This window comes from Eudoraea sp. (assembly GCF_039969275.1).
Classification (GTDB): Bacteria; Bacteroidota; Bacteroidia; order Flavobacteriales; family Flavobacteriaceae; genus Eudoraea.
In genome coordinates this window covers 57012-114682 of sequence record NZ_JBDVOC010000003.1, presented here as the reverse complement: position 1 = coordinate 114682, position 57671 = coordinate 57012, and the positions used below count along the sequence as shown (strand labels likewise).

The 57671-nt window shown below is 35.7% G+C and carries 55 protein-coding genes and 1 other RNA gene (2 of these 56 cut by a window edge); 27 read left to right on the top strand and 29 right to left on the bottom strand.

Translation table 11 applies throughout. From position 1 onward, the window contains the following. The 3 genes in view from ABJH90_RS01435 to ABJH90_RS01425 are tightly spaced (at most 4 nt apart) and all read right to left on the bottom strand, a layout consistent with a single transcriptional unit that may run on beyond the window. Positions 1 to 939: the 5' portion of an AMP-binding protein gene (locus ABJH90_RS01435; RefSeq protein ID WP_348141790.1), read on the bottom strand. Its footprint begins 129 nt before the window's first position; the window shows 939 of its 1068 coding nt (coding positions 1-939); its start codon is at positions 937 to 939; its stop codon lies off the left edge, out of view. 4 nt (positions 940 to 943) lie between these two features. Further along, positions 944 to 1891, bottom strand: coding sequence for a CPBP family intramembrane glutamic endopeptidase (locus ABJH90_RS01430; protein ID WP_348141789.1), 948 nt, complete (start codon positions 1889 to 1891; stop codon positions 944 to 946). Continuing rightward, entirely contained in the window at positions 1882 to 2934 is a 1053-nt protein-coding gene (locus tag ABJH90_RS01425) for an o-succinylbenzoate synthase (RefSeq protein WP_348141788.1), read from the bottom strand. The genes ABJH90_RS01430 and ABJH90_RS01425 overlap by 10 nt, the downstream gene beginning before the upstream one ends. Positions 2935 to 2982: 48 nt before the next feature. Here ABJH90_RS01425 and ABJH90_RS01420 point away from each other — a divergent pair, with 48 nt between their 5' ends. Beyond that, complete coding sequence (locus ABJH90_RS01420) at positions 2983 to 3777, top strand: SDR family oxidoreductase (protein WP_348141787.1); 795 nt, start codon at positions 2983 to 2985, stop codon at positions 3775 to 3777. Here the strand turns inward: ABJH90_RS01420 and ABJH90_RS01415 are convergent, their stop codons facing one another. The 10 genes from ABJH90_RS01415 to ABJH90_RS01370 form a co-directional block, all read right to left on the bottom strand. After that, on the bottom strand, positions 3778 to 4458 hold the full coding sequence (locus ABJH90_RS01415; protein WP_348141786.1) for a metal-dependent hydrolase: 681 nt from the start codon (positions 4456 to 4458) through the stop codon (positions 3778 to 3780). 24 nt (positions 4459 to 4482) lie between these two features. Continuing rightward, entirely contained in the window at positions 4483 to 6441 is a 1959-nt protein-coding gene (locus ABJH90_RS01410) for a histidine kinase dimerization/phosphoacceptor domain -containing protein (protein ID WP_348141785.1), read from the bottom strand. A gap of 746 nt (positions 6442 to 7187) precedes the next feature. Further along, positions 7188 to 7940 carry a response regulator gene (locus tag ABJH90_RS01405; protein WP_348141784.1) on the bottom strand — a complete coding sequence of 251 codons (753 nt, stop codon included), beginning with the start codon at positions 7938 to 7940 and terminating at the stop codon, positions 7188 to 7190. A 37-nt stretch (positions 7941 to 7977) separates the two neighbouring features. Next, positions 7978 to 8886 (bottom strand): 1,4-dihydroxy-2-naphthoate octaprenyltransferase, encoded by a 909-nt coding sequence (gene menA / locus ABJH90_RS01400; RefSeq protein ID WP_348141783.1) that lies wholly within the window; start codon positions 8884 to 8886, stop codon positions 7978 to 7980. Then, positions 8886 to 9482 (bottom strand): SPOR domain-containing protein, encoded by a 597-nt coding sequence (locus ABJH90_RS01395; protein ID WP_348141782.1) that lies wholly within the window; start codon positions 9480 to 9482, stop codon positions 8886 to 8888. The genes menA and ABJH90_RS01395 overlap by 1 nt, the downstream gene beginning before the upstream one ends. A 154-nt stretch (positions 9483 to 9636) precedes the next feature. After that, entirely contained in the window at positions 9637 to 10467 is an 831-nt protein-coding gene (locus ABJH90_RS01390) for a S1-like domain-containing RNA-binding protein (RefSeq protein ID WP_348141781.1), read from the bottom strand. Between the two features lie 65 nt (positions 10468 to 10532). After that, entirely contained in the window at positions 10533 to 10877 is a 345-nt protein-coding gene (locus tag ABJH90_RS01385) for a DUF2853 family protein (RefSeq protein ID WP_348141780.1), read from the bottom strand. A 34-nt stretch (positions 10878 to 10911) separates the two neighbouring features. After that, positions 10912 to 12669, bottom strand: coding sequence for a 2-succinyl-5-enolpyruvyl-6-hydroxy-3-cyclohexene-1-carboxylic-acid synthase (menD, locus tag ABJH90_RS01380; protein WP_348141779.1), 1758 nt, complete (start codon positions 12667 to 12669; stop codon positions 10912 to 10914). A gap of 49 nt (positions 12670 to 12718) precedes the next feature. Continuing rightward, positions 12719 to 13768, bottom strand: coding sequence for an isochorismate synthase (locus ABJH90_RS01375; RefSeq protein WP_348141778.1), 1050 nt, complete (start codon positions 13766 to 13768; stop codon positions 12719 to 12721). 1 nt (position 13769) lies between these two features. Next, a complete protein-coding gene (locus ABJH90_RS01370; protein WP_348141777.1) occupies positions 13770 to 14192 on the bottom strand; it encodes a PaaI family thioesterase in 423 nt (140 codons plus the stop codon). A 58-nt stretch (positions 14193 to 14250) separates the two neighbouring features. Here ABJH90_RS01370 and ABJH90_RS01365 point away from each other — a divergent pair, with 58 nt between their 5' ends. The 3 genes from ABJH90_RS01365 to ABJH90_RS01355 are packed head-to-tail and all read left to right on the top strand — an operon-like array spanning position 14251 to position 15868. Further along, positions 14251 to 14901, top strand: coding sequence for an esterase (locus ABJH90_RS01365; protein WP_348141776.1), 651 nt, complete (start codon positions 14251 to 14253; stop codon positions 14899 to 14901). Then, positions 14898 to 15476: a GNAT family protein gene (locus ABJH90_RS01360; RefSeq protein WP_348141775.1), complete on the top strand. Its 579-nt coding sequence runs from the start codon at positions 14898 to 14900 to the stop codon at positions 15474 to 15476. The genes ABJH90_RS01365 and ABJH90_RS01360 overlap by 4 nt, the downstream gene beginning before the upstream one ends. Beyond that, positions 15473 to 15868 carry a VOC family protein gene (locus ABJH90_RS01355; protein WP_348141774.1) on the top strand — a complete coding sequence of 132 codons (396 nt, stop codon included), beginning with the start codon at positions 15473 to 15475 and terminating at the stop codon, positions 15866 to 15868. Before ABJH90_RS01360 ends, ABJH90_RS01355 begins: the two co-directional genes overlap by 4 nt. 5 nt (positions 15869 to 15873) lie before the next feature. Here ABJH90_RS01355 and ABJH90_RS01350 read toward each other — a convergent pair whose 3' ends face one another. The 3 genes from ABJH90_RS01350 to ABJH90_RS01340 form a co-directional block, all read right to left on the bottom strand. Further along, entirely contained in the window at positions 15874 to 16818 is a 945-nt protein-coding gene (locus ABJH90_RS01350; RefSeq protein ID WP_348141773.1) for a hypothetical protein, read from the bottom strand. 103 nt (positions 16819 to 16921) lie between these two features. After that, positions 16922 to 18829: a molecular chaperone DnaK gene (gene dnaK, locus ABJH90_RS01345; RefSeq protein ID WP_348141772.1), complete on the bottom strand. Its 1908-nt coding sequence runs from the start codon at positions 18827 to 18829 to the stop codon at positions 16922 to 16924. Between the two features lie 180 nt (positions 18830 to 19009). Continuing rightward, positions 19010 to 19465: a nuclear transport factor 2 family protein gene (locus tag ABJH90_RS01340; protein ID WP_348141771.1), complete on the bottom strand. Its 456-nt coding sequence runs from the start codon at positions 19463 to 19465 to the stop codon at positions 19010 to 19012. 111 nt (positions 19466 to 19576) lie between these two features. Here ABJH90_RS01340 and panB point away from each other — a divergent pair, with 111 nt between their 5' ends. The 3 genes from panB to ABJH90_RS01325 all read left to right on the top strand — a co-directional run bounded on the left by panB (position 19577) and on the right by ABJH90_RS01325 (position 21691). Then, on the top strand, positions 19577 to 20395 hold the full coding sequence (gene panB / locus ABJH90_RS01335; protein WP_348141770.1) for a 3-methyl-2-oxobutanoate hydroxymethyltransferase: 819 nt from the start codon (positions 19577 to 19579) through the stop codon (positions 20393 to 20395). A gap of 5 nt (positions 20396 to 20400) precedes the next feature. Continuing rightward, positions 20401 to 21099 carry an RNA pseudouridine synthase gene (locus ABJH90_RS01330; protein WP_348141769.1) on the top strand — a complete coding sequence of 233 codons (699 nt, stop codon included), beginning with the start codon at positions 20401 to 20403 and terminating at the stop codon, positions 21097 to 21099. 64 nt (positions 21100 to 21163) lie between these two features. After that, a complete protein-coding gene (locus tag ABJH90_RS01325; protein ID WP_348141768.1) occupies positions 21164 to 21691 on the top strand; it encodes a DUF4252 domain-containing protein in 528 nt (175 codons plus the stop codon). On the opposite strand, the gene ABJH90_RS01320 is transcribed toward ABJH90_RS01325, so the two are convergent. Beyond that, positions 21681 to 23225, bottom strand: coding sequence for a hypothetical protein (locus ABJH90_RS01320; protein WP_348141767.1), 1545 nt, complete (start codon positions 23223 to 23225; stop codon positions 21681 to 21683). The two genes, ABJH90_RS01325 and ABJH90_RS01320, sit on opposite strands and share 11 nt — an antisense overlap. Before the next feature lie 144 nt (positions 23226 to 23369). Here ABJH90_RS01320 and ABJH90_RS01315 point away from each other — a divergent pair, with 144 nt between their 5' ends. Together ABJH90_RS01315 and leuB are read left to right on the top strand one after the other, a co-directional pair. After that, positions 23370 to 24542: a 2-isopropylmalate synthase gene (locus tag ABJH90_RS01315; protein ID WP_348141766.1), complete on the top strand. Its 1173-nt coding sequence runs from the start codon at positions 23370 to 23372 to the stop codon at positions 24540 to 24542. Beyond that, complete coding sequence (gene leuB / locus ABJH90_RS01310) at positions 24543 to 25661, top strand: 3-isopropylmalate dehydrogenase (RefSeq protein ID WP_348141765.1); 1119 nt, start codon at positions 24543 to 24545, stop codon at positions 25659 to 25661. 44 nt (positions 25662 to 25705) lie between these two features. Here leuB and ABJH90_RS01305 read toward each other — a convergent pair whose 3' ends face one another. Continuing rightward, a complete protein-coding gene (locus tag ABJH90_RS01305) occupies positions 25706 to 26884 on the bottom strand; it encodes a TlpA disulfide reductase family protein (RefSeq protein ID WP_348141764.1) in 1179 nt (392 codons plus the stop codon). A 169-nt stretch (positions 26885 to 27053) separates the two neighbouring features. Here ABJH90_RS01305 and pheT point away from each other — a divergent pair, with 169 nt between their 5' ends. Beyond that, positions 27054 to 29480, top strand: coding sequence for a phenylalanine--tRNA ligase subunit beta (gene pheT, locus ABJH90_RS01300; protein ID WP_348141763.1), 2427 nt, complete (start codon positions 27054 to 27056; stop codon positions 29478 to 29480). A 1-nt stretch (position 29481) separates the two neighbouring features. Here pheT and ABJH90_RS01295 read toward each other — a convergent pair whose 3' ends face one another. Continuing rightward, a complete protein-coding gene (locus ABJH90_RS01295; RefSeq protein ID WP_348141762.1) occupies positions 29482 to 30033 on the bottom strand; it encodes a fasciclin domain-containing protein in 552 nt (183 codons plus the stop codon). A gap of 202 nt (positions 30034 to 30235) precedes the next feature. Here ABJH90_RS01295 and ABJH90_RS01290 point away from each other — a divergent pair, with 202 nt between their 5' ends. Beyond that, positions 30236 to 30952, top strand: coding sequence for a hypothetical protein (locus ABJH90_RS01290; protein ID WP_348141761.1), 717 nt, complete (start codon positions 30236 to 30238; stop codon positions 30950 to 30952). A gap of 54 nt (positions 30953 to 31006) precedes the next feature. On the opposite strand, the gene ABJH90_RS01285 is transcribed toward ABJH90_RS01290, so the two are convergent. Both ABJH90_RS01285 and ABJH90_RS01280 read right to left on the bottom strand, forming a co-directional pair. Further along, on the bottom strand, positions 31007 to 32149 hold the full coding sequence (locus tag ABJH90_RS01285; RefSeq protein WP_348141760.1) for a hypothetical protein: 1143 nt from the start codon (positions 32147 to 32149) through the stop codon (positions 31007 to 31009). 29 nt (positions 32150 to 32178) lie between these two features. Beyond that, on the bottom strand, positions 32179 to 33807 hold the full coding sequence (locus ABJH90_RS01280; RefSeq protein WP_348141759.1) for an ATP-binding cassette domain-containing protein: 1629 nt from the start codon (positions 33805 to 33807) through the stop codon (positions 32179 to 32181). A 175-nt stretch (positions 33808 to 33982) separates the two neighbouring features. Here ABJH90_RS01280 and ABJH90_RS01275 point away from each other — a divergent pair, with 175 nt between their 5' ends. After that, positions 33983 to 35362: a transaldolase gene (locus tag ABJH90_RS01275; RefSeq protein ID WP_348141758.1), complete on the top strand. Its 1380-nt coding sequence runs from the start codon at positions 33983 to 33985 to the stop codon at positions 35360 to 35362. A 73-nt stretch (positions 35363 to 35435) separates the two neighbouring features. On the opposite strand, the gene fsa is transcribed toward ABJH90_RS01275, so the two are convergent. The 3 genes from fsa to ffs form a co-directional block, all read right to left on the bottom strand. Then, positions 35436 to 36089, bottom strand: a complete 654-nt coding sequence (gene fsa, locus ABJH90_RS01270; protein ID WP_348141757.1) for a fructose-6-phosphate aldolase — start codon at positions 36087 to 36089, stop codon at positions 35436 to 35438. Positions 36090 to 36153: 64 nt separating this feature from the next. Further along, on the bottom strand, positions 36154 to 36963 hold the full coding sequence (locus ABJH90_RS01265; protein ID WP_348141756.1) for an SDR family oxidoreductase: 810 nt from the start codon (positions 36961 to 36963) through the stop codon (positions 36154 to 36156). Positions 36964 to 37086: 123 nt separating this feature from the next. After that, positions 37087 to 37185: signal recognition particle sRNA small type (ffs, locus tag ABJH90_RS01260), an RNA gene on the bottom strand. A gap of 145 nt (positions 37186 to 37330) precedes the next feature. Between ffs and ABJH90_RS01255 the strand changes: the two genes are divergently transcribed. The 8 genes from ABJH90_RS01255 (at position 37331) to ABJH90_RS01220 (ending at position 45238) form a co-directional block, all read left to right on the top strand. Beyond that, positions 37331 to 38377: a glutaminyl-peptide cyclotransferase gene (locus ABJH90_RS01255; protein WP_348141755.1), complete on the top strand. Its 1047-nt coding sequence runs from the start codon at positions 37331 to 37333 to the stop codon at positions 38375 to 38377. Position 38378: 1 nt separating this feature from the next. Next, the gene (locus ABJH90_RS01250; RefSeq protein WP_348141754.1) at positions 38379 to 38789 is read left to right on the top strand and encodes a thioesterase family protein; all 411 of its coding nucleotides are present in this window, start codon (positions 38379 to 38381) and stop codon (positions 38787 to 38789) included. Positions 38790 to 38828: 39 nt separating this feature from the next. Further along, complete coding sequence (locus tag ABJH90_RS01245; RefSeq protein ID WP_348141753.1) at positions 38829 to 40343, top strand: hypothetical protein; 1515 nt, start codon at positions 38829 to 38831, stop codon at positions 40341 to 40343. Positions 40344 to 40485: 142 nt separating this feature from the next. Next, on the top strand, positions 40486 to 41217 hold the full coding sequence (locus ABJH90_RS01240) for a LytTR family DNA-binding domain-containing protein (RefSeq protein WP_348141752.1): 732 nt from the start codon (positions 40486 to 40488) through the stop codon (positions 41215 to 41217). Positions 41218 to 41363: 146 nt separating this feature from the next. After that, positions 41364 to 41510, top strand: a complete 147-nt coding sequence (locus tag ABJH90_RS01235; protein WP_348141751.1) for a hypothetical protein — start codon at positions 41364 to 41366, stop codon at positions 41508 to 41510. A 121-nt stretch (positions 41511 to 41631) separates the two neighbouring features. Further along, a complete protein-coding gene (locus tag ABJH90_RS01230; RefSeq protein WP_348141750.1) occupies positions 41632 to 43737 on the top strand; it encodes a tetratricopeptide repeat protein in 2106 nt (701 codons plus the stop codon). Beyond that, positions 43734 to 44405 (top strand): response regulator, encoded by a 672-nt coding sequence (locus ABJH90_RS01225; protein WP_348141749.1) that lies wholly within the window; start codon positions 43734 to 43736, stop codon positions 44403 to 44405. The genes ABJH90_RS01230 and ABJH90_RS01225 overlap by 4 nt, the downstream gene beginning before the upstream one ends. Positions 44406 to 44566: 161 nt before the next feature. Beyond that, positions 44567 to 45238, top strand: a complete 672-nt coding sequence (locus ABJH90_RS01220) for a hypothetical protein (protein WP_348141748.1) — start codon at positions 44567 to 44569, stop codon at positions 45236 to 45238. Between the two features lie 51 nt (positions 45239 to 45289). On the opposite strand, the gene glyA is transcribed toward ABJH90_RS01220, so the two are convergent. Further along, a complete protein-coding gene (gene glyA / locus ABJH90_RS01215; protein WP_348141747.1) occupies positions 45290 to 46570 on the bottom strand; it encodes a serine hydroxymethyltransferase in 1281 nt (426 codons plus the stop codon). A 112-nt stretch (positions 46571 to 46682) separates the two neighbouring features. On the opposite strand from glyA, the gene fahA reads away from it, so the two are divergent. Both fahA and ABJH90_RS01205 read left to right on the top strand, forming a co-directional pair. Next, positions 46683 to 47969: a fumarylacetoacetase gene (gene fahA / locus ABJH90_RS01210; protein WP_348141746.1), complete on the top strand. Its 1287-nt coding sequence runs from the start codon at positions 46683 to 46685 to the stop codon at positions 47967 to 47969. Positions 47970 to 48092: 123 nt separating this feature from the next. Beyond that, positions 48093 to 49280, top strand: a complete 1188-nt coding sequence (locus ABJH90_RS01205; RefSeq protein WP_348141745.1) for a hypothetical protein — start codon at positions 48093 to 48095, stop codon at positions 49278 to 49280. Positions 49281 to 49309: 29 nt separating this feature from the next. On the opposite strand, the gene ytxJ is transcribed toward ABJH90_RS01205, so the two are convergent. Next, the gene (ytxJ, locus tag ABJH90_RS01200; protein ID WP_348141744.1) at positions 49310 to 49705 is read right to left on the bottom strand and encodes a bacillithiol system redox-active protein YtxJ; all 396 of its coding nucleotides are present in this window, start codon (positions 49703 to 49705) and stop codon (positions 49310 to 49312) included. A 166-nt stretch (positions 49706 to 49871) separates the two neighbouring features. Between ytxJ and clpB the strand changes: the two genes are divergently transcribed. Next, on the top strand, positions 49872 to 52472 hold the full coding sequence (gene clpB, locus ABJH90_RS01195) for an ATP-dependent chaperone ClpB (protein ID WP_348141743.1): 2601 nt from the start codon (positions 49872 to 49874) through the stop codon (positions 52470 to 52472). Positions 52473 to 52593: 121 nt separating this feature from the next. Continuing rightward, the gene (locus ABJH90_RS01190; protein ID WP_348141742.1) at positions 52594 to 53190 is read left to right on the top strand and encodes a TetR/AcrR family transcriptional regulator; all 597 of its coding nucleotides are present in this window, start codon (positions 52594 to 52596) and stop codon (positions 53188 to 53190) included. A 4-nt stretch (positions 53191 to 53194) separates the two neighbouring features. On the opposite strand, the gene ABJH90_RS01185 is transcribed toward ABJH90_RS01190, so the two are convergent. Further along, the gene (locus ABJH90_RS01185; RefSeq protein ID WP_348141741.1) at positions 53195 to 54880 is read right to left on the bottom strand and encodes a PorP/SprF family type IX secretion system membrane protein; all 1686 of its coding nucleotides are present in this window, start codon (positions 54878 to 54880) and stop codon (positions 53195 to 53197) included. Positions 54881 to 54970: 90 nt separating this feature from the next. Here ABJH90_RS01185 and ABJH90_RS01180 point away from each other — a divergent pair, with 90 nt between their 5' ends. Beyond that, positions 54971 to 55516: a phosphoglycerate mutase family protein gene (locus tag ABJH90_RS01180; protein WP_348141740.1), complete on the top strand. Its 546-nt coding sequence runs from the start codon at positions 54971 to 54973 to the stop codon at positions 55514 to 55516. Here the strand turns inward: ABJH90_RS01180 and ABJH90_RS01175 are convergent. Further along, complete coding sequence (locus ABJH90_RS01175) at positions 55494 to 56243, bottom strand: DUF6503 family protein (protein WP_348141739.1); 750 nt, start codon at positions 56241 to 56243, stop codon at positions 55494 to 55496. The two genes, ABJH90_RS01180 and ABJH90_RS01175, sit on opposite strands and share 23 nt — an antisense overlap. A gap of 112 nt (positions 56244 to 56355) precedes the next feature. Here ABJH90_RS01175 and smpB point away from each other — a divergent pair, with 112 nt between their 5' ends. Further along, a complete protein-coding gene (gene smpB, locus ABJH90_RS01170; RefSeq protein ID WP_348141738.1) occupies positions 56356 to 56817 on the top strand; it encodes an SsrA-binding protein SmpB in 462 nt (153 codons plus the stop codon). Between the two features lie 35 nt (positions 56818 to 56852). Here the strand turns inward: smpB and ABJH90_RS01165 are convergent, their stop codons facing one another. Continuing rightward, positions 56853 to 57494 (bottom strand): protein-L-isoaspartate(D-aspartate) O-methyltransferase, encoded by a 642-nt coding sequence (locus ABJH90_RS01165; RefSeq protein ID WP_348141737.1) that lies wholly within the window; start codon positions 57492 to 57494, stop codon positions 56853 to 56855. Between the two features lie 117 nt (positions 57495 to 57611). On the opposite strand from ABJH90_RS01165, the gene ABJH90_RS01160 reads away from it, so the two are divergent. Then, positions 57612 to 57671: the beginning of a Gfo/Idh/MocA family oxidoreductase gene (locus ABJH90_RS01160; RefSeq protein ID WP_348142775.1), read on the top strand. Its footprint extends 906 nt past the window's final position; 60 of the gene's 966 nt are visible here — the first part of the coding sequence; its start codon is at positions 57612 to 57614; the stop codon falls past the right edge of the window.

The window sequence follows — 57671 nt, the reverse complement described above, 5'->3', positions numbered from 1 at the left end:
CCTAAGTCCTTCTATTTTTTCACCTTCAACAACTAAAATTAACTTCTGTCCCAACTTTAAGTCTGGTAAAGCACTGACAAAAAATCTTGACGGGATTAACAAAGACAGTTTTTGTTCAATTTGTTCAGGAATTAATTTGATACCCCCCGAATTAATAACGTTATCAAATCGTCCCTTCCATAGGAATTCCTTTTCCGAAATCAATTCTACAATATCATTAGTGATTACAGGGTCATCGCTAATATTTGGGGCGTTTATTACCAGACATTTTCTGTCATCCTGAGAAATAGCTATGTCCGGTAATATTTCAAAAGCTTCATGATCTGACTCGGGCCCGTATTGACTCAATGGCCTGACAGCAACATGAGTAACGGTCTCAGTCATCCCATAAGTTTCAAAAATCTTTGTATTGCTATCGGCAATCAATTTCATTAATTGGGAAGAAACAGGAGCTCCCCCAACTATGACGGTCTGAATCTGATTTAATTTATTTATGGAAGATTCCAATTGAAGAGGTACCATAGCGCAAAATTTATAGGACTTATTTATTCCATCCAGAGGTCTTGAAGTGGGAGCCACAAAATCTAGCTCTAAACCAAGAACCATTGCCCTAACGAGCATCATCTTCCCAGCAATGTAGCCAGTAGATAGGCATAGTAAAACCCTATCGCCGGCTACTAACCCAAAATAATCGCCGGTAACCTTGGCAGAGTTTACCATATGCTGTTTTTTCAATGGTATACCAAGAGGAAGGCCTGTAGAGCCCGATGTTCGTATTGTAAGCTCAGAATCGGCTGACAACCAATCTAATAGAAAGTCTCCTATTTCTTGTTCAAAATCTGCTCCTTCCTTTATTAAACTATAGGCAACCTCTTTTAACTCCTCATTCGAATAGCCATGGCCATTAAGTTTAAATTGTTCATGTATTTTTACTGGCATCTACTTAATTATCAGGTTGTTCATCTAATTCTCTAGGGGGTAAAACTTTGCCGGTTAGACGTTCTTCCCAATTGGTCCAGCCGTACTTTTTTGATAAAATAAGAAGCATAATAGGATAGACAATAAAAACAGGCGCAAAAACTTCCCAACCTATCTCAGGCTCAGAAATATCCTTATATATAGAATTCGTTTGGAAAGCGGTCCATTCTGCGGTAACCAAAAGTGCAGCCGTTAAATTATTTGCAGCATGAAATCCCAGGGCCAATTCCAAACCTTCATCCATAAGGGTTAGAATACCTAAAAACAGGCCAGTACCAATATAAAAAACCATTACCCCATATCCGATTTTAGCTACTTCCGGATTAAATATATGTAACAACCCAAAAATTAGGGAAGTACCAAGCAGCGCCGCCCATCTGTTTTTTGTAGCAATACCCAGTCCTTGCATTAAATAACCACGAATAAAATACTCTTCAAAACTGGTTTGAATGGGGATAAGAATAAGGGCGATCAAGAGTAACACCAAAAATGGACCCGGCTGAAAATTATATACATAGTCATCTGGAGATAAAAAGATATCCAACCCTATGAACACCCCTGAAATAATGGCCCATAAGAAAAATGTAAAAGCTATCCTTTTCCAGTCCATTTTTTTCCTTGAAGTACCTAAGGAAAGGAAGCTTTGCTGATGTAGATATTTTACAGTAAGATATAGCGCCAAAAAGCCAACTACAAACGTCAGCAACGCAAGAAAGAAAAATAAATTTGATCCCAACAAATTGGAAATACCGGCTATGTCCGTCGGGTAATCTCCTGATTCGATTGCTTTTGCAAATAGAACTAATACCAGAGGACCTGAGCCAATAAATTGCCAACCAATGAAAATAATTAGTACTCCCACCGCATACCTCCAAAATTCATGCAATCCTTTATAAGCTTGTTCTATATACATAATTTCTTTATTAAATTCTGATCCCAGTTTAAATTGTTGTTGATGTATAATTTTCCTTTTTGTATTTCAAGTGGGCTTTTAAAATTATTGGTAAATAAAGTCCCGGTACCTAATCCCTGGGCCATTTTGTTATTAAGCGTATACGTCCACTGTGCAATGGCGTTAAGGCCAATATTACTTTCCAATGCGCTGGTAATCCACCAGCCGATGTTCAATTTTGAGGCTATATCGATCCATTCCTTGCAAGCCTTGAACCCACCCAGAAGACTTGGTTTTAAAATTATATAGTGTGGCATAATGGTTTGTAGCAAAGTTTCCTTTTCCGTTACGGTATGATGACCAATTAATTCTTCATCAAGAGCTATTGGCAGTGGTGAATTTTCACAAAGATGCTTCATTTCCATGGGAAATCCTTGTTTAACAGGCTGTTCAATAGAATGTATATCGCAGGCTGCTAATTTAATGAGATTATTCAAAGCCTCATCCACATTAAAAGCCCCATTGGCATCTACCCGAAGTTCTATTTCTTCTTTGCCATACTTCTTTCTCAGGGAAGTCAATAACGATAATTCCGTATTAAAATCAATTGCCCCTATTTTAATTTTAATACAACTGAATCCCGATTGTATTTTTTCAGTTATTTGATTCTGCATGAATTCTTCATCGCCCATCCAAATTAAGCCGTTAATATCAATGGCTGTTTTAGATTTTGTAAAGGAGGAAGGAAAAAGCACAAAAGGGTTTTCAGATGCCAGAGAAGTGAAAGCCTGTTCAACTCCAAACCTGATACTTGGATATTCCTCTAAATCTTCTAAAAGTCTTTCTTTACCTAAATGAATATGTGAGCAGGTCCAGGAAAGTTTGTCTTCAAATTCAGGTACATCATCAATACTCAGGCCTCTGAACAATCCGCATTCTCCAATGCCAGATTTTCCTTTATCCTTAAGAACTAAAAACCAGGTTTCCTTTTGCTTTAGTATGCCCCTCGACGTACCACTTGGTCTTTTAAAATTCAAATTATATTTCCTGTAAAAAGCGTCCATATGAATTAGTGCTAAATTTAACTATATTTTCAATCTAAAAATTAGAGAATGAAGGGAAATACAAATAAAATAATATGGTTGACCGGGGCTTCCTCGGGCATTGGAGAAGCTCTTGCCTATGAATTAAGCCTTAGAGGCCATAAGCTTATCCTATCGGCCCGGAATAAAAAACAGCTCATCTCGGTTAAAGAGAGATGCAAATATCCGGAATGTGTGGCAATTTTACCTTTGGATCTTGCGGATTTCGGCACAGTGAGTAATAATGTAAAAACTGCAGTATCTATATATGGGAGAATTGATATACTAATCAACAATGCAGGAATAAGTCAGCGTTCTTTAATAATGGATACAGACTTGGAAGTATATGAAAAATTAATAAATGTAAATTATTTGGGAACTGTGGCCCTGACTAAAGAAGTCTTGCCTCATTTTATCTCAGAAAGGAGTGGGCATTTTGTTACTGTGACCAGTTTGATGGGCAAATTTGGATCTCCGTATAGGTCTGGCTATTGCGCAGCTAAACATGCCTTACACGGGTTTTTTGATGTGTTTAGGATGGAACACGAAAAGGATGGTATAGATGTAACCCTGGTATGTCCGGGTTTTGTTCAGACCAAGGTGGCCATAAATGCTTTAATCGGAGATGGGTCTTCTCAAAATAGAAACGATCAGGCCACGGAGCAAGGTATGCCCCCGGAGATATTTGCCAGAAAAATGATTCGGGCCATAGAAAAAAAGAAATATGAAGTTTATATTGGTGGTAAAGAAATTAAAGGTATTTACCTGAAACGATTCTATCCAAAGCTATTACATAAAATAGTATTGAGAAGTCAATACAGATAATTAAATTGTAATTGCCTCTCCTATTGGCAAAAGATGTAATTTTTTACCGGCTTTCGTAAATTCTTCCTGAGCTTTCTTATGGTCAATTTCTATATAACCAAAAGTATCGTAATGATATCCCAACACAGTATCACAAGAAACAAAATCTGCCGCCAGAACTGCATCTTCAAACCCCATAGTGAAATTATCTCCAATGGGTAAAATGGCCAGGTCTAATTTATGGGTTAAAGGAATTAATTTCATATCTGCGGTCAAAGCCGTATCTCCGGCAATGTAAAGTTGCTTGCCTTCAGAAGAGATAATAAAGCCCCCAGGTTGTCCTCCATATGAACCATCGGGAAAGGAAGAAGTATGTATGGCATTCGTATATTTTACTTTTCCAAAGTCAAAATTCCAGCTACCGCCGTGATTCATTGGATGTGCCTTGAACCCTTTAGCCTGATAATGCATGGCAATCTCATAATTACTGACAATTACCGAATCAGATCTTTTTGCAATGGCTTCTACATCCAGGATATGGTCCTGATGGGCATGTGTAACCAGGATATAATCAGGATTCAAATCTTCTATATCAACCTTTCCGGTTGCCTTCTCGTTTGCTGTAATGAACGGGTCGACTAAAATCTTGAATTGACCGACCTCAACTAATAAGGATGCGTGCCCTAAAAAAGTAATTTTCATGATGTGACAATTATAAGTTCAAATTTATTTAAAATTGAACCAAAAACGAACACCATCTGTAGTTTTATCAATATTTAATGTAGATTGTAGTTGATTTACCAAGCGCTTCATTAATCGAATCCCCATAGATGAATTGGCCCTCTCTTCAGATTCTTCATCAAGACCCACGCCATTATCGGTATATTCAAAGAATCCCTGGTCACCATTTTTTCTAAGGTGGATATATATTTTACCATCGTCATCATCTTCAGGAAATGCATATTTAAAAGAATTGGACACCAACTCATTTAGTATTAATCCAAAAGGGATGGCCCTGTCAATATCCAATTCAACCCCTTCCGCATCAATAGTTATATTAATGCTATGCCCACCTTTTTTGAATACCGATTGTACACTATTCACCAAACTTTCTATATAACCCTGCATTTCAATTACAGATAAGTCATCATTCTGATATAACTTCTGATGTATCAGAGCCATAGCTTTTACCCTGCTCTTACCTTCCTCAAGAGCTTCAATAGCCGCTTTACTTCTCGTATTTTTGGTTTGTAAACTCAGAAGGCTCGATACCATTTGCAGGTTGTTTTTTACTCGATGATGGATTTCTTTAAGTAAAGAGTCTTTTTCCACCAGAGAATTTTCAATTATATGCTTCTGTTCAGCAATCAGGCGTTGATTCTTTATACTTTTTAAATAAGCATAAACTAATCCCGCAAAACCCAAAAGTGTAAAAATCAAAGAAATAAAAACCAGGTTTATTTGCTCATCCTTAGCCTGCATTTCATTTCTTGCGCGTTCCATTTCCAGCTTTTGTGCATCTATCATTCGCTTGGAATTCTCAATTTCATATTTTGCAACTGTAGAAAGCTGTTGTTTTTTAAGTGAGGAGTCATTGATATTAATAGAATCGGCAATCCTTACGTTTTTCTTCAAGTAGAAACTTGCATTTTTATAATCCTCAATCTTGTCGTAATAGGCAGCCAGTAACCTATTTTTCTTAATAGTATGCTCAATCTTAATGGGAATGAGAGCCTCATTTAAAATATCCTTCGCTTTTTGAAAATTTTCTAATTGCAGGTGACAATCTGCAAGAGCTAAACTATTTTCTATCACATCTTCAGAATACTGACCAATATTATTTTCCCTTATTAAATCTATACTGTTTTCTAAATAGGGTAATGCCTCTTCAAATTGTTTTAGTTGTAAATAAGACTTTCCGATGTTACCTTCTATAATGCCTTTTAATAATTTGGCATCCTGCAATTCTTTCTCCGTCTTAACCTGGGTTACATCATTTAAATATACGTCTATATAACCCTTAGCCTTTTTAAAATTACTTAACGCAACCGAGGAAGATTTGTCCAGAAGTAAATACCGCCCTACATTATTATTGTATTCTGCAAGACCGTAGAGATCACCATTATCAATGGTCTTTTTCATATCCATGATGTAATCTTCCATGGCTTTTCTATGCAACCCCAGATTCGAATAGATATCATAAAAGGTTATATTTTCAGAGAAACCTAAATCTCTTTTCTCCTGTCTGATCTCTACCTGCTTTCCATATAGTTGTAATTGGGAATAGTTATTATCTATTAGATCTAGCATAAACCTCTTGGTCTTCAGATCGAGTTTATCTTTCACTGAATACAGGTCATTAGCTATAGCCACACTTTTGTCGTAGTCGCCCAAATCATAATAAATTTGAGACTGCATGAGCTTATAATTATTTATGGCTGTTGAGTCTCCCGACTTCTCTGCTGAGTTTAGATAAACATTAACCTCATCCAGCCAATCATATGCGGAGTTTTCATTATACCGGTGTAGTGTATTAAAAAAATAATCAAACCTATCGGTGACACTTTGCTTGTGCTTGAATACATCCAATGCATTTTCATCCAAGGAATCTAAAACCTGCGCTCCGACACTTTGAACTAAAGAAAGAAAAAATATTACTAAAATTTTACCCAGCGATTTTGCCATAACAAGCTTTGGGATATTTGCCAAATACTATTTTGATCAAATTATAATTATTAAGTTAAAATCCGTAACAACAATTTAAACTTACTATTAATTCCTATAGTGTTTAAATTTTTGTTGTAAAGTAGAATGAAACTGTTGTATATCAGAACTCTTGTTAAAAATCAAGCCTCATATCAAGATATTCTCATCCTTACTTTTATTACCAAAACACCTTAAATTTCCCTCATGTATTCCTTCTAATCATCTCGACAAAAATATCAGGTCAACTAAAAAAAGACTATACACAAAGCATAGCCTTTTAAACTGTGATATATTAATGATAAGATTTGGGTGCTGAATCAGCGCTTCAAATGTATTACCTAGAAATTTAGCATTCGGGATTTTGTTGTGTAAGTGCTTATTTATGTTGTGAAATAGCATTTTACAGTCATTATTTGCATTTCACCCGATTTTTTAGCCTTTCATGGAAACTTAAATCCAGATAGTTCAGAAATCCGGTTCAATTCAAAATGGTCATAATCAAAAAGAGCCCTGCCAACTAAGACAAGACTCTTTTACGAGAACACTATATGAAAATGAAAAAAAATTATTCGATTAATTACATAGCCAAAGTATTCCAATTCTTCAATAGAGAAAAATAATTGTTGTGAAGTAGTTCAAATGTGTTGTGATTGACCTTTTGAAGGCCATAAAGAAGATATTAAAACTCTATTCTGATAAAAGAAAATTAATAAAAACCGTTAACCCTATGAGTTCATGGCAGAAATAATGAACTCCTTAAAATCTTTCGAAATTGGGATCAGGGTATTATTTATCATAATATCCCTAGAGTTAATAGCGTCTATATGATCTACGTTTACGATATAAGATTTATGTGCTCGGTAGAATTTATTTTTGGGTAATTTCCCTAAATAATCTTTCAAGGGAGATCTTACCAGAAATTTCTTGTCTATTGTATTCACTTCCAAGTAAACATTATCTGCCTTTATAAACTGAATATCTCCAAACTGAATACGATAATAAAGGTGCTGCTTTTTGACAAAAATAGAATCTTTGAGAACAGAATTGGATACTACTCCCTCCTCATCTTCTGGATGTTCCTGTCCGCCTTCTTTGGTTGAGTAATCAAAATTTGAAAGTGCAATCTCGATAGAAGTATATAGATCCTGTTGTTCAAATGGTTTAACAAGGTAGCCATTAGGTTTCACTGTTTTAGCGTTCTCCACAGTAGCCCTATCTGAGTTGGAAGTGACAAAAATGAAGGGAATATTATAGTTCTCTCTTATATGCTTCCCTAAATCAATTCCTGTTTTGTCGGATGCCAAAATGATATCAATAAGCACCAGGTCTACATGATTATTTTTTAAAACCTCTTCAGCCTGTTCGTAAACAATAACATTATCTACAATTTCATATCCTATTTCCTCCAACATAGATTGCATGTCGTCTGCAATAATCACATTATCTTCTACAATAAGAATCTTAATAGCTTGTTCCAAAGTAAGTATGGTATTTGTGGGTTATGTCTACTCAAATTTACAAAAAATAATTATACCCTATATAAAACAAGAATCCTAACAGAAAAGTACTAAGTGCCACTTTTTTTAATTCAGGATCAAAATTTCGAGGATTTTCTATTTTGTTTACTGATCTTAAATGAATAAAAAGAGGTACAAATGCGATCATACATATTCCACTTTTCCATGAATAGTAATGATTCCCTACGAAAATTAACATACTAATGAAAGCCAAAATAATCAAGGTATAATGGTAAACTTTTCCTTTAGAAAACCCTATTTTGACAATTACCGTATTCTTATTAGCTTTTTTATCCGATTCTATATCTCTTAAGTTGTTTAAATTAAGTACTGCTGTACTAAGAAATCCTATAGCAGCTGCAGGAAGTACTGCTATAGATGTTAAAAACTTTGTAAACAAAAACATAGAACCCAGAACGCTTAACAGTCCAAAAAATGAGAAAACAAAAAGGTCACCAAATCCTTTATAACCATATGCATTGCTCCCAACCGTGTATTTAATGGCAGCCCAAATACTGGCTATTCCAAGTATTACAAATAGAACCACATACTTTAAATGTTCTTCATGAAAAGCAAAGTACAAGAGCAGGAAAACCAGGAATAAATCAATAACAACAGATATACGAATACCTGTTTTTAACTCCCTTTTAGACAGTTGGCCGCTTTGATAAGCTCGCTTAGGTCCAATTCTATCTTCATTGTCAGTTCCTTTTACCCCATCTCCATAATCATTTGCAAAATTCGATGTTACCTGAAAGGCAACTGTAGTTAATAAAGCAAGAATAAAAATATGTAAATCCTTATAACCGTAAATATTCGCCAAAGCCGTACCTACTAATATGCCTGACAATGATAAGGGAAGGGTTCTTAAGCGGGCTGCATTTAGCCAAGCTCTAAATTTGATCACTAATAAGGATCTTCAATTTTTATTCGCTTTCCATCCTGATAAGAAGCCACGAATGCATCTTCGAAGCCCATTTTAACCAATTGATATCTAAAGGACCTGGCTTCTTCCAATGTTTCAAAATTTCCCAGTGAATAAGAATAAAAAGGGTTGGTTTTGACGAACATGGTATTCGTTAATGATTCTGAAGACAGGGTAAGGTTATTATCAACAAAGGATTTTACCTGAACAGAATATATTTTTTCTTTTTCTAAAAACATCTTAGCCAGATAGAATTCTTTTACTAAACTCAGCTCATCATTCTTTTGTTGAAGATTATCTATTCTGGTTTTTACAGCGTCCAAGCTATCAATTGAAACCAATAAATTTTGATTGTCATAGGTATTAGACCTGCTAAGTCCTGCAGTAAATGAAGTAATTGCAAGTGTTCCGATTAAAAAAAGTGCAGTCACACCAGCAAGAATATTTCTTTGGACTTTACTCCTTTTTAACTCTTTATTCTTAAATTTTATTTGATCTAACAAGCGTTCGTTTATAATCTGCGCTTTGTCAATGTCTTTATGTAGTTCTAATAAATCGCTTTCTTCAATAAATGGCATATGATATTTAATTTAGGGGGTCAACGGTTAAATTTAAGTAAAAAGCTTATTATCAACAAAATAAATAAGGTTAATCAGGCAAAAATAACAGATTTATGGGAAGAATTAAATACGTATTTGGTAATTGTTTAAAACTATTGAAAAATAATCCGATTCACACACTATATATCCCGTCGTCTTTTATTTCAATTTTTCGATCCCTGTAAAGGGCTCCTATTGCTTTTTTGAAAGTTTTTTTGCTCATCTGAAACATCTCCTTTATTTCCTCCGGGGCTGATTTATCATGAAGTGAAATATATCCGCCTGCCAATTCTAACTGCTCAAAGATCTGTTTAGCTGCAGGTTCGAGTGCCATATGACCAATGGGTTTTAAAACAACATCAACTTTACTGTCCTCACGAATTTTCTTTACATACCCTTTTAATGTTGCTCCAATTTGCATGGGTTGAAATACCTCACTTTTAAACACCAGTCCCTGGTATTTATTATTAATTATAACATCCCAACCTAATTCAGATTGCCTGCTTACCAATAGATCTACCTCATCCTTAGGGCTGAGCGATATATCTTCATTCTTCGCGAATTTATTCAATCTGGATGAAGCTACTAGTCTGAAAGACTTTTCATCGAGGTAACAAAAAACTACATACGATTCTCCTTCAATCATTTTCGTCTGCTGTTCCCTAAAGGGTACGAGCAAATGTTTTTCCAATCCCCAATCCAAAAAAGCCCCAAATTCGTTTACCTCGGCCACCCTAAGCCATCCAAAAGTATTCCTTTTAATTAGTGGTTTAAGTGTTGTCGCAATAGGGCGTTCTTCATGATCTAAGTAACAAAATACATTTATATCATCTCCTATATTAAACTCGTCAGGAATGTACTTTAATGGAAGTAATAAATCATCTACGTCATCGTCACCCAGAAATAATCCTACACCTGTTTCTCTTAGAATTTTTAATGTATTATAATTTCCTAATTCTATCATGAAGTCGTTCTATTCAAAAAGGTATAAAAAAAGCCGTTCATTTACAGAGCGGCTAATTTAATGTTCTAGTTATAAACAGATTCTTTTTTAAAGTGCTTTGCCAATATATAATATACTACCGCACGATGTTTGTTTCTCTCAGAAGTACCATAAGTGTTAATTACACTTTTGATACCTTCCATGAGATGAGGGCCATCTGTTAGTCCTAATTTTTTTAGTAAAAAATTTTTCCTCACGGTTTCCAGTTCAGAAACGTCTGTTCCCGACACTTTGGAAGAATCCATATTATAGATTGCAGGGCCCAGGCCAATAGCTACTTTTGTAAGCAGATCCATATCCGGGGTTTGACCAAATTTACCTTTGATATCAGCAGCGTATTGCTCAATAAGATTGTCTCTTCTACTGCTCATATTGTTAGTGTTTTATATACGATTTATTAATATTCTAAGATATGAAATCAAAATAAGTAAGCAAAATTTTATCGTTTAATAATCGAGGTGTTTTTATCTCTAAAAGCACCGGCGATTTGGAAGGTAAATAAAAAGTTGATAAGGCAGTATTTAAGGTGTTTTTGTCTGCAGCTTCCAAATGATTTATATTAAATAAAGAGCAAAGTTTTTGCAAATCTAAATCTTGCACGGTTTCAAAGTAGGTCTCAAAATTCTGAGAATTTTCCATACCTGGCAAGATTCGGAAAATGCCCCCACCGCCATTATTGATAACTATTATTCTTAAATCCTTTCGCTTATAAGAATTCCAAAGGCCATTGCTGTCATAGAAAAAACTCAGATCTCCAGTTATTAGTAAGGTAGGATTCACTGAATGAATTGACGAACCAATTGCAGTAGACGTACTTCCGTCAATGCCACTGGTTCCTCTATTACAAAATACACTAAGTGAAGGGTCTAAATCAAATAACTGCGCATATCTCACAGTTGAGCTATTTGCCAGATGTAGCTGATAGTTTTTAGGAATATCAGAACAGATAATTTGAAAAGCTAGAAAATCTGAGAATGGAATTTCATTTAAATAAGTATTCCTTCTACTCAGATAATTTTGTTTTACTTTATTCCATACACTATAGTAATTACTTTGTAGCTCAGACCTCTGCTTTAAAATGCTTTCAAAGAAATAATTTTCATTCGTTTTTATGTGCTTTGAAAGACTAAAAAATGTATCATAAGCTTTTTTATTATTTATATGCCAATGATGCTTTGGTTTATATTCTCTGAGAAATGCCTTTATCTTTTTGGAAACTATGAGGCCTCCCATTGTAATTAATAGTTCCGGCTGTAATTCCTTAAAAAGTAATTCTTTATTTTTTGATTTTTCAATTGGTGCTATTACACTATCAATACTTGGAAAAAAATTTTGATGGTGCACATTGGAAGTAACTTCTGTAAAAACAATTACTGAATCATCATTCGCAAGGGCATTTAAATAATCAGCATTAATACTTCCCGGATTATTTACGCCAATAATAAGCATTTTCTTTTCACACGAATTCCAAATTCGGGCAAGATCATCCCAATTGATCTCCTCACTGCTATTCTCCAAAATTATAGGGGCACAAAATGGGGCTAGCTTCATATCTTCCTCGGTGTCATATAATGGCTCTTCAAAAGGTATGTTTATATGCACGGGACTGTTTTGGATAATTGCCGATTTCAAAACATTGTTTAACTCAGCATCATTATAACTTTGTATTTGAGACTGCAATTCTTCTGAGATATAATCTTTTGGAAACAAGGAGCTTTTATACTTCTTTACTGTATCAGTAGCATGGGTGATATCTTGTTTTAAATTGGCCGTATAACCAATATGCTTTTCAAATAATGATTCCTGTCTTATGGTCTGACCATCACCAATATCGACTTTATAAGCAGGTCTGTCTGCAGAAATAACAATAAGAGGTATATCACTGTAAAAAGCTTCTGTCACGGCAGGGTAATAATTCAATAATGCACTTCCGGAAGTACAAATGGCTATCACCGGCTTTTGTATATGTTGTGCCATGCCTAAGGCAAAAAATGCTGCACTGCGTTCGTCTACAATACTGTAACAAGAAAAATATGGGTCATTAGTAAAACCAATGGTTAATGGGGCATTCCTTGAACCGGGAGAGATAATAACGTTCTTTATACCCCTTGATTTACAATGGAAAACAACCGATTGGGCCGAAGGAATACTAGAATATTTCATAGGCACCACAAAAATACGATGGAACAATGTGTAAATCCAATCAAATGACTTAATTAAATATCATATTTAGCATGGTTTCACTTTTATGAACTGTTTCGATCCACTCTTGTTGAGCGTTGGAACCGGACGTTATTCCACCACCAATATAAAGGAAGGCCGAATCTTCTTTTATCTGCATACATCGAAGGTTAACAAAGAGATGTGAGGTTTTGTCACTATCAATATTTAGTTCCCCTAAAAATCCGGCGTAAAATTCCCGATCATAATTCTCGTTCCTTTTGATAAATGCTTCTGCCTCAATTACAGGAAATCCGCAAATAGCTGGTGTGGGATGTAATACATGAATTATGTTTTTTAATTTCAAATCGCCAACTGTTCCCCAAATTTTAGTTTTTAGATGCCATAAATTACCAGCCTTAATAGAATTCACCTTGCCAATTGACAAATCAGGGACGTAACTCCTGAGCTGTTTAGCAATGTATTGGGTAACCATATCCTGCTCCTCCATTTCTTTTTTACCCCATGAAGGTTTATCTGTAGTTGTATTTTTTTTAGTGCCTGCAAGAGACATAGTAACCAAAGTGGAGTTTTGTTTAAGGAAAAGTAATTCGGGAGTAGCTCCTATCCAAAGACCTATTTTTGGATGATACCAGAAATAACAAAAGGCATTAGGATAACTATCAAGGACCTTACTAAATAGTTGAATGGGTGAGGAATGATTGGGTACTACTATCTTTCTTGACAGCACAACTTTCTTGAACTTATTATTCTCAATTTCATGAATCCCCTTGTTTACAATTTCTATATGGTATTTCCTCCCCTCTTCTGAGATTGCCCCAAAGTTGGGGGTATCAAATTTAAAATTCCTCATTTGAAATTCATGCGAAAAGACTTTATCCGGACGAATTAGCACTGCAGGAGCCTTCTTATTATATGGGGCGAAAACAAATCCTTTCTCAGTAAAATCACTTACTTGATGCAGAGCTGAATCATGTTGGAAAATTGAGATTACTTCATTGGTATTGGGTTTTCTATAGGCAACAACCGGTAATTCACTTTTCCACTGAGTTTCAATTATGCTAATGTGCTCTAAAAACATACTATGCTCTTGGTAGGGCAATCGTGGTTAATTTACATATTGAAATGAGATTACCTTCCATGTCCGTTATTTTAATATCCCACAATTGTGTAGTTCTGCCTTTATGGATAATTGTGGCCCTGGCATATACCTCCCCTTCACTAATGCTCCTTACATGATTTGCTGATGTTTCAATACCACGTACAAAAACTTTTTGACCGTCAAGAAATACATAAGAAGCAGCGCTGCCAACACTTTCAGCCAGAGCAACAGTCGCACCGCCATGCAGCACACCATCGGGTTGATGAACTTTTGAATTTACGGGCATTTTAGCAACCAGGAAATTTTCGCCTACATCAACAAATTCAATTTCCAAAGTTTCCATAAGGGTATTTTTACAAATATCATTGCAAACCTTTAGTATTTTCTCCTTGTATTCGTTCATAGAAATAATTTTGCGTAAAATTAAGCATTCAAATGCAACTAATAACAATTGCAATAATATGAGCAGCAAACCTTTGGAAAAATCTGTTAGTTATAACAGTAAAAACACATATGAAACATTAAATGACTTTACAGATGAAACAAAAAACGTATGGATAGTTTTTCATGGGATAGGGTATTTGAGCAAGTATTTTCTAAAATATTTTGATGAACTAAATCCTGTAGATAATTACATTATTGCCCCGCAGGCGCCTTCTAAATATTATCTGAACAGCTCGTATAAACATGTGGGTGCCAGTTGGCTAACAAAAGAAAATACTGAGACGGAAATAAATAATAATCTCAATTATCTTGATGCGATATTGAAGGTGGAAACCATGCTTTCCACCCGTAACCTTATTATATTTGGATACTCCCAAGGAGTTTCGATGGCCGCTAGATGGGTGGCTCAGCGTAAAATTGTATGTAATCAATTGGTGCTCTATGCGGGTGGTATTCCAAACGAACTAAATGAAAATGATTTTACACATTTAGGTAATAATACTCAGATAACCATAATTGTCGGTAATCAAGATGAATATCTTACAAAGGAGCGCTTATCTATTGAGAGAGAAAAAGCCCGGACCATATTTAATGGCAAGGCAAAAGAACATATTTTTAATGGAGGCCATATCATTAAAAAAGAAATTATAAATAGTTTGATTTTATGATAAAACCAATAATTCTGGAAAATGATCGGGTAAGACTCTCGCCTCTCACTCTGGATAATTATGAAAACCTACAGCCCGTTGCTGCCGAGCATAAACTCGTTCAATATTCCCCTTCTGATATAGAATCTCCCGCGGCTCTTAAGGCTTATGTTGAAATAGCCCTTGATCAACAGAAACAAAGATTCTCGCTTCCCTTTATTATCTATGATAAACAAGCCAGGGCTTTTGCAGGATGTACGAGATATATGAATATAAATCATAAAAATAAGGTATTAGAAATTGGCTCTACATGGATAGGTAAAAAATTTCAGGGTACCGGACTTAACGCACAGATGAAATATCTGCTACTTAACTATGCATTTAACTCTCTGGGGTTTGAAAAGGTTTCCTTCAGGATTGATGAACGGAATTTACCATCTCGAAAAGCGGTGGAAAAGCTGGGCGCGATTCTGGAAGGAATTCTTCGGAAGAATGTCTATTTATTAGATGGCTATAAAAGGAATACATGCTGTTACGGTATTTTAAAAAATGAATGGGAGAATTTTCATAACCCGGTTAAAACGACAAAAAAATGAAACAGTATATTTCATCAATTAGTCTTTTAGTAAAAGATTACGATGATGCAATAGAATTTTATACCAAAAAATTACATTTTTTAATAATCGAAGACACTAAGCTGGAAGAAAATAAAAGATGGGTAACAATAAGTCCCAGGGGAAATAATTCCTGCCACCTTCTTTTGGCAAAGGCTATTGGAAAGGAGCAGTTAACTGCTGTCGGGAATCAGAGTGGTGGCCGCGTTTTCTTAGTTTTATATACCGATGACTTTTGGAGGGATCATCATGAAATGAGCGAACAAGGAGTTAATTTTGTTCGTCCTCCCAGCAAAGAAGTCTATGGAAATGTAGCCGTATTTGAGGATCTCTATGGCAACTTATGGGATTTAATTGAACCAATTAAAGCGTAATGCCGTTATTCTTCAGGTTTTATTAATTCATCCTGATAATAAGTAATACTCCGTGTAGTAAAAAGATTTTTTGGTGTAATGATCTTTTTAACCCAATTGCCTTCCTCTTTACCGTCAAATTGGTAGATATAATCTTTCGTTTTGACAGATTTTTCAATTTTTGCTACCTCTTTTAAAAGCAAACCCGAGGTATCATAAGTATAGCTTATAGCCTTAACAGTTACAAATGACTTCTTAGTTTCATCGTAATTAAATTCTTTTACCGAAGTCAATTTGTCTTCCAAATCATAAATCTGCTCTTGTGCTTTATTGGGAATTCCATCAAGAAATTCTTTGGTCAAAACTATTTTGTCCTTTGTGCCCTTTCTATTCTTCTTAAAAGAAGTCCTTATTGATTTAAGAATTACATCATTTAACAAATAGGTTATTGTTGTTTCGCCCTTATAACTGCTATATTCGATATTTGTCTCGTCTAAACCTTCATTATTAGATCTGATAATTTCTATTAGATTACCATCCTCATTATAAGAATACTCATAGATACCCAGAACGTCGCCGGTATAAGAAATAATTTTTTCCGAAACTTTTTTATTATTCGTAGTATCAACTTCATAAAAATGCGCAATTGAAGTCTGTTTGTCAAATTGACCTTCGCGATAAATTTCATCGCGTTTTTCCATCAACTGTCCGTTCAAATATTTATAATAAGTAATATCATAATCGGTTTCATTATAGCGTGTTAAATTTTTGGTGAGCAGTCCTTCTTTATTAAATTCAAACTCTTCTTTGCCATAATCAGCAATAACCAGGCAAGACTTTACCGTTCCACGAAGGTCAAAATCTTTTAGTGTAAAGATTTGCGGCTCCTGGGTATAAGTCTTACAGGGCAATAAGAAAAGTCCTATAACCGATATAATCCTAAAGATGTAAGTAGCGTAGTTTTTTAACATTGAAACAAAATTACTTCTTTATACTTCAACATGAAAACAAATAGCATACCGAAAATAAAAAAGGGCGGAAAAACCGCCCTTTAAACCTGCTTTAAATTTCCCTTTACTTTACTTCTTCAAAATCTACGTCTTCTACATTATCACCTTCTTTTGTATCTTCAGAAGCAGTCTCTTCACCATTAGTTGGTTCTCCGCCCTGCTGAGCTTCAGCCTGGGCCTTATACATTTCTTCAGATGCAACCTTCCAAGCCTCATTTATTTTATCCAGCGCAGATGTTATTACGTCAATATCTTTACCTTCATAGGCTGTTTTCAGTTCTGCCAAGGCATCTTCAATAGGCTTTTTCTTGTCTTCAGATAATTTATCTCCAAACTCGGTTAATTGTTTCTCTGTCTGGAATATCATGCTATCGGCCTCATTCATTTTATCGGCAGTCTCTTTTGCTTTTTTATCAGATTCTGCGTTAGCTTCTGCTTCTGCCTTCATTTTCTTAATTTCCTCATCAGTAAGTCCTGAAGAAGCTTCAATTCTGATATCCTGAGTCTTGTTTGTAGCCTTATCAGTTGCAGACACCTTTATAATACCATTAGCATCTATATCAAAAGTAACTTCGATCTGAGGCACCCCTCTTTGTGCTGGTGGAATTCCATCCAAGTGGAATCTTCCAATGGTTTTATTATCAGTAGCCATTGGTCTTTCTCCCTGTAAAACATGGATTTCAACAGATGGCTGGTTATCCGCAGCAGTCGAAAATACCTGTGATTTTTTTGTTGGAATTGTGGTATTTGATTCAATTAATTTGGTCATTACTCCTCCCATGGTCTCAATTCCAAGAGATAATGGGGTAACATCCAATAGCAAGACATCTTTCACGTCTCCTGTAAGAACTCCTCCCTGGATAGCGGCTCCAACAGCCACAACTTCATCAGGATTCACTCCTTTTGACGGTTTTTTATCAAAGAATTTCTCAACAGCTTCCTGAACTGCAGGAATCCTGGTAGATCCTCCTACCAAAATAATTTCATCAATATCACTTTTTGAAAGTCCGGCGGCTTTTAAAGCTGTTTCACAAGGTTTAATGGTTCTCTTCACCAAATCGGCGATTAATTGCTCAAATTTTGAACGAGTCAATGTAACCACAAGGTGTTTAGGTCCGGAAGCTGTTGCAGTCACATAAGGAAGATTAATTTCAGTTTGCGCAGAGGTAGACAATTCAATTTTGGCTTTTTCTGCTGCCTCACGTAATCTCTGTAAAGCCATAGGATCTTTTCTTAGATCTATGCTTTCTTGCTTATTAAATTCGTCTGCTAACCAGTCAATAACTTTTTGATCAACATCATCACCTCCCAAATGAGTATCCCCATCTGTTGCCAATACTTCAAAAACTCCATCTCCTAATTCCAAAATGGAAACGTCATGTGTACCTCCACCAAAATCGAATACTACAATTTTCTGATCCTTGTGTTTCTTATCTAGTCCGTAAGCCAAAGAAGCTGCTGTAGGTTCATTAATAATTCTTTCTACCTTAAGACCCGCAATTTCTCCCGCCTCTTTAGTTGCCTGTCTTTGTGCATCATTAAAATAAGCAGGAACTGTAATTACAGCTGAAGTAACGGCCTGACCTAAATAATCTTCAGCAGTTTTCTTCATTTTTTGTAACACCATTGCTGAAATCTCCTGAGGCGTGTACAGACGTCCATCAATATCTACTCTTGGTGTATTATTGTCTCCTTTTGCCACTTTATAAGGTACTCTGTCAACTTCTTTTTGACACTCTGAGAATTTATTCCCCATAAAACGTTTAATGGAATATATTGTGTTATGTGGATTCGTAACTGCTTGTCTTTTCGCAGGATCACCAACCTTGATTTCACCACCTTCTACAAACGCAACTACAGATGGTGTAGTGCGCTTACCTTCAGCGTTGGGTATCACAACCGGCTCATTGCCTTCCATTACAGAAACACATGAGTTTGTTGTTCCTAAATCTATTCCTATAATCTTGCTCATCTATTTTATTTTATAAGTTAATATTTTTCTATACTTCAATGTTTTATTAAATGACAAACAGTATGCCAACCGGAAAAAACTGACAGGATGTCATTAATTCCGAAAAAATAAATGAAATGCATCTCTATAGACAGTGTGTTTAGAGAGGCTCGAAGCTGAAAGAATTACTGTATTTCAGGTTTAATCACAGTCTTCACGACGCCTTGTATCTATAATATAAATAATCTTCCAGACTCCGTCTTGCTTGTGCAATTGAAAAGAATTTACCCCACAATGACTCAGCGTATCATTGATCCAAAATTCATAGGGAGTCCAGGCATTGGCCATGCTACCATCGATCTGAATTTGATATGATAGCAATTTTTCCCGAAAATTCGTGGTGTCAGGAATACTAACTATAGATTTAAGGAAATTACTAAAATCGGAGGTCTTAACAACACTTGCTCCCCCTTTGTCACGGCCAATGGTTTGCATAATTATAGCAGGACTGGTACTCCTTTTTATTAGCGTGGAATCCTGATTGTGAAATCCTTCGAAAAAAATTTCAACTGCCTTCTTCACTTCTTCTTTTTCATTATTCTGCGCATTTATTCCAAAGGAACTAAAAATCAACAGTAAACAAATTAAAATTCTCATTGTGCTTTGTTTTCAATTTAGGTGCCTAAAATAAGGAATAAATTAAAGACTATACCTTGTTCTTAACATTTGAACAAAACTCCTTACATTTATCTCGTCTAACTGAAAGATATGTCTATTTCCAAAAAAGAATATAAAAGGGTTACTGTAAAATCCTTAGTAGAAATGAAGAAGCGGGGAGAAAAAATTTCTATGCTTACTGCTTATGATTATTCTATGGCAAAGATTGTTGATGATGCCAATGTTGATGTCATATTGGTTGGTGACTCTGCCAGCAATGTCATGGCGGGACATGAGACCACTTTACCTATAACGCTCGACCAGATGATTTACCATGCTTCTTCCGTTATAAGAGCGGTAAACAGGGCTCTGGTTGTAGTTGATCTTCCCTTTGGAAGTTACCAGAGTGATCCCAAAGAAGCACTGCGTTCTGCAATCAGAATTATGAAAGAAAGTGGCGCCCATGCAGTAAAGGTAGAAGGTGGTATTGAAATTAAAGAATCGGTAAAACGAATCTTAAATGCTGGTATTCCAGTTATGGGACATCTGGGTTTAACACCACAGGCCATCTATAAATTTGGAACATATACAGTCAGGGCTAAAGAAAAGGATGAGGCGGAGAAACTAATGGAAGATGCTGAAATTCTTGAAAAGTTAGGTTGCTTTGCCATTGTCCTCGAAAAAATACCTGCCCTATTAACAAAAAAAGTGTCCGAAAATATCTCTATTCCAACAATTGGTATTGGTGGTGGTAAATATGCGGATGGTCAGGTATTGGTTATCCATGATCTTCTTGGCATGACTCATGAGTTCAATCCACGTTTTTTACGCAGATATATGAATCTTTATGAGGATATGGGAAATGCCATTTCGCGCTACGTAAGTGATGTGAAAAGCCAGGATTTCCCTAGTGATGACGAGCAATATTAAAGTTTGTGGAGACAAGAACCAAGACCAATTCCAAAAATCTTCTGGTATTATATGAGGATAACCATATTATTGTCATTAACAAAAGGCCTGGCGATATTGTCCAGGGAGACAAAACGGGGGATGTACCATTAAACGAAATTGTAAAACAATACGTTAAAAAAAAATATAATAAGCCGGGAAAAGTTTTTTTAGGCGTAGTACACCGGATAGACAGGCCCACCTCCGGCGTAGTTGTATTTGCACGAACCTCAAAAGCGCTTTCCAGGTTAAACGAATTATTTTCACAAAAATTAGCAAAAAAAACATATTGGGCTATTGTAAAAAATAAACCAAATAAAGAACAAGGTACACTTGAACACTGGTTGTTAAGAAACACGAAACAGAATAAGTCCTATGCCCATATTAAAGAGGTTCCCAATAGTAAAAAGGCCATTTTAGATTATCAAATTTTAAAGAAGCTCAACAATTATTATTTATTGGAAATTGATTTAAAAACAGGAAGGCATCATCAGATCCGGGCACAACTTGCAGCAATAAACTGCCCTATTAAAGGAGATTTAAAATATGGTTTTGACCGCAGTAATAAAAATGGAAGTATCCATTTGCACGCTCGAAGCATAGAATTTTTGCATCCTGTTGGGAAGAAGCCTATATCTTTAACAGCGCCAGCGGTAGAAGATCCAATTTGGGATGCTTGTTCGTGATTTTTCATTACATTTAAAAAGGTCTCAATGATATAATATTCTATTTTTTTTAAATGTCCCTGGTATGATTAAAAAAATTATTTTTCTTGTTTGTGTGTTGACATTGTCAACTTGTGGAAGTTACAACTCCATAGATAGATTCTACAACGCCCATAAAAATGACAGTCAGGTTACGGCTATTCGTGTACCTCAATTTATGCTCAGCCTTTTAGGTAATATTTCTCCTGAAATGAAGTCGCTTATTGGAAATACAAGGGATTTGCGTTATATGCAGTTTCCCAGTGCCACACCAGAGCGCACTCAATATCTAAATACTCAAATGAATACCATTACCGGAAATTCTTTTATCGAAGTATTTCGAAAAAATGACGAACTCAAAAGAAATGTTATATCAATTCGTGAAAAACGTAATGCAGTAAAGGAGATTCTCATATATAACAATAATAATATACGCGGTTCCTTTCTTTACTTCAATGGGGACTTTGATCCGGTAAAAGTGCGGGAAATGGCTAAAAGCAGCGAGTTTAATGAATTACCTAATAGTCTTGTAAAAGAATTTAATATGCAATCATCAGAGGAAATCAACGAGTAATTTTCAAAGCCTTTTCTCGGATAATTTGCCCAACAGGTTTATTTTGCAAATGACTTTCCAGCCAGGAGAGTATATCTAAATAAAGAAAAGCGCGCTTTTCATAGGGATGATCCTCATATTTTTTTAATTCATCATATAAACTTTGAAATTCTCCTTTTAATTCATGAGGATAAATATCCCCTAACTTCCGTAAGAACTTGATCATTTCTTTTTGGACCGCCCCAAGATCATTCATCTTGAGTAAAAATTTATAGGTGCTCTTCAGCTGAATTTCAAGGTGGTAATCCATACCTGCTTCATAATGTGCCACCAAACTTAAAACTCGTGCAAAACACATAAGATCTTCCCGCATCTTTAGGTTTTTATTATCTATAATCTTCTTTAAATATTTAATGCAGGTTTTGTTATCTCCAACTCCAAAATACAGACAAGCAATTTTATAATAAAATATCATTATATGATGGGGGTCAATGCGAACGCTGTGTTTGGTAATTCCGTATTCAATTATTTTAACCAGATACAATCCCTTATCAAAGGTACCTTCCAGGAAATGAAGGTTCAACTTATTTGAATAAATATAAAGGAACGCCAGGGATGAAATATTATCATTTTTAGAAAAGTCTTTATCGCTGACAATAGACTCCATTTTTTCAAGTGTCGCTTTAAATTGAGAGCTGTATTTTACAAAAAATAATGACTCTAATAAATAATGATTCCCCTTTAAAAAGAAAACAGGATTTAAATAAATCATTTTTCTATTCTCATAGAATAGATCTACCCATTTACTTGAATATTTATAGCATGATAAGAAATCCTGAATCAAAAAACTATACCATAAATGTGCCTTGTACAGCCATAATCTTTCCCTAAAACCAAGGTCTTCAATATTATATTCAGGTAAATGCTCTGCAAAATAAGTCCTTACTCTGTTGAGGTCTACATCATTTCGCACATATCCCACTTTTAACATCATTCCATACAATTGAAGGGATAGATTCGAAAGTCTACTAGTCATAACGTTTTGTTCTGATAATTTCCTGGCCTGCCTAACCAGTTCATCAGCTCTATCCGGAATACTCCTTGTAATATATTGTGTTTCGATAATTTTTTCTAGCTCCACTATTTCATAGGCAATATTTTTCTCTTCATTATCTATTGCTATACCTTTTACTTTATCTAATATTTTTAGACTTTGCTTATACAAACCTTTTTGATACAGGATAGTGGCGAAGTCTAATTGTTCCCTTATCTGAACCCTGATATTTTGGTTCACCGGATTTAATCTTAAACTAACCAAAATCTGTTTGTACAAATGTGCTTTTAGGTTAGATAACTGTGTTTTTTTAACGATTCCACTCTCTAAAATTACCCTTTCATCATACGTCTTTAGTTTATCAAGTAAATTAAAAAGCGCTAGAAATTTGGCATCTGTATTTACTCCAAGGCGACCCACATAAAGCTTAAATTGTCGCTTTTCAGACTTAGAAAGAGATTTGACTAAAACAAACAATGCATCTTTATGGGCATTTGTCATCGTAAAAAATATAATTTATATAGTTGTTTTTCAGCACTTTACGAATACTAAAAAGTAAATTAACGTTGTAAATGAATCTTAGGTAACAAAGCTATTCGCTTTCCTAATTATATATTCGTATAGTGACTAAATTATGCAAAAATAATGAGTAAAGATAAGGTAGACATTTTTGATACTACACTTAGGGATGGTGAACAAGTTCCGGGTTGTAAACTGGATTCTAAACAGAAGCTTGTTATTGCCGAGCGCCTGGATCAATTGGGTGTTGATATTATTGAAGCCGGATTTCCGATTTCGAGCCCAGGTGATTTCAAATCTGTAAATGAAATTGCAAAAATTGTTAAGGAAGCAACGGTTTGTGGATTGACGAGATCTGTTAGAAAAGATATCGAAGTAGCTGCCGAAGCTCTGAAACATGCAAGAAAACCTAGAATTCACACTGGAATTGGTACTTCTGATTCACATATAAAATTCAAATTTAATTCAACGAGGGAGAAAATACTGGAAAGAGCAATTGATGCAGTTAAGTATGCAAAAACTTTTGTGGAAGATATTGAATTTTACGCGGAGGATGCTGGAAGAACGGATAATGAATATCTGGCACGCGTATGCGAAGCTGTTATTAAGGCCGGCGCTACGGTACTAAATATACCAGATACAACCGGATATTGTCTTCCCGAGGAATATGGTGCAAAAATGAAATATTTAAGAGAAAATGTCAGAGGAATTGAAAAAGCAAGACTTTCTTGTCACTGTCATAATGATTTGGGACTGGCCACGGCAAATTCAATTGCAGGTGTTATAAATGGAGCCAGACAGATAGAATGTACAATTAATGGTATTGGCGAGAGGGCAGGAAATACTTCACTTGAAGAAGTGGTGATGATATTAAGACAACACCCGGATCTTAATCTGGATACGGATATTAATAGTAAATTATTATACAGTACCAGCCAAATGGTTTCACATAAAATGGGGATGGTAGTACAGCCCAATAAGGCTATTGTTGGTTCAAATGCATTTGCGCATAGTTCAGGTATCCATCAGGATGGAGTGATAAAAAAACGAGAAACATACGAAATTATGGATCCCGAGGATGTTGGTGTTAATGAATCCTCTATCGTTCTTACCGCAAGAAGCGGTAGAGCAGCATTGGCTTATCGGGCTAAAAAAGTTGGCTATGAGCTCACAAAAGTACAATTGGATAGTGTTTATACTGAATTTTTGAAATTTGCCGACCAGAAAAAAGAAGTGGTTGATAATGATATCCATCAAATAATTGAGGCAAGCCCAATAAATATTGAAAGTATTGCATAAATGAATCTTAAAATTGCACTTTTGCCAGGTGACGGTATTGGACCCGAGGTTTCTGCTCAAGCCGTTAAGTGCCTTCAAGCCGTGGCGGAGACTTTTGACCACAAATTTGAATTTACAGAAGCATTAGTTGGGGCTAAGGCAATAGACAAAACCGGAAACCCACTTCCTGATTCCACCCTGGAACTATGTAAAGACTCAGATGCCGTATTGTTCGGGGCGATAGGTGACCCAAAGTATGACAATGACCCCAATGCTAAAATAAGACCCGAACAAGGGCTATTAAAGCTAAGAAAAGAGTTAGGGCTTTTTAGTAATATTAGACCGGTAAAAGTGTTTCCTACTCTTATTGATAAATCACCGCTAAAGAAAAAATTTGTCCGGGGTACTGATTTTATAATCTACCGTGAACTTATTGGCGGGATTTATTTTGGTGAAAAGAACTTGAGTAAAGATGGTACAGTCGCTTCCGACCTATGTACCTATTCTGAAGCAGAAATTAGTCGTATTGCTCATATGGCATTCAAGGCAGCCAAAACAAGAAGGAAGAAATTAACCCTTGTAGACAAGGCAAATGTCCTTGAATCCTCAAGACTTTGGCGAAAAGTAGTAACAAAAATTGGAGAAAGTTATCCTGAGATTACTTTGGATTTTTTGTTTATTGATAATGCCGCAATGCAACTTATACTTAATCCCAGCCAGTTCGATGTAATTCTAACCGAAAATATGTTTGGCGATATACTGTCAGATGAGGGAAGTGCTATAGGAGGCTCTATCGGGTTACTACCTTCAGCTTCTGTAGGAGAGAATAATGCACTTTTTGAACCTATACATGGGTCTTACCCTCAGGCCAAAGATAAAGATATTGCTAACCCTATTGCCTCAATTTTATCCGCAGCAATGCTACTAGACCATTTTAACCTGGATGAAGAGTCCAGAGCAGTTGTAATTGCGGTCCTTAAATCAATGAAAAATGAAATTGTCACCCCGGATTTAGATAAAAACAGCAAGTATGGGACAAATTATATTGGTGATTTTATTTCGAGCAATATCAGGGAATCAGATGATCATCTTACCATAAACCGAGAGAATATTTGGTTGGGTAAATCTACTATAATATAAGAGAGCTTTTAATTCGTCCCAGACTTTCAAATTTGAAGTTTGAATTATTCGCTTAACAGCAATTCAATATATTGATCAAAATCTTCTTTAAAATCAATATACTTTTGGCCTGTGGCCGGTCCGTTAAATCCAGTATGTATCTTCCTTACCTTTCCCTTTTTATCAATAAAGATTGTTGTAGGATATGATAAAACATGATTTAACATTGGTAGTTTTTCGTTCGCTTTGCTTTTACTCGAACTAGCATATTGCGCCAGAAGAATTGGATAAGGCACCCCTACTCTACTTTTTAGTCTTTCTATGCCTTTAAAAGCCAGGTCTTTGGTCTTGGCGTATTCGAAAGCCAGGGCAACCACTTCAAAATTGTCATGATTTTTGGTTTTTACGTAATCTGACAAAAATTTGGTTTCATCAAGGCAATTGGGACACCAGGTTCCCATAATTTGAACGACTATAACTTTTTCCTTAAATCTGGAGTCCTCGAGGGAAATTAGGGAATCATCGGTATTTGGAAACGAAAACTGCAATTCTTCATACCCATCATTCAAAAAGGTTAGAGATTCTTCGTCAGCTAATTCAAAGCTTTCATTCCTGTAGGCGGTAAAAGGTTCTTTAAAATGATTTCCAGAATAAAAAGTTCCGCTTAAACTACTATCTGTCGCCTTAGCTGTAAACAAAAAAGCGTGAGCACCATCAAAAGTTGAGAGTTTCAAACTATCCCCATCTACTATCCCTTCTAAATATCTATAATCACCCGTGTTTGTTCTAAAAGTACCACTAACCTTGTTGACTTGTTGTGAGAAAATACCCTTGGCCAAATACTCATCTTCAGAATCCGGGCTAAATTTGGTTTCCCATATCCCGGAAACATTTACCCTGGCATTTGCTGAGCTATGAAATCTAATGCTATCACCAAATACCGCATGAAATGGTACAATTCTATCAAGGCTTTCTTTTATAAATTCGCCACTTATAACTGAATCATTAAAAGTTCCCGAGATATAGCCCTCAAATGCAGGCATTTTAATTTTTATGCTGTCATTATGGATTTCAATCTCATCGACCTGAACAGTTTCTCCCGCATTATAAACATCTATAACATATCCCGATTCAATTTTTTTTAAATTAAAATTAAAAGGTAGAAGCTCTTGATCCATCACTTCCAATTGAGCTAACCAAATCCCTTCCCTAAGCGGTTGACTATCCTGTTTGGCACAAGACATTATAGTTAAAAATAGCATGGAAAAATAGTAAAATCCTCTCATTGGATTGGTTCTAATATTTAATGCGAAATAACGATTAAAATCCCTTATTAAAAAATAAAGCTATTCGGCCTCTAGTATATTGAATGTGTAAGACCTTTGTTTTATCTTTGAAGGCTAAAACTAGCCAATGAAAATTTCCTATAACTGGTTAAAACAGTTTCTTAAGCTCGACTGGGAAGCAGAAAAAACAGGGGGACTTCTAACCAATTTAGGACTTGAAGTAGAAGGTATTTCCCAATTCGAGTCTATTCCTGGTTCTTTAGAGGGTATAGTAGTAGGCCATGTCCTGAGTTGTGAAAAGCATCCTGATGCCGATAGGCTAAAGCTGACAACAGTTGATATTGGTTTAGAAAAACCTGTTCAGATAGTTTGTGGCGCACCAAACGTAGCGAAGGGACAAATGGTTCCTGTTGCCACTATAGGTTCTACGCTATATTCCAATGAAGGAAAGACCCTGGTAATTAAGAAAGGAAAGATTCGAGGAGTTGAGAGTCATGGAATGATTTGTGCTGAAGATGAGTTAGGTTTAGGCGATAGCCATGACGGTATTATGGTTTTAAGTGAGGTCCTCATCCCGGGAACGGCTTGTTCTGAAGTATTTGAAATAGAGAAAGATGAAATCTTTGAAATCGGCTTAACACCAAACAGGGCTGACGCTATGAGTCATCATGGAGTGGCGAGGGATCTGAAAGCAGGGCTTAAACAGAGAGATATTCATACAGAACTTATCACTCCTTCGGTAAGTAATTTTAATGTTGAAAACAGATCATTAAAAATAGCTGTTTCGGTTGAAAATAATAAACTAGCACCTAGGTATTGTGGAGTAACACTTAGTAATCTTATTGTTCAGCCGTCTCCAGACTGGTTAAAAAATAGAATGCAAGCAATTGGTCTTAGCCCTATTAATAATGTCGTAGACGCTACAAATTACGTGCTTCATGAATTGGGGCAACCCTTACATGCATTTGATGCCGATAGAATCAGTGGTAAAAAGATTATTGTAAAAACTTTACCAGCCGGAACTAAATTTATGACCCTTGATGGTGAAGAACGCACATTAGATGAAGAGGACTTGATGATATGTGATGATGAGAAACCCATGTGCATTGCCGGAGTTTTTGGAGGAATTAATACTGGCGTAACTGAAAATACCAAATCAATATTTCTTGAAAGTGCATATTTTGATCCCATTTCAATTAGGAAAACGGCCAAACGGCACGGATTAAATACTGATGCGTCTTTTCGTTTTGAAAGAGGTGTAGATATAAATAATACTGAATATTGCTTGCGAAGGGCAGCTTTATTGATAAGTGAGATTACCGGGGGAGATATTACTTCGGACGTCGTAGATCTTTATCCTCGAAAGAAAGATGATTATCAGGTGTTTCTTTCTTTCGAAAGAATTGACACCTTGATAGGTCAAAAAATACCCGCAGATACAATTAAGTCAATATTGGCGTCCTTGGATATCCAGGTTAAAAATTCTACCGAATCCGGATTAGGGCTTCTCATTCCATTTTACAGGGTAGATGTACAAAGAGAAGTGGATGTAATTGAAGAAATTTTGCGAGTTTACGGATACAACAATATTGATTTCAAAGAAAAGTTGAATGCTTCTATTGCTACCAGTACAAGATTTGAAGATCATAAACTCGAAAAACTAATTGGCGACATGCTGGCCTCAAGAGGTTTTTATGAAATTTTAACCAATAGCCTTACCAGTCCTAATTATGACAAATTTCTGGGTAATAATTCTGAAAAATCTGGCGTTGCCATGTTAAATCCATTAAGTGCAGATTTGTCAGTTTTGAGACAAACCATGCTGTTTTCAGCGTTAGAAACAGTGGCTTATAATATAAACCGAAAAAAACAGAACCTGAATTTGTTCGAGTTTGGAAAAACATATCAGAACTCGAAATCGGATTATATAGAGAGCAGGCACTTATCATTAATTGTAACCGGAACCCGAAATGAAAACAGCTGGATCTCTCCCTCCAAGCCTACAGACTTTTATTTTCTAAAAGCAGTAGTTGAACAGGTTTTAGCACGCCTTGGTATTGCGGATTACGAATCTTTTTACGAACAGAATGACATTTTCCTTGAAGGCCTCAGCCTGAAAAAAAGTAAAACCGAACTGGTATCCTTTGGAATAGTTCAAAAATCTATTTTAAAAGAATTTGATATTAAACAAGAAGTTTTTTATGCTGATTTTAATTGGGACGCCTTATCAGAAATCATCAGTAAAAACGAAATAATTTTTGAGAAAATTCCGAGATTTCCTGAGGTAAAAAGAGATTTAGCTTTATTATTGGACATGGGTATAACATTCGATGAAATCAAAACTATTGCCTTCGATACGGAAAGAAATCTACTGAAAAATATTACTCTTTTTGACGTTTATACCGGAAAAAATCTTCCTCCGGAAAAAAAATCATATGCCGTAGGATTTACAATTGGGGACGCCCGTAAAACATTAACGGACAAGCAGATCGATAAGATTATGAAAAAACTGCAACAGCGCTTTGAAAAAGAGTTGGGGGCAGAGTTACGTTAGGTTACAATTGATTTGGCAAAATTACGCTGTCAATTACATGGATTACTCCATTGCTCTGATTGGCATCTGCAGAGGTTATCCTGGCTATATTTCCAAAACAATCGGTTAAAATAATATCCAGGCCGTCCATCGTGGCCAATAGCTCATTACCCTGAACTGTGGTTAAACTGGCACTACCTTTACCCCTGCACATTGCCTTTAATATTTTAGAAGCTGTAAAGTTACCGGCAACGATATGGTAAGTAACCAAAGATTGTAAAGCTCTTTTGTTTTCGGGTCTTAAGAGTGAAGCTATTTTATCTGCAGACATTTTTTCAAAGGCGCCGTCCGAAGGAGCAAAAACTGTAAATGGCCCATCACTAGCGAGCGTTTCTTCAAGATCTGCAGCTTTTACAGCCACAAGAAGCATTTTGTGAATTTGAGATTCTTCAGTGCTCCGAATAATTGTTTTTTTTAAAAGATCATTGTTTACGGAGGCAAGGGAAGTTTGAGAAAAAGTAGCAAAAGAGGTCAATAAGGCAAGTAGGCTTAGGGGGGTTGCCAAAAGTTTCATGGTGTCTAATTTGAATTATTCTTGATTATCGATGAACGGTACAGCTTAGCCGACAAGATACAATTATGGCCGACACAATCATATAAGTGAAAATGCATTTCATAGAATTTAACAAAGTATTAACATTGATCAATTCTTAAACAGCATTTGTTTCATAAGTTCAATTCATTATTTTTGAATCAATTGCGAGAAAAAGAAACCCATGTTATTAAAACCCACAAATATTCGGGAACAACTCTATAAAGCTAAACTTCGGTCCTCCGAAGAACAACTTATTAATGAAGTATACTCACTCTTGCAGAAATCTTCCGAAAAAGAAGTAAAAATTCTGAAAAAAATATCTGGTAATGCCAATAGAATTGAAAATAATTTCAAATTTGATCTTTTAGAAACAGACAGGATTTTTCACATTGATCAAATAAAGGAAATCTGCATTAACTACAGACTTCGTTTTCTTGACTCAAAATATTTTAAAGGTCCGATTCCGGATAAAACCATTGATAAGATAAAACTACTGGAACAAAAGCATATTATTGAAATTGAAGGCTTTAAAATAGTCGCCCCATCAAAACTTTTCAAATTAGCCGATAAAGATGATCCCCTATTATTTGCTGCTATTGGCAATGGATATTTTTATTTAATTGATAAATGGGGTAATGACTTGCATCCATTACGCAGAATTCTGGTTTGGCCATTTAAGAATATTGTCAACCTTACATTACTTGTAGTTTTTATTAGTTGGCTAACTACACTCTTTATTCCTAACGGCCTTTTTTCAAAATCAAATTCTCAGATGGAATTCATGATAATATTCTTTTTTATGTTCAAATCTATAGCCGCTGTAGTTATTTTCTATGGATTCGCTTTGGGTAAGAATTTTAATCCCGCTATTTGGAATAGTAAATATTTTAACGCTTGAACTCATATACCAGAGAAATTGACATAAGTATTAACTTTTCCTTACGGCGTCAAATTAGTTGGTATACATCTGAAAAGGTACTCCATTCAGATCAATATTATCAATAAATGCAGGGTTGGGAATAGGTCTGACGCGCAATAGTCCCCCCTTACCGGGATCTCCTGATTTCCGATATCCAATTAAAATAAGGTTGTTTTTGGCATCATATGATACCATACTGGTATCACCAATTTGGAATTCAACTAATTGTTCCTGTTCTGATAAAAAATTCTCATAGTAATAAAGAATTGCAGTATTATTTTCAAATTCATAAACAGCCGGAATATTTGGATATGAAGTCCCGGAAAAATTCGTGGGCATTGAATAATAAAGATTCCCTATATCATCGTAATAGAAGGCCTTAGAATCTCCGAATCTAGGTTCCTTATCTTCTTCATAGCGAATGGTTGCGGTTACCGCCAATGTAGAACTACTAATAAAATTATGTAATTCAGGATAACTTACTATTATGTTGCCATCATCGGATTTAAAAATTCTTTGTACCTCAAATCCGAGATTTATATCAGCTGCTAATTCTTCAATCCCGGTATCAAGCACTATCAAGCTATTTTTATTATCATCTTCTATATCCTCTGATAAAATAAATACCTGATTATTTGAAAAAACTGCCTGTAAAGGTCTTTTATCCAGTACAATATCAACAAATTCAGGTTCTGAAATTGAAGTATCAATTATTCGAATATAATAAAGTGTCTCTTTGGCTCCTTTCCCGGGAACCTCATACCCAACGTAGAAGATATTTCCGGAATGGGCAAGTGCCCGAATAATAAGATCGCAATTTCCCAAATCATCAAAGACGACCGTTTTTTGTAAGGTGTCATTTTTAAAATCATATAGGGAAATTCTGCCTGAACAATCCGTTTGAGAATTAAAAATACTTATTTCGTTACCATCTCTGTAAGTAACTGCAGGGGAAGAAATAGCTTCAAATTCACTTACCCCTGGATCTAAAAAGATAGTCTCAGCATCGGCATCCAAATTAATAAGCGATAAAACTTCATTAGATTGCACCAATAGTGAGTAATTGGCATCAACATTCGGTAAATCTTCTTTTATATTCTGATCTTCTCCAGTATTATCACTACAGCCCAGCATAAAAAGGGCCAGCAATAGAAAGTAAATTCTGTAGGTTTGCATAGCATTAGGATTTGGGAGGTCCTATTCAGCTATACGGGTATTGCATACATTTTATCACGTTGTTCCCTTATAGCCTTGTCAGACATATATTCATCAAACGTTAAATATCTGTCTATAGTATCTTTTGGAGTCAATTCCACGATCCTATTTGCCACGGTTTGAGCGAATTGATGATCATGAGTAGTGAATATAACTGTGCCCTTAAAATTGTTAAGCGAATTATTAAAGGCTGTTATACTTTCAAGATCAAGGTGGTTAGTAGGTTCATCTAACATCAGTACGTTAGCCCTGATCATCATCATTCTACTAAGCATACATCGTACTTTTTCACCACCAGATAGAACCGTACACTTTTTTAATGCCTCCTCACCACTGAACAACATTTTACCTAAAAACCCACGTATATATACTTCCTCTCTTTCCTCTTCGGTTTTGGCCCATTGCCGCAACCAATCCACCAAATTCAAATTTTCGTTGAAATAATCAGAATTATCAGCAGGCAAATACGATTGTGCAGTTGTAATTCCCCAGTGATATTTACCACTATCAGCTTTTCTTTTGCCGTTGATAATTTCATAAAAAGCCGTTGTTGCCCTGGAATCTCTGGACAAAATGGTTACTTTATCTCCTTTAGCTAAATTCAGATTTAAGTTTTGGAACAATAATTCCCCATCCTCAGAACTTGCAGCTAAATTTTCAATATTTAAAATTTGGTCACCGGCTTCCCTTTCCTGTTCAAAAATTATTGCAGGGTATCTCCTACTTGACGGTTTGATGTCCTCAATCTTAAGTTTTTCCAACATTTTTTTTCTTGAAGTTGCCTGCTTGCTTTTAGCGACATTGGCACTAAATCGTCGAATAAACTCTTGTAATTCTTTAGCCTTGTCTTCTGCTTTCTTGTTTTGTTGTGCCCTTTGCCTGGCTGCTAATTGACTGCTCTCATACCAAAAGGAGTAATTACCGGAAAAGGAATTGATTTTACCAAAATCTATATCGGAAATATTAGTACAAACCGCATCCAGAAAATGGCGGTCATGAGACACTACAATTACCGTATTATCATAAGAAGCCAGGAAATTTTCTAACCATGTAATGGTTTCATAGTCCAAATCATTAGTGGGCTCATCCATTATTAAAACATCAGGATTTCCAAATAAAGCCTGGGCAAGGAGAACACGAACTTTTAATTTTGAATCAAGTTCAGACATTAAGGTATAATGCAATACTTCCTGAATTCCCAAATTTGATAACAAGGTAGCTGCATCGCTATCAGCGTTCCAGCCATTCATTTCCTCAAAGGTAACCTGCAGCTCTCCAATTTTATCCGCATTTTCATCAGTGTAGTCGGCATAAAGAGCATCTATCTCTTTTTTAATTTTATATAAAGGTTTGTTTCCCATAACCACAGTTTCCAGCACTGCTATATCATCATAGGCATTATGATTTTGCTCCAAAACAGACATACGACGACCCGGTTCAAGGTTTACCTTACCTGAAGTTGGGTCAATTTCACCGGAGAGTATCTTTAAAAAAGTAGATTTCCCTGCGCCATTAGCACCAATGATACCATAACAGTTGCCTTGTGTGAAGCTAACATTTACTTCATCAAAAAGTATTCTTTTACCAAATTGAACTGATAAATTGGAAACAGATAACATACTTGTATTTTTAAAATTTTTGCAAAAATAGGGAAAAATAATCCTAAGTAGCAATAATCCTCCATGCGAATAAAGGCTTTCCCAATTAACAATGATTGTGAACTTTTAACTGCGCCTTAACAGCTTCAACCTGTTGGTTTGCCTAGTTTTGTATACTGTAGGCAGCGAAAATTATATGAATAAAACTTTACTATATTTTATTATTTTTTTACTGGCAGCTTGTAATACCGCTGAAAAGAAATCTCCAAAGGTTTATTTTGGTGGTGAAATTGTAAATCCTTCCAGCGAGTATGTTGTCTTGTTTAAAGGAGACGTGGTTTTAGACACAGCACGTCTTGATGAGAATAACAGATTCTCCTTTCAATTGGATTCAGTAGATGAGGGTCTTCATCATTTTTACCACTTTCCGGAAGAGCAATACGTGTTTTTAGAGCAAGGTGATAGTTTACAATTAAGGCTAAATACAATTGATTTTGATGAATCACTTGTTTTTTCGGGAACAAATGAACCGGTGAATAACTTTCTTTTGGAAATGTTCCTGGCCAATGAATTGGAAGAAGAGTTGATTTATAAATACTATAGCCTTGAACCTGAAGAATTTACATTAAAAATAGACTCCTTAAAAAAATTAAAGCTTGAATCGCTAAACAACCTTTCATCTGAGGCTGAGCTTTCGGATGGTGCTATGGAAATAGCCAGAGCAGGTATTATGTATACTTCTTTTATCTTCAAAGAGGCCTATCCATTTTATCATAAAAAGAAAAAGGGTGAGAAATCTATTCATGATCTTCCACCTGATTTTTATGACTATCGCGCCGATATCAATTATGATCATAATGGCCTATGTTATTATCGGCCATATTATAATTTCATGAAGTATCATTTAGGCAACCTTTCATATATGGATTGCAAGAAAGGCTGTGGAACACAGATTAAGATGGCCAAAAACCAGCTTCATTTTAATCAACACAAATTAATGTTGATAGACAGTCTAATAAAGCAAAATGAGCTTAGAGATAATTTATTCAGGAATGTTGCAATGGATTATTTGCTTAAATATGACAAAGAGGAAAATATTGAAATTTTCATTAAGGAATTTCATCAAATGTCGGGGAATAATAGGCACATACATGAAATTAACGGACTATATGATGGTATAAGAAATTTACAACCTCAGAAAGAACTCCCGGAACTCTTGGTATTTGATTCTGATGGTAATAAGGTTTCTATAAAGGACCTTGGAAAAGACAGACAGGTTGTATTTTACTTTTGGTCAGCGCCAGAAAAAAGGCATTTTACTAATATGATTAAGCGCATTAATTTATTGAAAGAAAAATATCCGGAGTATACTTTTATTGGTCTAAATGTAAGAACTGAACATTCCCGATGGAATAATATGGTCGAAGTTTCACAACTAGATAAAAGCGAGCAATTTTGGACAGAGAATTTTGAAGATGTTGCGCATACCCTAATTGTCTATGATCCAAATAGAGGTATCATTACAAATGATGGCATTATTGTAGATGCTTTTGCTAACGTTTATACCTCTTTCTAGCGTACCTAGTTTGTTTGGTGGAACAAACGATTATAGATAATCATCGCCGGTTTACCCAAATGAAATTATTGAATTAATTTCCCTTATTATAATCCGCTAAAAACTTTGCTAACCCTATATCTGTTAAGGGATGTTTTAGCAGACCTTCAATAGCAGATAAAGGACCGGTCATAACATCAGCACCTACTTTAGCACAGTCAATAATATGCATAGTATGTCTTATTGAAGCAGCTAAAATTTCCGTTTCATACCCATAATTGTCATAAATATGCCTTATTTCCGAAATAAGATTTAATCCGTCTGTAGATATATCGTCTAATCTTCCTATAAACGGTGAAACATAAGTAGCTCCTGCTTTTGCCGCTAAAAGGGCTTGTCCCGCTGAAAAAACCAGCGTGCAATTTGTTCGAATGCCCTTGTCTGCAAAATATTTAAGTGCTTTTACACCATCTCGGATCATAGGCACCTTGACAACAATCTGTTCGTGTAAATCTGCCAGCGCCTCCCCTTCTTTGATCATTCCCTGCAAATCTGTTGCAATTACTTCGGCAGATACATCGCCATCAACAATGTTGCATATATCCACATAGTGTTTTAAGATATTATTTTTTCCTGTGATCCCCTCCTTTGCCATTAATGAAGGGTTTGTAGTAACCCCATCTAAAACGCCAAGCTCCTGAGCGTCTTTAATTTGATCTAAATTAGCGGTATCTATAAAAAATTTCATGTTTTTCTATTGTTTATACAACTCTTGGTAGTTGTGTTTTTACTTTTTTATGCAGCGTACAAAACTACAATTTATAATGATTCAATAACAAGCGTTCATAAACTTTATCAGGCAATATTTTCTTTAAAACCAATGAAAATTTCTGCATGGGACTTCCTACCTTATAATGAATTTTTGGATTTGTGGTATTAATAATTTTAAACACCATTTCCGCTACCCTTATTGGATCCTGACCTTCCTGTACATGATCATCTATTATGTTCAATGTTTTACTATATGATTTATAATATGGCGAAGTGCTATTTGCAGGGGTATGGTAACGGCCGGCGGCTATATTCGTTGCAAAATCACCAGGAGCCAAGTTCGTAATCTTAATACCAAAGTCTTTGGTCTCCATTCTCAGGGCTTCTGTAAGTATTTCTAAAGCACCTTTGCTGGCAGAATAAATTCCCCTATAAGGCAATCCCATATATCCTGCTATGGAGGTAATATTTATTATTAGCCCTGAATTTTGCTTTCGCATCTGTGGTAATGCAACTCTGGCCACATTAATAGGTCCGTGAAAATTGGTGTCAAAAGCTTTTTTTATTTCAGCTTCGGGCGTTTCCTCAATTGGCCCGGTTATTCCAATTCCCGCATTATTTATAAGTACATCCAGATAGCCCTCCGAATCAATTAAATTATCTATAGCCAATGTAATACTGGCATTATCTCTAACATCTAATTCTATAAGTTTAAAATCTGAAAATTCAAGATAGTTCTGCAAGTTACGCGTGGTTCCATATACCTTATATCCCTTGGATTGAAGATACAAACCAATAGATCTGCCAATACCCGAGGAACCACCGGTAATTAAAACAATTTTTTGTCTCATATACCTTGCAAATAAACAAATAAAAAGAAGAGAAAGAAAATACTGAAATCTAGATTCAGAACTCGAGTAGAGAATTATATGGATTAGAAGAACCCGTCAAAAACACAAAATAAACCGCATAAAAAAAGGCAAGCTACCTACATCGCACCGCTACAACCTCGTACCCTTGCTGCGTTCCCACCCTGGGGGATTCAGAGGGAGCTGGTCGTGTAGGACTTGCCTCGTGCAAATATACGATCAATTTAAATTTGGGGCAATCGTTTTACATTCTTATTTTAGCCCAAAAGCATTTAATAAATAATACTTTTGCTCAGAGAAGCCACAACATCAGGCTCATTAATCTTAACCCATAGAAGTACAGTCCTTTATGAATTTCATCAAGTTTTTCATCCCACTTGCAATAGCCATTCTATTCTTAGCCTGCGAAGGGGATCAAAAACCCAAACAACTATTTGAAATTGAGTTCGCCGGTAAAACAAAGGAGTTTAGAAATCTGGAGTCCGTCGCTGTATCTATAAAGAACAAAAAAGGAAAAAAAATTGACAACGTCAGCTATTCAATCGACGGGCAAATTTTGGAAATAAAGGAAGATAAATTAAGTCTCGATGTAACACGCTTAGGGCTAAAAGAAATTAAAGCTGTTATTGAATATGAAGGAAATACGGCAGAAATAACTAAAAAGATAAAGGTTTTATCTGGCACAGCCCCCGAAATTTACACCTATGAAATTGTCAATGAATTTCCACACGATTTAAATGCATTTACCCAGGGATTAGAATTTTACAATGACACCTTATATGAGAGTACTGGTAGTGGTGGAAATGCCAAATCATTCATCAGGAAAATAGATTTCAAAACCGGTAAAATATTGCAGCAAAAAGACCTGGCCAAAAATTATTTTGGAGAAGGAATTACGATTTTAAATAACAAAGTTTATCAACTCACATGGCGCAGCAGCATGGGCTTTGTATACCGACTTCAGGATTTTGAAGAGCTCAATAGATTTCAATATGGGGAAAGCAAAGAAGGTTGGGGGCTCTGTAATGACGGAAAAATGATCTATAAAAGCGACGGTACAGAAAAAATTTGGTTATTAGATCCTGAGACTCTCACCGAAGTAAGTTATATTGAAATAGTTACCAACAAATCCATTTTCAATAAAGCTAACGAATTGGAATATGTGGATGGAAAAATATATGCCAATGTCTGGCAAAAGGAAAGTATGATGATCATTGATGCGGAAAGTGGAGCCATTGTTGGGGTAATTAATATGGCCGGATTGAAAAATAAAGTTAAAAAACATGAAAATCTTGATGTTTTAAACGGGGTGGCCTACAACCCAAAAAGAGGCACATTCTTTGTCACAGGGAAAAACTGGGACAAACTCTTTGAAATAAGGATCAAGAAAAAATAAGATGGAGGCTTTTGAAAAAACGTTAGTTGTACAACCTGATGATCTTGATGACCTAAATCATGTAAACAATGTCCGCTATGTACAATGGATTCAGGATATTTCCAAAGAACATTGGCAGCACCTTACTTCTAAAGAAATTCAGGAACGTTTTATTTGGGTGGTACTCAACCATAACATAACCTATAAAAGCGCCGCCGGTTTGGGTGATGTTATTCTTCTTAAAACATATATTGAAAATTCTAAAGGAGCAATTTCTACAAGGGTTGTTGAGATGTATAACGCTGCAACCAATGCTCTTTTGGTACATTCAGAAACAACATGGTGCCTTCTTAATCCCGAAACACTCAAACCCATACGAATTTCAGAAGAAATTCGTTCTATTTTTGCAGATGTGACAAGGAATCCTAGCTGATATGATATGCGCCAAAGTCTTTTTATTATACCAATCCTATTGATAACACTTCTCTGGTGTTCTTGCAGGAAGGATTTTCAATACGAGACCAGCAGTGGCAATTTAGAGTTTTCAAAGGATACGGTCTATTTAGATACCGTTTTTACCAATATTGGCAGTAGTACATATTCTCTAAAGGTCTACAACCGATCAAATAACGATATACAAATCCCAAATGTGCGGCTGGCACAAGGTAGTAACAGCAGCTACAGATTAAATGTAGATGGAGTTGCCGGTAAAGAATTTGAAAATGTTCCTTTGATGGCAAAGGACAGTCTATTTATTTTTATAGAAACAACCTTTGATATTTCGGCACTAAACCTAAATGAATTTTTGTATACAGATGCCATCCTTTTTGATGAAGGGCCCAAGCAACAGGAGGTGCAATTGGTTAGCTTAATCAAAGACGCGATATTCCTTTATCCGGCGGAAAATGCAGATGGAACTAAGGAAACTTTACTCTTAGGACTGGACAAAGATGGAAATGAAATTAGAATAGAAGGATTTCTGCTCACCGATGAGCAACTAAGCTTTAGCAATGAAAAACCTTATGTTATTTATGGATATGCGGGGGTGGCATCAGAGAAAACGCTTAATATAGCTGCAGGCAGCAGAGTGCACTTTCACAAAGATTCAGGAATATTAATAGGGGAAGGTGCTTCCCTTAGCGTTAACGGCACTTTAAGCATGGATACACTTCTTTTGGAAAATGAAGTGATTTTTGAGGGTGACCGCCTGGAACCTGAGTTCTCAGAGGTGCCGGGACAATGGGGAACCATTTGGTTGGCTCCCGGCAGTATTAACCATACCATAAACCATCTTACTATCAGAAATGCTTCCGTGGGATTGCTGGTAGAAGGGGACCCCTCCTTAGATCCACCAAAACTTACCATTAGTAATTCTCAGATCTATAACAGTCTGGCAATAAATATATGGAGCAGATCCTCCTCAATTAGTGGAGAAAATATGGTTCTGGGTAATTCGGGGAACGGCTCATTAGTTTGCGAGAATGGAGGTAGATATTCATTCCTGCATAGTACCATTGCTAATTATTGGAGTAACGGATTCAGATCGGGAGCCGCATTGCAAATCAGTAATTATAACCTTGTTGAGGATACAGGTGCAAGTGGACAAGACCTGACTGCCAGTTTTATAAACTGTATTGTAGATGGTAATACATTTCTTGAACTCTCATTAAATTCTAATGAGACAAATTTGTTTGACTTTTCTTTCTCCAATTGCCTGCTTAAATTTAACGATACGAATAATCAATTTGATACAGATCCCCTGTATGATTTTGATAATGAAACATACTACAACAATGTTTTCCTGAATGAGGATACTGATTTTTTAAATACTGCAAAGAACGATTTCAGACTGGGTAATTCTTCTTCAGCAATTGGCAAAGCAGACCCCGCAACGGCATTACAGGTACCCTTAGATATTCTGGGAACAGATCGTACTTCCGAACCCGATATTGGGGCCTATGAATTTATTACTGTAGAGCAGAATTAAGCTTCATTTGTTAAATTTGAAGGAATTTTCTTTCAATATTCTTGATTTTCAACACTTTATGTAGAAAAACCTTAATTATTCTATGGTAAAAATAGGGTGTCTTCTCAAATAGGTTTACTACTTTGTACCCAAATAACCCGGCATGGAGTATTCTTATACCATAATTGATTCCGACGCCACCTCAAATTTGCAGTTGCAACACTATTTGGAGGACTATGGGGATTTTGTGTGTAATAGTCAAGCCAGAAACTGCGAAGATGGCTTAAATGCTATTCTCAAATACACTCCGGATGTTGTTTTTATTAACCTGAACGACAAGGCTTTTGAATATTTCCACATGGTTACTGAATTGTATCAGTATGTTAAAAATATTCCGTTTTTAATTGGGATCTCTAAAAGCAAAGAATACGCATACAATGCGATTAAAAACAATTTCTTTGATTACTGGCTGATGCCTTATAATGAATTTGATATACGCAAGACCTTGTTACGCTTAAAAAAACAATTGCCAAAAGAAGATGTTTCACATACACTTTGTCTTAAATCTTACAATGATTACCAATATCTGGATACCAATGAGATACTCTATTTAAGGGCAGACAATAATGCAACAGATTTTGTTATGAAAGACGGAAGCAAAATAAGTGCCTATAAAACCCTTAAGACTTTTGAAAATCAGTTACCCTCCAATTTTATACGTGTTCACCAAAGTTATATTCTTAACACCCATTATGTCTCCGGTATTAATTATGGAAAATCTACATGCTTCTTAAAGATTAGGAAAACGCAACTGCCTTTCTCTAAATCATATAAAGAAAATATAGATGGCTTAAAAAAGATTTTATCAAAAAACACGATTTCTCCCTCCAATTAAAGGAATACTTTCAAAAACCTGTCGAATACTCATAGATTAGGTACGTATACTATTACTTTTTTTTTTACACAATAAGTTTTTGGCTATCCTACTAGATTAGTCTCATGCTAGTCAATTAATAATTAACCACTTAAAAAATCAAAAAGATGAAAAAAGTTTTAAGCATTTTCGCAATAGTAGTATTTAGTTTCGGATTATTTTCCTGTGAAGCAGATAACAGCACTGAAGACCAGGCTCTATATGAACAGGGAACAGACGGTGATGACACCCCAGTTGGAGGTAGAGGTAATTAATACTACATTTATATATAAAAATTCAACCCCTTCAAATTTTATAAATAATTAAAAAGCCTTAAATAGTGTATTTAGGGCTTTTTAATTATCTTGTATTAGAAGCAATTAGTTTCTAAGTGTTATGGTATGTAAAAAACATATACTTCTAATATCGCTATTTCTTCTTTTTTTTTCCTGTAAAAAAGAAAATCAATCTGCTCAATTAAATAGTACAGTTCCCCAATCAGATAGTATCCGGCTTTGGATCAAATATGGTACAGATGTAAACCTGCCTTTAAAGGCCCGTAGCGAATTTTTACTAAAAGCCTATAGCAATGCTACCAGTGAATTAAATGATTCCTTAAGGTTGAACTATTACGCCAAACTTTCCCTGGCTTATCTAAATCTAAAAGATTCTATAAATTTCAGAAGGATTAACAAAAGGGCCCGGTTTCTCTCTGAAGAAATTAAGGATTCTGCGGTCCTCGCAGTATCACATTGGGATCTGGGTGATTTTTATAAGAATAATTTTATTAAGGACAGTGCCTTTTACGAATACGGACAGGCAGAAAAAATTTATGCCAGCTTAAAAGACAACAATCTCAGTGGCCGGTTACTACTTAGAATGTCTGTAATACAAAAGGATATAAAGGATTTTACCGGGGCTGAAATTAACCTCATAAATGCCATTGAACTCTTCCAAACTGTAGAAAATAATGAACAATTGTTCCTCTCTTATAACTTATGGGGAACTCTTGCCAAAAGTTTAAAGGAATATGAACAATCACGGAACTATTTTTCTGAAGCCGAGGAGTACCTCAATAAATTGCCAGAGGAATTGATCGTCAATTATCAAAACACATTGAGCAATAATATTGGGAATTCCTATAAGGAACAGGGAGATTATATAAAAGCTATTCCATATTTCAATGAGGTATTAAGCACAAATAGTTTGCGGATTAAGAATCCAGATAGATACGCCCTTGCTCTCGATAATCTAGCCTTTAGCCAATTTAAAACTGGTCATATGAAAAATTCCGAAGCCAATTTAAAAGAAGCTTTGGAAATTAATATCCACGAGAATGATCTCGAACAAACTGCTATGAGTCACTTCCATTTAGCGGAGTACTATTTGGCTAAAAGAGATACTTTATTAGCCATGACAAATGCTCAGGAGGCTCTTGAAATAGCCAAACAAAGCAATGATAACAAGCTTATTCTTGAAACATTGCAGCTTTACCCATTACTGGACCCGGAAAATGCGCAGTCTTATCTGAAGGAATATTTGGTTTTAAATGATAGCCTGCAGGAAGAAGATCGTAAGATTAGAAACAAATTTGCCCGGATCCGATTTGAAACGGATGAGTTTATAGCCGAAAACCAACTTTTGGCAAGGCAAAGGCAGTTATGGATAGGCATTGCTATAGGCCTTTTTTTATTGGCTATTTTAGTCCTTATTATTATTTCGCAACGCGCCAAAAACCGGAATCTGAGATTTCAACAACAACAGCAGGAGGCCAATCAGGAAATTTTTAACCTGATGCTCGCCCAGAACCAAAAATTGAAAGAGGGAAAACAAACTGAGCAGAAACGAATTTCAGAGGAACTTCACGATGGCATATTGGGTGAAATGAACGGTATTCGCATGATACTTTTGGGCTTAAACAAAAAAGCGGATACTAGTGCTATAAACATGCGTGGAGAGGCTATTGAAAAGCTACAAGGTGTGCAGGAAGAGATACGAACAATTTCTCACGAATTAAACGATGCTTCTCATCAAAAATTCCATAACTTTATAATATCCATTGAAGATTTGTTGAAAAATATTTGTGAAGCAGCTAATCTGGAGTATCATTTTAACTATGATGAAGGCCTTGACTGGGATTCTTTAAGTGGCGATATTAAAATTAACCTCTACAGGATCATACAGGAAAGTCTTCAAAATTGCATTAAACACGCCGCCGCTACCAGAATTAATCTTGAAATGGACTCAACAGATCATGTATTAAAAGTTACTTTAGAGGATAATGGTCGAGGCTTTGATGATAAAAAAGGCAAAAAAGGGATTGGCCATAAGAATATTACTTCCAGGGTAAATAAATTAAACGGGGACTGGAGTTTAAAGAGCAAACCTGGAAAAGGAACCCTTGTAACGGTAAAGGTGCCTTACCTTTTACCGGAATCAAAAATTGAAATTCAAATAAACGGAGAAGAAAAATTTAGGACAGTAGAAAAAACACAGGAATGAATACGATTAGGATTTTAGCGGTAGATGATCATGAAATGACCACCATGGGTTATAAATTTATCCTTGAGGACACAGAATTTGATGATTTCAAGGTTCGCGTGGATATGGCAAAATCGTTCGATCAGGCTATTGAAAAAATTGAAAATTCGGTTACATCATTTCAGTATGACATCTTATTATTGGACATTCAATTATCTCAATCAGGTGAGGGACCTGTGAAAACAGGGGAAGATATCGGAATCTTTGCACGGAAGACCATTCCAAAAACAAAAATTGTTTTTATGTCCTCATTTAGTGATAATTACAGAATAAACAGTATTCTTAAAACTGTTGATCCCGAAGGATATATGGTGAAAACTGAAATAGATCCTAAGTCTTTGCAGGCTATGGTCAACACCGTAATATCTAATCCCCCTTATTATACGCAAAAAGCACTTGCCGCCATCCGTAAAAAGATGGCTAATGATGATATTGTACTTGATGAAAAAGACAAAAAAATACTTCATTACCTGTCTATAGGTACTAAAACCAAAGATATGGTCAACCATGTATCCTTATCGCTACCAAGTATAGAGAATAGAAAACGCCACTTGAAAGCGGTTTTTGGGGTTGAAAAGCAAAACGATCAGGCCTTGATTACCGAATCAAGAAACAGAGGTTTCATCTAATTTCTCTCCATTCTTCAAAGAAAGAAAACCCATTTATTTTATTTGACCACTATTTAATTGCAAAATAGCAGTGAAACCTTATATATTCTATGGTTTTTATATAGCCTACTGTTGTTATTTAAAATTAATTTTGATATAAACCAAATTATTTTTCTGTTAGCATGTCGAACAAACAGGATAATTTTAGATATAATCTTAGGCTTAAGTTAGACGACAACCCACAAATTGAGGGATTGGTCGAATTTAGAAAGAGTTTGGAAAAAGATTATTTTGCCAATGTAGCGATACGTAATTGCTCTTCTGATAGCGCACGGCAAAATTTAGTTATTGAAATGGATTGCAATCTAAAATTGGTTGAAATTCTTTTTCATTTACAAAAAGGAACCTGGGGGAAAACGTACCCCGCAAAGAATAGCTGGTTTAAAAGTTCCCCTTTTTCAAAGGCATTGAAAACTTTGAATAAATTGAACAACAGGGGAATTGATATTGAAGAATTGTCTATTTTTTTAAGAGATTCCTCAATTATCATTAAGAATATATATGAAAATAGTATTGAAGAGCAATTTGGGAAGATTCTTCATACTATTGCCAAACACTATGTCTATTTTACCAAAAGACTTACGGAAACTCCTTATGAAATATATATTCCAGTCTTTGAGGAAGACCATTTTGAAAATGCCAATAAACTAAAGAATATTAGAAACGGAAATAACAATAAGAAAGACTACTTTGAATATTGGGGTCTCTATTTCGATTCTGAAAAAGATGCCGTAATCTATGACCTGAACAAAAAATCAATCATTTTTGGTGACTTATTTATGTTACATCATTGATTAAAATGGAAAATCAATAAATAGGGCTATTGGTTTTCCATTAAACGGTTTTTACTGTCCACCATTAAATAACGGAAGGTTTTTCATTAATTTATTTACTTTTTCTTTTACCTTCACAACCACTTCCTCTTCTTCCGGATGAGTTATCACTTCATCAATTAAATCTACAATTGCCGTCATATCCTGCTCTTTAAGACCTCTGGTAGTTATAGCTGCAGTTCCAAATCTAATTCCTGAAGTTATAAAGGGCGATTTATCATCAAATGGAACCATATTTTTATTTGCTGTAATGTCTGCTTTAACCAGAATGTTTTCAGCATCCTTTCCAGTAATATTTTTATTACGAAGATCTATAAGCATCATATGATTATCTGTACCTCCAGAAATTATCTTGTAATCTTTAGCGACAAAAGCCGCAGCCATGGCTTCAGCATTCTTCTTTACCTGCAGCATATAATGCAAAAAGTCATCTGAAAGTGCTTCACCAAATGCTATTGCCTTGGCTGCAATTATATGCTCCAAAGGCCCTCCCTGATTTCCCGGAAAAACGGCTAGATTAATTAAGGCAGACATTTTTCTTAAATTTCCATTTTTCAGTCTAATACCAAATGGGTTTTCAAAATCCTGCCCCATTAAAATCAACCCTCCTCTGGGGCCCCTAAGGGTTTTGTGCGTTGTTGTCGTAACAAAATGACAGTGTGGTATCGGATCATTTAAAATTCCCTTAGCAATTAGACCAGCAGGATGCGCAATATCTGCCAATAAAAGGGCATCTACACCATCAGCAATTTCCCTAAATCTTTTAAAATCCATATCCCGGGAATAAGCCGAAGCTCCTGCAATAATCAACTTAGGGCGTTCCTTTTTGGCTATTTCCTCAATTTTATCGTAGTTTATTACCCCGGTTTCTTCATCTACACCATAAAATACCGGACGGTAAAGCTTTCCGGAAAAATTAACAGGAGAACCATGAGTAAGATGTCCCCCATGTGAAAGATCAAAACCTAAAATTGTATCCCCGGGTTTTAAACATGCCTGGTAGACCGCCGCATTAGCCTGTGATCCTGAATGCGGTTGAACATTTGCATATTCCGCCCCAAACAATTCTTTTGCTCTGTCTATTGCAAGTTGTTCAACCTTATCAACTACTTCACATCCGCCGTAATAGCGCTTGCCTGGATATCCTTCAGCGTATTTGTTGGTAAGAACGGATCCCGCAGCTTCCATTACCTGGGGACTTGTGAAATTTTCGGAAGCAATAAGTTCTATCCCATTTAATTGCCGTTCTTTTTCCTCGTCAATTAAGTTAAATATTTGATGGTCGCGTTGCATAAAGTTATCCTTATATTATTTGAGGCGTAAAAGTACAAATTGATAGACGTTAATAAGAAGAAAATAATATATTTGATTAGGAATTTATCAAACAAAAATTAACAATTATATCATGTCTTCAAAAACGAATGATCCATCCAAAAAAACCTGGCTACCCGTGGCCCCTAATTCTGATTTTCCAATACAGAATATTCCTTTTGGTGTTTTCCTGACACGGGATGATGTCATTACAATTGGTACAAGAATAGGGGATCATGCTATTGATCTTGGAGCACTGCATCAACTGGGTTATTTTAATGGAATTCCACTTACTGATGATATTTTCCTTCAGGACACATTAAACGATTTTATTTCAGATGGTCGTAAAACCTGGCGTTTAGTGCGAAATAGGATTAGTGAAATTTTCGACATTAACAGTACAATACTAAAAGAAAACCAGGAACACCGCACGATTGTTTTATTCACCTTGGATGAGATAGAAATGCAACTGCCTGTGCAAATTGGAGATTATACTGATTTTTATTCGAGTAAAGAGCATGCGACTAATATAGGTAGTATGTTCCGCGATCCGGAAAATGCCTTGTTACCAAATTGGTTGCATATCCCAATTGGTTATCACGGGAGAAGCTCCACCATAATTCCCAGTGGAAAGAATATTAGAAGACCTATGGGTCAGACATTACCCAAAGGGGCCGACAAACCAGAGTTTGGACCTTCTAAAATGGTTGACTTTGAATTGGAAATGGCCTTTATAACAACAGATGCGAATAAATTAGGGGAATCTATACCCATAGACGAGGCTGAAAAATATATTTTTGGACTCGTTTTACTTAACGACTGGAGTGCCAGGGATATCCAAAAATGGGAGTATGTACCCCTTGGGCCTTTTATGGCAAAGAATTTTGCCTCTTCTATTTCTCCTTGGATCGTTACACTAGAAGCTCTAGAACCCTTTAGGGTTGAAAGTCCAAAACAGGATCCCAAACCCCTCCCATATCTTCAAAAAGAAGGAAAAAATAGCTATGATATTCATTTAGAAGTTTCAATAGCCCCAGAGGGAGGAGATCCTTCGATGATTGCCAAATCGAACTTTAAGTACATGTACTGGACAATGTCGCAACAGTTATCGCATCATACCTCAAATGGTTGTAAGGTACTTAGTGGCGATCTTATGGGTAGTGGTACAATTTCTGGTACAACCCCTGATTCTTATGGCTCAATGCTAGAATTGGCGTGGCAGGGAACAAAGCCTGTTAACCTTCAGAATGGTGAAAAAAGGACGTCAATTCAAGATTTCGACACTGTAACTTTAAAAGGATTTTGTGAAAAAGATGGTGTGCGCATCGGGTTTGGTAAGGTTGAGACAAAATTGCTTCCTCCACTAAAAGATAATCCTTAAATCCAGTGAACTAAAAGATCATTTTACCGAATTTATACGATACATTATCGTTTTTCGTTATGAAGTATATGTGTTTTGGCACAGCTATTGAAAACTGCTGTTAAAACGCTTAAATATTTTATCATGAAAAAAACGATACTCTTTACGACAATTTTGGTTCTTTTAATGGCATGTGGAGGTGTTAAAAAAACCCAGGAGGCCTTAAATACGGGTAATTATTCCGCTGCCATAAATAAGGCAATAAGAAATCTGGCCGATAATAAAACTAAAAAAGGCAACCAACCCTATGTGTTACTTCTTGAAGAAGCCTTCAAAAAATATACACAAAGGGAATTAGAAAATATTGCATTTTTAAAGAAAGAAGGCAACCCTGCCAATTACGACGCAATATTTAATGGGTACAGCCGCCTGAAAAATATTCAGGAACGAATAAAACCACTTTTACCCTTGCAGGTATATGAGGAAGACAGGAATGCCAGGTTTTCTTTTACCAATTACGATAATGAGATACTTGTAGCAAAAGATAATTTATCTGACTATTTGTATAACAACGCTTCAGAGCTGTTACAGAATGCGAGTTACAAGGAGGACTATAGAAATGCCTATAGGGATTTTGAATATCTTAATGAATTAAGTCCGGGATTTGCTGATAGCAGGGCAAAAATGGACGAAGCCTATATCAAAGGGTTAGACTATGTTAAAGTAAACATGGTTAATGATACAGAGCAAATAGTACCTGAGCGTCTGGAAGAAGAATTATTGAATTTTAACACTTACGGCTTAAACGACCAATGGACACAGTATCATACCAATCCATTAGCTGAAGTCAACTATGATTATGAAATGGAGGTAGCCTTCAGAGCTATTAACATCTCTCCTGAACAAATCCAGGAAAAGCAGATTATTAAGGAAAAGCAGATTAAAGATGGGGTTGAAGTACTTGTTGATGCAGATGGTCGAGTAGTAAAAGACAGTCTTGGTAATGAAATAAAGGTTGACAGATTCAGGACGGTAAGTTGTAATTTCTATCAGTTTACCCAGCTTAAATCAGCACAAGTTACTGGTAATGTTAGCTATATAGATTTACAAAAGAAGCAGCAACTCAATTCATACCCTATTAGTAGCGAATTTGTATTTGAGCATGTTTATGCAAATTACAACGGTGATAAAAGAGCACTAGACAATGATCTTGTTCCACTTTTAACCAGGGTTGCCGTGCCATTTCCTTCCAATGAGCAAATGGTTTACGACGCGGGTGAAGATTTAAAATCAAGATTGAAGGACATCGTCGTGAGGCACAAGTTTAATTAAAAACAGAACCCCGAAATTTCGGGGTTTTTTTATATATAGCTTGATAAATTGAGTGATGTAATTCCCCCATGAGATTCATCAGCTACTGCAATACCATTTTTTATTATCAACACTTGTGGTGATTGGTGGTATACCTGAAATTTATTTGCAACTTCATTGGAAATTTCCCTGTATCTGTGCAAATCTAAAAAATACAAATCAGCCTGATTTTCCTCAAGGAAATATGAATTCCTGAAAGATCTGAGTACCATACTGCTGATACCACACGTTGTGGAGTGCTTAAATATAATCTGAGGTCTTTTGGAAGAGTTTTGTTCAATCTCATTGAGCTGATCCACAGATGTCAATGGTATCCATTTCAATTGATTCTTCTGTTCTTCAGAATTTGTGTTTTTACTACTAAATAAGTTATTAAATATTCCCATTTTTCCCTTTAAAGCTTATTATTCGATTTTTTATTATTAACATACAACCTGTCGAAATGTCTTGCAATAAAGTGATTTTTCCGACATTTTGTCTGTTTATTCTCCATGGTAAGATTGTTGTCTTATATAATTCAAAATTAAACATTAACGCGAAAACATATATACAATGAACATTAATAATTTTACTATAAAATCCCAGGAGGCCATACAACATGCACAAATAATTGCGCAGGGTATGGAGAATCCGCAAATTGAAAATGAACATATTTATAAGGCAATCGCGGAGATTGATGAGAATGTGCTCCCTTTTATCTTAAAAAAATTAAATGTCAATATATCTCTTGTAAACCAAATACTTGAGAAAGACCTGGAAAGCTTACCTAAAGTGTCTGGAGCAGAAATCTTGTTTTCTAAAGAAGCAGGTAAAACATTGAATGAAGCTACCGTTATTGCGAGAAAAATGGAGGATGAATATGTTTCCATAGAACATCTAATAGTAGCTCTTTTTAAATCTAAAAGTAAAATTTCAAGAATATTAAAAGATCAAGGTATTCAGGAAAAAGGCCTTTTGGCTGCGATAGAAGAATTACGAAAAGGAGGTAAAGTTACTTCTCAAAGTGCAGAAGAAACTTATAATTCATTGAATAAGTATGCAAGAAACCTGAATGATCTCGCCGATAAAGGTAAACTTGATCCTGTTATTGGCCGGGATGAGGAAATAAGAAGAATACTTCAAATTCTTTCAAGAAGGACCAAGAATAACCCTATGTTGGTTGGAGAACCAGGTACCGGTAAAACTGCAATAGCCGAAGGACTTGCACATAGAATTGTTCAAGGAGATATCCCAGAAAATTTAATAGATAAAGTTATTTATTCCCTCGATATGGGCGCGCTTATAGCAGGTGCAAAATACAAAGGAGAATTTGAGGAACGACTAAAAGCAGTTATTAAAGAGGTTACCAGCTCAGATGGTAATATTGTGCTCTTTATTGATGAAATACACACCCTTGTTGGTGCCGGTGGCGGACAAGGAGCAATGGATGCGGCAAATATTCTAAAACCTGCTTTGGCAAGAGGAGATTTACGCGCTATTGGTGCCACAACTTTGGATGAATATCAAAAATACTTCGAAAAAGATAAAGCACTGGAGCGCAGGTTTCAAAAAGTTATAGTAAACGAACCTGATACGGAAAGTGCCATTTCAATTTTACGTGGGATTAAAGAAAAATATGAGGCACACCATAAAGTAAGAATTATGGACGAAGCTGTTATTTCGGCGGTAGAATTATCACAACGATACATTACCAATAGATTTTTGCCCGATAAAGCCATCGACTTAATGGATGAAGCCGCGGCTAAGCTGCGAATGGAGATAAATTCCAAACCAGAAGAATTGGATGTACTGGACAGAAAGATCATGCAATTGGAAATAGAAATTGAAGCTATCAAAAGAGAAGATGATAAAGCTAAACTTAAATTACTTAATGTAGAGCTTGCTAATCTCAAGGAAGAAAGAAATGAGATTTTTGCTAAGTGGGAAAGCGAAAAAACGGTAATAGAGAATATTCAAAAAACAAAACTGGATATTGAAAATTTCAAACAGGAGGCTGAAAGAGCAGAGCGAAATGGAGATTATGGTAAAGTGGCTGAATTGCGCTATGGAAAAATAAAGGAAGCCCATGCGAAATTAGAATCACTTCAAAAGGATCTTAGCGATGAGCAGAAAAAAGGAACCCTTATCAAAGAAGAAGTAACTACCGAAGATATTGCTGAAGTTGTTGCAAAATGGACAGGTATTCCGGTGACTAAGATGTTACAAAGCGAACGTGAAAAGCTTTTGAATCTGGAAGATGTATTGCACAAACGTGTTGTCGGGCAGGATGAGGCTATTCAGGCTGTATCAGATGCTATCAGGAGAAGCAGAGCAGGTTTGCAGGATGCTAAACGACCCATCGGCTCATTCTTATTCCTAGGTACCACGGGTGTAGGAAAAACCGAACTGGCTAAAACCTTAGCAGCTTATCTGTTTGATGATGAAAATGCTCTTACCCGAATAGATATGAGCGAATATCAGGAGCGTCACTCGGTAAGCCGATTGGTAGGGGCACCTCCGGGTTACATTGGTTATGATGAAGGTGGTCAACTCACCGAAGCTGTGCGCCGCAAACCTTATTCTGTAATACTTTTAGACGAGATAGAAAAAGCACATCCGGATACATTTAATGTCCTATTACAAGTACTCGATGAAGGAAGGCTTACAGATAACAAAGGAAGAGTTGCTGATTTCAAAAATGCTATTATCATAATGACCAGCAATATGGGCAGCCATATCATTCAGGAGAAATTTGAGGCCTTAGATAATATTTATTCGGCCATGGAATCTGCCCGAATTGAGGTTATGGGGCTTCTTAGAAAAACCATTCGCCCTGAATTCCTTAACAGAATAGATGATATTATCATGTTTACTCCCCTTAATAAGGAGGATATTACGCAGATTGTTAAACTACAATTGGAGCAACTCAAAAAAATGCTTGAAAAACAACATATCACTATTGATGCAACTGATGAAGCCATTGCCTACCTCTCCCAACGTGGTTATGACCCTCAATATGGGGCCAGGCCTATAAAAAGAGTAATCCAGAAAGAGGTGTTAAACAACCTCTCAAAAGAATTACTCGGGGGTAAAGTTAAGGCGGATAGTATTGTACTAATAGATTCTTTTGATGACGGTTTGGTGTTTAGAAATCAAAATGAGTTAGTCAATTAATCAAGATAATAATTGAAAAATGTACCCTTCCGATTTACATCGTCAAAGGGTACATTTTTTTTATGAATTAAAATACCATACAGTATATAGATTTTTTATCTTCGTATAAAATTGAAGATCTATGCCTACCAAAGCTGAGAGAACCACTGCATACATTATTGAAACCGTAGCCCCTATCTTCAATAAGCACGGCTATGTGGGAACCAGTATGAACGACCTTACTGAAGCAACAGGTCTCACAAAGGGAGCGTTATACGGTAATTTTGAAAATAAAGAGGCCCTTGCCCTTGCCGCTTTTGAATATAACAGCACACGACTGCTTAAGGCAATTGATGACAAGTTGAATACCGAAGGTACAGCTCTGGAAAAATTATTTTGCCTTACCGATTTTTATCGCAATTATGAGACTTTCACAGCAAGTATGGGAGGTTGTCCCGTTTTAAATGTAGGAGTAGATGCCAAATATAATAATGCGCCTCTAAAGGCAGCAGCCAATGAAACAATACGCACTATTGAAGGGAAAATTGCCTTGATTCTGGAAAATGGAGTAAAGAATAATGAGTTGAAACTACCTGTTACGCCTTTACAATTTGCAAAACAATTATACACTATGATTCAAGGAGCTATAGCTATGGCAACAATTACTGGTGACAGAAAATATCTTATTAATACAATTGCGTACCTTGATGTTCTAGTTAAAAAAGAAATCAAAAAATAGTTATTTACTTACCTTTAACTCTATAAATCCAGGTTTTACCAGTATAACGCCCACCATATTTAGAATCCCTGGCTTTTCTTGCTTCTTCCATTGAATCATACCTTTTTAAATACACGTAGTTATATTTATTCTTCGCCCTGTAGAATGATTTAGGTTGCAACCCTTCGTCAGACAACTTCTTGACAAAAGCTTCGAAGTATTTTTTAGTGCCAAAGACATTAGCTATTAAATAATAGCCGGGTTCTAAGCCCTCCTCAGACTCTACTTCCTCGTATACTTCACCTTTTTTCAATACTATTACTTCTTCTGCAGCTTTTTCTCTTTCAAGTGCCTTATTAATAGAATCTTGTTCTTTCTTTTCCTTGAGTTTCATAACCTCTGCCAATTCCTCAGCCTGTTTGACGGCATTCAACGAGTCTGCCCTCCTTTTCTCCTGTTGCGCTTTTATAACAGCAATTGCGGCGGCCTCTTTAGCTATTCTGATGGAGTCCTTTCTTTTCTTTTCAACCTGTTCTTGAGCCTTTGCCAATTCAATTTGTTGATTTACAACTGCTATTGAGTCCATTCTTTTCTTTTCTGCCTGTTCTCCGGCTTTTGCCAATTCAATTTGTTCGTTTACAGTTGCAATTGAATCCTTACGTTTCTGATTCTGCAGTTCTTCCAGTGCTAATAAATCTGCTGCCTTGACGGCCGCAATAGAATCTTGCTTTCTTTGGGCTTCCAACAATGCTAATTCTTCGTTTATCTGTTGCTGCTCTGTATCCAAAATATCTTCCTCCTCAATTTCAAAGACTTGCTCCCCAAAACTAAAGGCAGTTACAATTTCAAAACTGGGATCCTCAGCTTTTACATCTTCACTGGTACCAAATTCAACCAAAGCACCAAGAGACAGTTTTTTAAAGAAGCGCCCCCCTATTCCTGTAGAAATACCGTAAAAATTATTATATCCAAGTTGGGCCCAGAATTTTGGCGTAGAAAAAAATGTGCTAAATCCTATTTGATTGTCAAAATCGGGTAAACGCTTATAGTAAAGAGTTGGTCTTATATAAGAGGTGGAAGAATCACCAAAAATAGTTATTGGGAAATCATAACTTGCCAGGCCCATATAAATTAAACCTGAAGCACTTGCATTGCCTTCATTGGTCGTAAGGTTTCGATCCATCAAATTTTCCATAGCGATTCCAAAACTAAAGGCATTCAACTGAAGTTTAACGGCGGGTGCAATTTGAAGAATAAAGTTGCTTTTTTCTTCAAATATTGGTAAACCTGGATCCATAATAAACTCCTCGGCCAGTTTTCGTTGGAAACCAATGACATTGACACCCAGTGTTAATTGGGTTGTGGTATTCAACTCAAAGTTATAAGCATAATTTAACAGTCCCCCTCGATTTACAAAAACGCCTGTATTGTGCTGAATGAATCCACCTCCAATTCCAGATTGCTCGTTTAACTTGCGAGAATAGTTTAAAAATAAGGTTGTAGGGTTACCATCCAGGGTCTGCCATTGCCATCTGGTCCATAATGCCACAGATTGTGGATTATTTCTATCCAACAAAAACACCGGACTTAATAAACTACTATTAAATTCAGTAAGGTTATGCTGCCTGAAGTCATAAGGTAATTCCGGCTCCTGAGATTTCACCGAAAACAGAGTCAAAACCAAACCTAGAAACAGGATTTTATTCAACATAACTATAGAAAAAACAAAGGATTAACATACTAATATTGCCGAAATACAGTTAAATTAGAACACTTATTATACTTATACAAACAATCTAGCATGAAAACAATTAAACTTCTAATCTTTGCCTTTTTATTCACAGGCATTATCTCCTGCAAAGATGATCAAAAATTATCAGATTCTTATGTTAAGCCCGCTGTATCTACCTATTATTTCATAAGACATGCAGAAAAGATCAGAAGTAATTCAGAAGACATTGATCCTGAACTAAGTCAAAAAGGTCTTGGAAGGGCTATGCACTGGGCAGAAATATTGAATGATGTTGAACTTGATGCGATTTATTCCACAGATTTCGAGAGAACAACAATGACAGCTGCACCAACTTCTGTTAAGCAGGAAATTACTGTTCAGTATTATGATCCTTCTAATATTGATATCGAACAATTTAAGATAGATAATTTAGGGAAAAATGTCTTGGTGGTGGGGCATAGTAATTCTACCCCTGAATTTGTAAATAAGATGCTGGGCGAAAATAAATATGCCGCAATGGATGATTATGACAATGGTAGTCTTTTTATTATACAGATAACTGGTAAGAATGTATCTGCCAATCGTTTACATTTCAATTGCAATTGTCCGGATTAACTTCAATATCTTCCAAAAGAATTGTTGATAGAAGTTCTAATTCTTTGGTTTTGAAAAGTGCTTCCAGCTCATACACAGAAATTTTGGCTGCAGCTTTATAATTATTATAATCAACAAACCGAATACCATTAATTATCCTTTCATTAAACGCTTCACGAAATCTCGTTCCTCCACCATTCACATTAAATTCATATGCTAAGTAATCTGGCTTAAATGTCTCTTTATTAAACCAATATATATAAATATCATCAAAATCTTCGCCTCCATCTTCTTCATCAAAAGTAACCTCCACCTTATAGTATAGCTTATCCCCTATTTGAGTTTCACCAAGAAGCTTTTTATTCACCGCCGGGTCATTTAAGCCATATGGAAGATAAGCGAAATAATGAACAGAATTTATTGAATTTGAATATTTGGTGGCCATTGAGTCTGCTACAATTACGACATTGCCATTTATGAATCGTTGAAAACTATTGTGTTTAAGAATATCCAAAATGGTAGTCGAATCATTATTAATAATTCGCTTTAATATCTTCTTTCCTGTACTATTTTCTAATTCATACCTAACATCACGTAAAGCGAAGGATATATTACACGTTCTATACAGATTACCACCAGAGACTTCTATGGATTTGTCTATAATATCCTGGACGGCAATATTATCTGAATTCTTATTCCTGCACCCAATTGTTATAAAGAAGATAATTATGATTGTAAATCTCAACATAGAAAAGTTTTTACAGTAATCGTAAAAGTCTTGTTTTCTTTACACTTTTCATAAAAATAAATTCGATTTCCAATATATAGTACTCTGGTATTTGTTCTTACTTTTGCTGCTTATGCAGAAAGCCATAAATATAAAAAACAAAAAAGCTCGTTTTGAATATGAATTCCTGGATACCTATATAGCCGGAATTGTACTTTCAGGAACCGAAATAAAATCTATCCGACTAGGTAAAGCTTCCATCACAGAAAGTTTTTGTGAGTTCAATGAATTGGGAGAACTATTTGTCATAAATATGCAAGTTGATGAATATTCACACGCGACCCATTTTAACCACAGACCTAAAGCTGCCCGTAAGCTTCTGTTAAAAAAGCAAGAATTAAAGAAACTGCAGAAAGAAGTTAAAAATACAGGACTTACTATTATTCCCTTAAATCTTTTTATAAATGACAAGGGATTGGCTAAACTTAAAATTGTTCTGGCAAAAGGAAAAAAAATATATGACAAACGGGAAAGCATTAAGGATAGGGACAATAAAAGAAATCTGGATCGTCTTAGAAAGAGTTTTAATAACTAAACTCCCTATTATTTATTAAGCCGGACAAGAATTAATCAATTTTTATCTTCTAAAAGTGGAACGAATCGAAAGGAACCAAATTCCTGCCGTTCAAATTCCTTCTCTGATTTTCTAATTATACGCGTCATGATCTGATCATCTAAACCAACGGGGATTACCAATTTACCTCCAATTTTTAATTGAGATAGCAAAGCATTAGGTATTTCAGGAGCCCCGGCAGTTACTATAATGCCATCAAAAGGTTCCTCCTCGGGAAGACCCTTATATCCATCTCCAAAAATAATTTTTTTGGGTCTGTATCCCATTTTCTTAAAAAACCGAGAGGTTTTTTTGAATAATTCTAATTGTCGTTCAATGGTGAATACCTTGGCTTTCAATTGTAGAAGCACCGCGGTCTGATAACCACTCCCTGTTCCAATTTCTAATATTTTATCCCCTGGATTTATTTCTAATAATTCCGTTTGGAAGGCCACAGTGTATGGTTGTGAGATGGTTTGATCTGCTGCAATCGGAAAAGCTTTATCCTGGTAGGCGTGATCTTCAAAACTACTATCCATAAATAAATGTCTTGGAACCGCTCTGATAGCTTCTAAAACATTTTTATTTTTTATATTCTTGGCAGCAATAATGTCTACAAGTTTATTGCGCATTCCCTTATGTTTGAAAGTATCTTTCAATAGTTTGGTTTTGTGTTGCTAAAATTAGAAAATCAAATTGGAAATAGGTGTATTTTCCAAGTGATACATTGGCATAATTTAGAATTAATCTCCTTATTTTTGAAAAAACATAAACTTATGCTCAAAGTTGGCGTATTAGGTGCAGGACATTTAGGTAAAATTCATTTGCGCCTTCTT

Coding starts and splice junctions, on each gene's coding strand:
- ABJH90_RS01430 (WP_348141789.1), bottom strand. CDS start 1,891: ATGTATATAGAACAAGCTTATAAAGGATTGCATGAATTTTGGAGGTAT.
- ABJH90_RS01425 (WP_348141788.1), bottom strand. CDS start 2,934: ATGGACGCTTTTTACAGGAAATATAATTTGAATTTTAAAAGACCAAGT.
- ABJH90_RS01420 (WP_348141787.1), top strand. CDS start 2,983: ATGAAGGGAAATACAAATAAAATAATATGGTTGACCGGGGCTTCCTCG.
- ABJH90_RS01415 (WP_348141786.1), bottom strand. CDS start 4,458: ATGAAAATTACTTTTTTAGGGCACGCATCCTTATTAGTTGAGGTCGGT.
- ABJH90_RS01410 (WP_348141785.1), bottom strand. CDS start 6,441: ATGGCAAAATCGCTGGGTAAAATTTTAGTAATATTTTTTCTTTCTTTA.
- ABJH90_RS01395 (WP_348141782.1), bottom strand. CDS start 9,482: ATGCCATTTATTGAAGAAAGCGATTTATTAGAACTACATAAAGACATT.
- ABJH90_RS01390 (WP_348141781.1), bottom strand. CDS start 10,467: ATGATAGAATTAGGAAATTATAATACATTAAAAATTCTAAGAGAAACA.
- ABJH90_RS01385 (WP_348141780.1), bottom strand. CDS start 10,877: ATGAGCAGTAGAAGAGACAATCTTATTGAGCAATACGCTGCTGATATC.
- menD (WP_348141779.1), bottom strand. CDS start 12,669: ATGAAATATTCTAGTATTCCTTCGGCCCAATCGGTTGTTTTCCATTGT.
- ABJH90_RS01375 (WP_348141778.1), bottom strand. CDS start 13,768: ATGTTTTTAGAGCACATTAGCATAATTGAAACTCAGTGGAAAAGTGAA.
- ABJH90_RS01370 (WP_348141777.1), bottom strand. CDS start 14,192: ATGAACGAATACAAGGAGAAAATACTAAAGGTTTGCAATGATATTTGT.
- ABJH90_RS01365 (WP_348141776.1), top strand. CDS start 14,251: ATGAGCAGCAAACCTTTGGAAAAATCTGTTAGTTATAACAGTAAAAAC.
- ABJH90_RS01360 (WP_348141775.1), top strand. CDS start 14,898: ATGATAAAACCAATAATTCTGGAAAATGATCGGGTAAGACTCTCGCCT.
- ABJH90_RS01355 (WP_348141774.1), top strand. CDS start 15,473: ATGAAACAGTATATTTCATCAATTAGTCTTTTAGTAAAAGATTACGAT.
- ABJH90_RS01350 (WP_348141773.1), bottom strand. CDS start 16,818: ATGTTAAAAAACTACGCTACTTACATCTTTAGGATTATATCGGTTATA.
- dnaK (WP_348141772.1), bottom strand. CDS start 18,829: ATGAGCAAGATTATAGGAATAGATTTAGGAACAACAAACTCATGTGTT.
- ABJH90_RS01340 (WP_348141771.1), bottom strand. CDS start 19,465: ATGAGAATTTTAATTTGTTTACTGTTGATTTTTAGTTCCTTTGGAATA.
- panB (WP_348141770.1), top strand. CDS start 19,577: ATGTCTATTTCCAAAAAAGAATATAAAAGGGTTACTGTAAAATCCTTA.
- ABJH90_RS01325 (WP_348141768.1), top strand. CDS start 21,164: ATGATTAAAAAAATTATTTTTCTTGTTTGTGTGTTGACATTGTCAACT.
- ABJH90_RS01320 (WP_348141767.1), bottom strand. CDS start 23,225: ATGACAAATGCCCATAAAGATGCATTGTTTGTTTTAGTCAAATCTCTT.
- ABJH90_RS01315 (WP_348141766.1), top strand. CDS start 23,370: ATGAGTAAAGATAAGGTAGACATTTTTGATACTACACTTAGGGATGGT.
- leuB (WP_348141765.1), top strand. CDS start 24,543: ATGAATCTTAAAATTGCACTTTTGCCAGGTGACGGTATTGGACCCGAG.
- ABJH90_RS01305 (WP_348141764.1), bottom strand. CDS start 26,884: ATGTCTTGTGCCAAACAGGATAGTCAACCGCTTAGGGAAGGGATTTGG.
- pheT (WP_348141763.1), top strand. CDS start 27,054: ATGAAAATTTCCTATAACTGGTTAAAACAGTTTCTTAAGCTCGACTGG.
- ABJH90_RS01295 (WP_348141762.1), bottom strand. CDS start 30,033: ATGAAACTTTTGGCAACCCCCCTAAGCCTACTTGCCTTATTGACCTCT.
- ABJH90_RS01290 (WP_348141761.1), top strand. CDS start 30,236: ATGTTATTAAAACCCACAAATATTCGGGAACAACTCTATAAAGCTAAA.
- ABJH90_RS01285 (WP_348141760.1), bottom strand. CDS start 32,149: ATGCAAACCTACAGAATTTACTTTCTATTGCTGGCCCTTTTTATGCTG.
- ABJH90_RS01280 (WP_348141759.1), bottom strand. CDS start 33,807: ATGTTATCTGTTTCCAATTTATCAGTTCAATTTGGTAAAAGAATACTT.
- ABJH90_RS01275 (WP_348141758.1), top strand. CDS start 33,983: ATGAATAAAACTTTACTATATTTTATTATTTTTTTACTGGCAGCTTGT.
- fsa (WP_348141757.1), bottom strand. CDS start 36,089: ATGAAATTTTTTATAGATACCGCTAATTTAGATCAAATTAAAGACGCT.
- ABJH90_RS01265 (WP_348141756.1), bottom strand. CDS start 36,963: ATGAGACAAAAAATTGTTTTAATTACCGGTGGTTCCTCGGGTATTGGC.
- ABJH90_RS01255 (WP_348141755.1), top strand. CDS start 37,331: ATGAATTTCATCAAGTTTTTCATCCCACTTGCAATAGCCATTCTATTC.
- ABJH90_RS01250 (WP_348141754.1), top strand. CDS start 38,379: ATGGAGGCTTTTGAAAAAACGTTAGTTGTACAACCTGATGATCTTGAT.
- ABJH90_RS01240 (WP_348141752.1), top strand. CDS start 40,486: ATGGAGTATTCTTATACCATAATTGATTCCGACGCCACCTCAAATTTG.
- ABJH90_RS01235 (WP_348141751.1), top strand. CDS start 41,364: ATGAAAAAAGTTTTAAGCATTTTCGCAATAGTAGTATTTAGTTTCGGA.
- ABJH90_RS01230 (WP_348141750.1), top strand. CDS start 41,632: ATGGTATGTAAAAAACATATACTTCTAATATCGCTATTTCTTCTTTTT.
- ABJH90_RS01225 (WP_348141749.1), top strand. CDS start 43,734: ATGAATACGATTAGGATTTTAGCGGTAGATGATCATGAAATGACCACC.
- ABJH90_RS01220 (WP_348141748.1), top strand. CDS start 44,567: ATGTCGAACAAACAGGATAATTTTAGATATAATCTTAGGCTTAAGTTA.
- glyA (WP_348141747.1), bottom strand. CDS start 46,570: ATGCAACGCGACCATCAAATATTTAACTTAATTGACGAGGAAAAAGAA.
- fahA (WP_348141746.1), top strand. CDS start 46,683: ATGTCTTCAAAAACGAATGATCCATCCAAAAAAACCTGGCTACCCGTG.
- ABJH90_RS01205 (WP_348141745.1), top strand. CDS start 48,093: ATGAAAAAAACGATACTCTTTACGACAATTTTGGTTCTTTTAATGGCA.
- ytxJ (WP_348141744.1), bottom strand. CDS start 49,705: ATGGGAATATTTAATAACTTATTTAGTAGTAAAAACACAAATTCTGAA.
- clpB (WP_348141743.1), top strand. CDS start 49,872: ATGAACATTAATAATTTTACTATAAAATCCCAGGAGGCCATACAACAT.
- ABJH90_RS01190 (WP_348141742.1), top strand. CDS start 52,594: ATGCCTACCAAAGCTGAGAGAACCACTGCATACATTATTGAAACCGTA.
- ABJH90_RS01185 (WP_348141741.1), bottom strand. CDS start 54,880: ATGTTGAATAAAATCCTGTTTCTAGGTTTGGTTTTGACTCTGTTTTCG.
- ABJH90_RS01180 (WP_348141740.1), top strand. CDS start 54,971: ATGAAAACAATTAAACTTCTAATCTTTGCCTTTTTATTCACAGGCATT.
- ABJH90_RS01175 (WP_348141739.1), bottom strand. CDS start 56,243: ATGTTGAGATTTACAATCATAATTATCTTCTTTATAACAATTGGGTGC.
- smpB (WP_348141738.1), top strand. CDS start 56,356: ATGCAGAAAGCCATAAATATAAAAAACAAAAAAGCTCGTTTTGAATAT.